At 40.0% G+C, this 57671-nt stretch carries 56 protein-coding genes (2 of these 56 only partly in view); 12 read left to right on the top strand and 44 right to left on the bottom strand.

Annotated elements, in window-relative coordinates; translation table 11 throughout:
• The 4 genes in view from EHS13_RS12540 to EHS13_RS12525 are tightly spaced (at most 22 nt apart) and all read right to left on the bottom strand, a layout consistent with a single transcriptional unit that may run on beyond the window.
• Nucleotides 1-649, bottom strand: the 5' end (the start) of a protein-coding gene (locus EHS13_RS12540) for a nicotinate phosphoribosyltransferase (RefSeq protein WP_155700678.1). It extends 839 nt beyond the left edge of the window; the window shows 649 of its 1488 coding nt (coding positions 1-649); its start codon is at nt 647-649; its stop codon lies off the left edge, out of view.
• The gene (locus EHS13_RS12535; protein WP_155700677.1) at nt 649-1461 is read right to left on the bottom strand and encodes a ribose-phosphate diphosphokinase; all 813 of its coding nucleotides are present in this window, start codon (nt 1459-1461) and stop codon (nt 649-651) included. Before EHS13_RS12535 ends, EHS13_RS12540 begins: the two co-directional genes overlap by 1 nt.
• 5 nt (nt 1462-1466) lie before the next feature.
• The gene (locus EHS13_RS12530) at nt 1467-1871 is read right to left on the bottom strand and encodes a hypothetical protein (RefSeq protein ID WP_155700676.1); all 405 of its coding nucleotides are present in this window, start codon (nt 1869-1871) and stop codon (nt 1467-1469) included.
• A gap of 22 nt (nt 1872-1893) precedes the next feature.
• Nucleotides 1894-2658, bottom strand: coding sequence for an NUDIX domain-containing protein (locus EHS13_RS12525; protein WP_193571496.1), 765 nt, complete (start codon nt 2656-2658; stop codon nt 1894-1896).
• A gap of 133 nt (nt 2659-2791) precedes the next feature.
• Here EHS13_RS12525 and EHS13_RS12520 point away from each other — a divergent pair, with 133 nt between their 5' ends.
• Nucleotides 2792-3199, top strand: coding sequence for a DUF1761 domain-containing protein (locus EHS13_RS12520; protein ID WP_155700674.1), 408 nt, complete (start codon nt 2792-2794; stop codon nt 3197-3199).
• Nucleotides 3200-3226: 27 nt separating this feature from the next.
• On the opposite strand, the gene EHS13_RS12515 is transcribed toward EHS13_RS12520, so the two are convergent.
• The 7 genes from EHS13_RS12515 to EHS13_RS12485 form a co-directional block, all read right to left on the bottom strand.
• The gene (locus EHS13_RS12515; protein WP_155700673.1) at nt 3227-5230 is read right to left on the bottom strand and encodes a beta-galactosidase; all 2004 of its coding nucleotides are present in this window, start codon (nt 5228-5230) and stop codon (nt 3227-3229) included.
• A gap of 30 nt (nt 5231-5260) precedes the next feature.
• Nucleotides 5261-6085, bottom strand: coding sequence for a carbohydrate ABC transporter permease (locus EHS13_RS12510; RefSeq protein ID WP_155700672.1), 825 nt, complete (start codon nt 6083-6085; stop codon nt 5261-5263).
• The gene (locus EHS13_RS12505; protein ID WP_155700671.1) at nt 6082-6963 is read right to left on the bottom strand and encodes a carbohydrate ABC transporter permease; all 882 of its coding nucleotides are present in this window, start codon (nt 6961-6963) and stop codon (nt 6082-6084) included. The genes EHS13_RS12510 and EHS13_RS12505 overlap by 4 nt, the downstream gene beginning before the upstream one ends.
• 90 nt (nt 6964-7053) lie before the next feature.
• Nucleotides 7054-8364, bottom strand: a complete 1311-nt coding sequence (locus tag EHS13_RS12500) for an ABC transporter substrate-binding protein (protein WP_155700670.1) — start codon at nt 8362-8364, stop codon at nt 7054-7056.
• Between the two features lie 115 nt (nt 8365-8479).
• Nucleotides 8480-9547, bottom strand: a complete 1068-nt coding sequence (locus EHS13_RS12495) for a response regulator transcription factor (RefSeq protein ID WP_155700669.1) — start codon at nt 9545-9547, stop codon at nt 8480-8482.
• Complete coding sequence (locus tag EHS13_RS12490) at nt 9544-11364, bottom strand: sensor histidine kinase (RefSeq protein WP_155700668.1); 1821 nt, start codon at nt 11362-11364, stop codon at nt 9544-9546. Before EHS13_RS12490 ends, EHS13_RS12495 begins: the two co-directional genes overlap by 4 nt.
• 183 nt (nt 11365-11547) lie before the next feature.
• Nucleotides 11548-11895 (bottom strand): hypothetical protein, encoded by a 348-nt coding sequence (locus EHS13_RS12485; protein ID WP_155700667.1) that lies wholly within the window; start codon nt 11893-11895, stop codon nt 11548-11550.
• A gap of 177 nt (nt 11896-12072) precedes the next feature.
• Here EHS13_RS12485 and EHS13_RS12480 point away from each other — a divergent pair, with 177 nt between their 5' ends.
• Entirely contained in the window at nt 12073-12366 is a 294-nt protein-coding gene (locus tag EHS13_RS12480; protein WP_155700666.1) for a hypothetical protein, read from the top strand.
• 115 nt (nt 12367-12481) lie between these two features.
• Here the strand turns inward: EHS13_RS12480 and EHS13_RS12475 are convergent, their stop codons facing one another.
• The 3 genes from EHS13_RS12475 to EHS13_RS12465 form a co-directional block, all read right to left on the bottom strand.
• The gene (locus tag EHS13_RS12475) at nt 12482-13744 is read right to left on the bottom strand and encodes a DEAD/DEAH box helicase (RefSeq protein WP_155700665.1); all 1263 of its coding nucleotides are present in this window, start codon (nt 13742-13744) and stop codon (nt 12482-12484) included.
• A gap of 174 nt (nt 13745-13918) precedes the next feature.
• Nucleotides 13919-15097 (bottom strand): stalk domain-containing protein, encoded by a 1179-nt coding sequence (locus EHS13_RS12470; RefSeq protein ID WP_155700664.1) that lies wholly within the window; start codon nt 15095-15097, stop codon nt 13919-13921.
• Nucleotides 15098-15147: 50 nt separating this feature from the next.
• Complete coding sequence (locus EHS13_RS12465; protein ID WP_155700663.1) at nt 15148-16593, bottom strand: S41 family peptidase; 1446 nt, start codon at nt 16591-16593, stop codon at nt 15148-15150.
• 668 nt (nt 16594-17261) lie between these two features.
• Between EHS13_RS12465 and EHS13_RS12460 the strand changes: the two genes are divergently transcribed.
• A complete protein-coding gene (locus EHS13_RS12460; protein ID WP_155700662.1) occupies nt 17262-17780 on the top strand; it encodes a hypothetical protein in 519 nt (172 codons plus the stop codon).
• Between the two features lie 172 nt (nt 17781-17952).
• Here the strand turns inward: EHS13_RS12460 and EHS13_RS12455 are convergent, their stop codons facing one another.
• From EHS13_RS12455 to EHS13_RS12425, 7 genes are all read right to left on the bottom strand, one after another.
• Nucleotides 17953-18543 (bottom strand): hypothetical protein, encoded by a 591-nt coding sequence (locus tag EHS13_RS12455; protein WP_155700661.1) that lies wholly within the window; start codon nt 18541-18543, stop codon nt 17953-17955.
• Between the two features lie 54 nt (nt 18544-18597).
• Nucleotides 18598-19092 carry an NUDIX domain-containing protein gene (locus EHS13_RS12450; protein ID WP_155700660.1) on the bottom strand — a complete coding sequence of 165 codons (495 nt, stop codon included), beginning with the start codon at nt 19090-19092 and terminating at the stop codon, nt 18598-18600.
• A gap of 37 nt (nt 19093-19129) precedes the next feature.
• Complete coding sequence (locus EHS13_RS12445; RefSeq protein ID WP_155700659.1) at nt 19130-20701, bottom strand: glycoside hydrolase family 76 protein; 1572 nt, start codon at nt 20699-20701, stop codon at nt 19130-19132.
• Nucleotides 20702-20877: 176 nt separating this feature from the next.
• Nucleotides 20878-21966: a glycoside hydrolase family 76 protein gene (locus EHS13_RS12440; RefSeq protein WP_155700658.1), complete on the bottom strand. Its 1089-nt coding sequence runs from the start codon at nt 21964-21966 to the stop codon at nt 20878-20880.
• A 95-nt stretch (nt 21967-22061) separates the two neighbouring features.
• Nucleotides 22062-22937: a carbohydrate ABC transporter permease gene (locus EHS13_RS12435; RefSeq protein ID WP_227013912.1), complete on the bottom strand. Its 876-nt coding sequence runs from the start codon at nt 22935-22937 to the stop codon at nt 22062-22064.
• A 3-nt stretch (nt 22938-22940) separates the two neighbouring features.
• Nucleotides 22941-23825 (bottom strand): carbohydrate ABC transporter permease, encoded by an 885-nt coding sequence (locus EHS13_RS12430; protein WP_155700656.1) that lies wholly within the window; start codon nt 23823-23825, stop codon nt 22941-22943.
• A gap of 59 nt (nt 23826-23884) precedes the next feature.
• Entirely contained in the window at nt 23885-25237 is a 1353-nt protein-coding gene (locus EHS13_RS12425) for an ABC transporter substrate-binding protein (RefSeq protein ID WP_155700655.1), read from the bottom strand.
• A gap of 525 nt (nt 25238-25762) precedes the next feature.
• Here EHS13_RS12425 and EHS13_RS12420 point away from each other — a divergent pair.
• The 5 genes from EHS13_RS12420 (at nt 25763) to EHS13_RS12400 (ending at nt 29761) form a co-directional block, all read left to right on the top strand.
• Nucleotides 25763-27253 carry a spore germination protein gene (locus EHS13_RS12420; protein WP_155700654.1) on the top strand — a complete coding sequence of 497 codons (1491 nt, stop codon included), beginning with the start codon at nt 25763-25765 and terminating at the stop codon, nt 27251-27253.
• The gene (locus EHS13_RS12415) at nt 27246-28214 is read left to right on the top strand and encodes a Ger(x)C family spore germination protein (protein WP_162463088.1); all 969 of its coding nucleotides are present in this window, start codon (nt 27246-27248) and stop codon (nt 28212-28214) included. Before EHS13_RS12420 ends, EHS13_RS12415 begins: the two co-directional genes overlap by 8 nt.
• Nucleotides 28195-28716 carry a GerAB/ArcD/ProY family transporter gene (locus EHS13_RS37525; protein WP_155705325.1) on the top strand — a complete coding sequence of 174 codons (522 nt, stop codon included), beginning with the start codon at nt 28195-28197 and terminating at the stop codon, nt 28714-28716. Before EHS13_RS12415 ends, EHS13_RS37525 begins: the two co-directional genes overlap by 20 nt.
• Complete coding sequence (locus EHS13_RS37520; protein ID WP_162463087.1) at nt 28673-29296, top strand: GerAB/ArcD/ProY family transporter; 624 nt, start codon at nt 28673-28675, stop codon at nt 29294-29296. The genes EHS13_RS37525 and EHS13_RS37520 overlap by 44 nt, the downstream gene beginning before the upstream one ends.
• 78 nt (nt 29297-29374) lie before the next feature.
• Nucleotides 29375-29761: a PilZ domain-containing protein gene (locus tag EHS13_RS12400; protein WP_155700651.1), complete on the top strand. Its 387-nt coding sequence runs from the start codon at nt 29375-29377 to the stop codon at nt 29759-29761.
• A 5-nt stretch (nt 29762-29766) separates the two neighbouring features.
• Here EHS13_RS12400 and EHS13_RS12395 read toward each other — a convergent pair whose 3' ends face one another.
• The 12 genes from EHS13_RS12395 to EHS13_RS12340 form a co-directional block, all read right to left on the bottom strand.
• A complete protein-coding gene (locus EHS13_RS12395; protein WP_162463086.1) occupies nt 29767-30510 on the bottom strand; it encodes a YdcF family protein in 744 nt (247 codons plus the stop codon).
• A gap of 171 nt (nt 30511-30681) precedes the next feature.
• Nucleotides 30682-30840, bottom strand: a complete 159-nt coding sequence (locus tag EHS13_RS12390) for a hypothetical protein (protein WP_155700649.1) — start codon at nt 30838-30840, stop codon at nt 30682-30684.
• Nucleotides 30841-30948: 108 nt separating this feature from the next.
• Nucleotides 30949-31866, bottom strand: coding sequence for an MBL fold metallo-hydrolase (locus EHS13_RS12385; RefSeq protein WP_155700648.1), 918 nt, complete (start codon nt 31864-31866; stop codon nt 30949-30951).
• Between the two features lie 12 nt (nt 31867-31878).
• Nucleotides 31879-32904: an ABC transporter substrate-binding protein gene (locus EHS13_RS12380; protein ID WP_155700647.1), complete on the bottom strand. Its 1026-nt coding sequence runs from the start codon at nt 32902-32904 to the stop codon at nt 31879-31881.
• A 29-nt stretch (nt 32905-32933) separates the two neighbouring features.
• Complete coding sequence (locus EHS13_RS12375; protein WP_227013911.1) at nt 32934-33695, bottom strand: ABC transporter permease; 762 nt, start codon at nt 33693-33695, stop codon at nt 32934-32936.
• Nucleotides 33628-34467 (bottom strand): ABC transporter ATP-binding protein, encoded by an 840-nt coding sequence (locus EHS13_RS12370; protein ID WP_155700646.1) that lies wholly within the window; start codon nt 34465-34467, stop codon nt 33628-33630. The genes EHS13_RS12375 and EHS13_RS12370 overlap by 68 nt, the downstream gene beginning before the upstream one ends.
• 119 nt (nt 34468-34586) lie before the next feature.
• A complete protein-coding gene (locus tag EHS13_RS12365; protein ID WP_155700645.1) occupies nt 34587-35255 on the bottom strand; it encodes a Crp/Fnr family transcriptional regulator in 669 nt (222 codons plus the stop codon).
• Between the two features lie 160 nt (nt 35256-35415).
• The gene (locus tag EHS13_RS12360; RefSeq protein WP_155700644.1) at nt 35416-36078 is read right to left on the bottom strand and encodes a sulfite oxidase-like oxidoreductase; all 663 of its coding nucleotides are present in this window, start codon (nt 36076-36078) and stop codon (nt 35416-35418) included.
• A 55-nt stretch (nt 36079-36133) separates the two neighbouring features.
• A complete protein-coding gene (locus tag EHS13_RS12355; RefSeq protein WP_155700643.1) occupies nt 36134-37057 on the bottom strand; it encodes an ABC transporter permease in 924 nt (307 codons plus the stop codon).
• The gene (locus EHS13_RS12350; protein ID WP_155700642.1) at nt 37041-38108 is read right to left on the bottom strand and encodes an ABC transporter permease; all 1068 of its coding nucleotides are present in this window, start codon (nt 38106-38108) and stop codon (nt 37041-37043) included. The genes EHS13_RS12355 and EHS13_RS12350 overlap by 17 nt, the downstream gene beginning before the upstream one ends.
• Nucleotides 38101-39600 carry an ABC transporter ATP-binding protein gene (locus tag EHS13_RS12345; RefSeq protein ID WP_155700641.1) on the bottom strand — a complete coding sequence of 500 codons (1500 nt, stop codon included), beginning with the start codon at nt 39598-39600 and terminating at the stop codon, nt 38101-38103. Before EHS13_RS12345 ends, EHS13_RS12350 begins: the two co-directional genes overlap by 8 nt.
• 159 nt (nt 39601-39759) lie before the next feature.
• On the bottom strand, nt 39760-40794 hold the full coding sequence (locus EHS13_RS12340; protein WP_155700640.1) for a BMP family protein: 1035 nt from the start codon (nt 40792-40794) through the stop codon (nt 39760-39762).
• A 180-nt stretch (nt 40795-40974) separates the two neighbouring features.
• Here EHS13_RS12340 and EHS13_RS12335 point away from each other — a divergent pair, with 180 nt between their 5' ends.
• Nucleotides 40975-41370, top strand: coding sequence for an MmcQ/YjbR family DNA-binding protein (locus tag EHS13_RS12335; RefSeq protein ID WP_227013910.1), 396 nt, complete (start codon nt 40975-40977; stop codon nt 41368-41370).
• Here the strand turns inward: EHS13_RS12335 and EHS13_RS12330 are convergent.
• Nucleotides 41367-42110 (bottom strand): spermidine synthase, encoded by a 744-nt coding sequence (locus tag EHS13_RS12330; RefSeq protein ID WP_155700639.1) that lies wholly within the window; start codon nt 42108-42110, stop codon nt 41367-41369. The genes EHS13_RS12335 and EHS13_RS12330 overlap by 4 nt on opposite strands.
• Nucleotides 42111-42263: 153 nt before the next feature.
• On the opposite strand from EHS13_RS12330, the gene EHS13_RS12325 reads away from it, so the two are divergent.
• The 3 genes from EHS13_RS12325 to EHS13_RS12315 all read left to right on the top strand — a co-directional run bounded on the left by EHS13_RS12325 (nt 42264) and on the right by EHS13_RS12315 (nt 44822).
• The gene (locus EHS13_RS12325; protein ID WP_155700638.1) at nt 42264-43064 is read left to right on the top strand and encodes a helix-turn-helix domain-containing protein; all 801 of its coding nucleotides are present in this window, start codon (nt 42264-42266) and stop codon (nt 43062-43064) included.
• A gap of 104 nt (nt 43065-43168) precedes the next feature.
• Nucleotides 43169-43933, top strand: a complete 765-nt coding sequence (locus tag EHS13_RS12320) for a phytanoyl-CoA dioxygenase family protein (protein WP_155700637.1) — start codon at nt 43169-43171, stop codon at nt 43931-43933.
• A 52-nt stretch (nt 43934-43985) separates the two neighbouring features.
• Nucleotides 43986-44822, top strand: coding sequence for a helix-turn-helix domain-containing protein (locus EHS13_RS12315; RefSeq protein WP_155700636.1), 837 nt, complete (start codon nt 43986-43988; stop codon nt 44820-44822).
• A gap of 49 nt (nt 44823-44871) precedes the next feature.
• Here the strand turns inward: EHS13_RS12315 and EHS13_RS12310 are convergent, their stop codons facing one another.
• From EHS13_RS12310 to EHS13_RS12265, 10 genes are all read right to left on the bottom strand, one after another.
• A complete protein-coding gene (locus tag EHS13_RS12310) occupies nt 44872-45288 on the bottom strand; it encodes a RidA family protein (RefSeq protein ID WP_155700635.1) in 417 nt (138 codons plus the stop codon).
• A 127-nt stretch (nt 45289-45415) separates the two neighbouring features.
• Nucleotides 45416-46297 (bottom strand): carbohydrate ABC transporter permease, encoded by an 882-nt coding sequence (locus tag EHS13_RS12305; RefSeq protein WP_155700634.1) that lies wholly within the window; start codon nt 46295-46297, stop codon nt 45416-45418.
• A gap of 18 nt (nt 46298-46315) precedes the next feature.
• On the bottom strand, nt 46316-47218 hold the full coding sequence (locus EHS13_RS12300) for a carbohydrate ABC transporter permease (RefSeq protein WP_155700633.1): 903 nt from the start codon (nt 47216-47218) through the stop codon (nt 46316-46318).
• Nucleotides 47219-47388: 170 nt separating this feature from the next.
• Nucleotides 47389-48765, bottom strand: a complete 1377-nt coding sequence (locus EHS13_RS12295) for an ABC transporter substrate-binding protein (RefSeq protein WP_155700632.1) — start codon at nt 48763-48765, stop codon at nt 47389-47391.
• Nucleotides 48766-48894: 129 nt separating this feature from the next.
• Entirely contained in the window at nt 48895-50493 is a 1599-nt protein-coding gene (locus EHS13_RS12290) for a response regulator transcription factor (RefSeq protein WP_155700631.1), read from the bottom strand.
• A complete protein-coding gene (locus EHS13_RS12285; protein ID WP_162463085.1) occupies nt 50468-52264 on the bottom strand; it encodes a cache domain-containing sensor histidine kinase in 1797 nt (598 codons plus the stop codon). The genes EHS13_RS12290 and EHS13_RS12285 overlap by 26 nt, the downstream gene beginning before the upstream one ends.
• A gap of 104 nt (nt 52265-52368) precedes the next feature.
• On the bottom strand, nt 52369-54621 hold the full coding sequence (locus EHS13_RS12280; protein WP_155700629.1) for an FAD-dependent oxidoreductase: 2253 nt from the start codon (nt 54619-54621) through the stop codon (nt 52369-52371).
• A gap of 180 nt (nt 54622-54801) precedes the next feature.
• Entirely contained in the window at nt 54802-55254 is a 453-nt protein-coding gene (locus tag EHS13_RS12275; protein ID WP_155700628.1) for a hypothetical protein, read from the bottom strand.
• Nucleotides 55255-55347: 93 nt separating this feature from the next.
• Nucleotides 55348-56277, bottom strand: coding sequence for an FTR1 family iron permease (locus tag EHS13_RS12270; RefSeq protein WP_155700627.1), 930 nt, complete (start codon nt 56275-56277; stop codon nt 55348-55350).
• Between the two features lie 85 nt (nt 56278-56362).
• A protein-coding gene (locus tag EHS13_RS12265) for a stalk domain-containing protein (protein WP_155700626.1) crosses the window boundary here: on the bottom strand, nt 56363-57671 show its 3' portion. 173 nt of this gene lie beyond the right edge of the window; 1309 of the gene's 1482 nt are visible here — the last part of the coding sequence; its start codon lies beyond the right edge, outside the window; the stop codon is at nt 56363-56365.

Genomic DNA, 57671 nt, shown 5'->3' with positions numbered 1-57671 from the left:
AATCCGTTCCTGTAAAAGAAATCAAATGACCAGCCCCACTGCTTTTGGCAGCTTCCAATGAGCTCATTCCACGCATCGAGAAATCATGTCCTTGAAAAGGGACAATCGAAGTATCTCCATTGGTTTTAAGCGCAAACTCTTCGAGGATTTTACGATACTCAAATGCCAAAGTAGCACTTGTCGTAGGCATCCAAAGCTGGCAAGACATCAAGGTTTCTAGGTAATTCGTCAGCCAGAAGAATTCCGGCTGGGTATTCTCAATAGTCAGCATAGGCACTTTGATCGGTACCAAAGTTCCTTCTTTAATCGCTTTTATTTTAATTGGCAAATATCCTAAATCATGTAATTCTTCAATATGCGAAGCATCTGGATTCACGACTGCAAGAGCGTAGTGCAGCACTCTTTTATATTCATTTACGACTTCATCCCTATTTCTTGCAAAGAAATGCTCATCGAAATATTGGATTAAATATTCTTTAATGAACGATTGAAAACCGAAAGCGACAACATGGTCAATCTCTTCAAGCCGGCTGGTGCGTGCGGTCCAAGTGGAATAGACTAGTTCTGTTCCTTTTGGGTATTGATTCTTATGGCTGACCTTGTAAAAATCACAGAGAAGCGTGGCTGGATAAACGAATTTTTGTGTCATTATTTAATACCTCCAATTTCGTATATATGAATTTTTTTGTGTTCGGATTCTTCTAGCATCGTATTTGTGGTAAAAACCTGATCAATTAAATCGGTTTCTAGTATTTTGCCTTTGTAGATCGATTTCTCACAATGTCCAACAAGCAGGTAAACCTTATCTGCCCCAGCTTCCTTAAGCTTTTCAGCACTCATCATAAAAGTACCGCCATAAGAGCAAAGATCATCAACAATAATCACTTTAAAGTTTTTATGGTCTACATGCCCAACAATATCTAATTTCTTAATTTCTCCCGTTTGAAAATCTCTTACCTTAAAACCCACCAGCTGCTTATAGCCCTTCACTTTGCTATAGCGTTTTTGGGCACCGGCATCCGGGAAAAATAAGTAATCCTGCTCTATGTTAAAACCAGTTTCAGCAATAACTCGAATCAATAGCTCAATGGATGGATATTTAGCTGTGCTTTTATTGATTAAGGCAAGCGAAACGTCCGAATGAGGCTCGATCAAAGTCACCTTCTCGAAGCTTAGAGAATTAATAAAATTCGCCACATATTTTAAAGTGAAAACAGATGAACCCTCTACGCGATCCATTCGACTATAGGGCATGTAGTAAATGATAAGTGCTGCCTTTAGATTGCGATCATCCAAATAATTCTTAATAAACATCAGCTTGATTAAATCACTGTCATTCTCGTATTTAAAGGCCACTTTATTGAAATCAGCAGCGAGAGCTAGGATTTGATCACCATCGACCAAGGTTTCGCCATTCGGAAAAAGCTTAAACACTAATTTAGTACCATTTAACAAAATCATGTTTATCACGCCCCTTTTTTAATAATCGCTAATGCTGTTTTCAGACATTTGTATGCTGAGCTTAATCCAGCTCGATCGTCCAGCAGAATATTGTAATAAATTTTCTTATTGCCAGTGACTGGGACAAAGGATGGACTTTCATTAATAGCATCGAAGGGAATATCATTTCCTTGTAAATACTCCATAATGGTTGGAAACATGTCATCTACACATGCGGTAAACACAACTAAATGCGCTCCAGCCTGCTTACAATCTCTCAGTAGTTGAATGACTTCATCAAACTTATGACCTTTGTGATGATAATCGTAGACGGTATTGTCATAATCATAGGCAATCACAAGATTATTGTATTGCTTCCATTCGGTAACCAATCGCTCGATCACATTGTTATCCTCTAAATAGAAGTCCATCTGCATCACCACCTGGCTTATTTTAACTATAAATCGATAATTGGGGTTCGTGATCAGTAAAACGATATAACTGAGCGGCTCTTTGTGAGTGTAGATTAGATGACTTTAACTCTCCGTTTCGGTCTCTTGCTTCCTCAATAATGCCCTTTCTGCTCTGTGTAGACGTAATTTTACGAATAAAATTCTTCTCTTCGAACTCCGGTACAACCGTCTGAATTACCTGATAAAGCTCACTGATCGTAAATTCAGCTGGGAGAAACTCTTTAGCAATGGTTGTAGATAACATTTGTAGGCGAATTTTTAATAAGGCATCCACAAGAATTTGGTGATGATCAAAAGCCAGCTCCATTGTTAGAGCTTCACTTACCGAAAATAAACGAACGTCCATAGCATCCACTGCCGCTTTGCGATCCTTCAATACCCCTTCATTCACAAGCGCCAGAAATGCATGAGAGATAATCCAGCCTCTGGGATCACGCCCTGGAGTACTATAAACATTAAAATATTCCAGATGCATCGGCTCTACGCCTGTTTCCTCTTTCAATTCGCGTTGTGCGCACTCGTAAATCGTTTCTGTTTCTCTCGTGAATCCGCCAGGCAACGCCCATTGGCCAACAAATGGCCAAACCTTCCGTTGGATCAAAAGAACATAAAGCTCACGCGTTGGCATAGACTTCTTAACCGCTAGCCTCTCCGTTGAAACAATTGTAAAAATAACAACATCTGTAGGTGCTCCATCTGGAGTTCTGTAATTACTGGGTGTGTAGTTCGACTCATTCTCGATCATGGTTTTTATCCACCTGTCTAGTACGATAATTTCGATTTGATATTATCATTATGACATAATTAAAAATGATGTCAAGATTAACTTATACATGATAAAATAAAACCAAGACATTATAGAATGTGAGGTTAAGCTAATGAGTATCGATTTTATGGATTTGAATTACTTGGCAGTTCTTGCAGGTGGGATCGTCTACATGGCGTTCGGAGCTTTGTATTATTCTCCACTCTTATTCGGTAAACATGCAGTAAGTTTGAAGAAAAACCAAGGGGAAAAAGAAACGAAAGATGCCCTCAAGTATCCAGGTGCAGCTCTCGTTGGGTTTCTGAGTTCGTTTCTACTTGCTTTAATTGTACAAGTATCCGGCGCTGATGATGTAGTTTCAGGACTTGTGATAGGATTGGTAATTGGATTTCTACTTGCACTGGCATATCTGAAAAATACACTCTTCGGGTTAACCTCCAAAAAAGCATATGCCCTCGCCGTGAGTGATCACTTTATCATTTTTATTATTCTTGGTATTCTACATGCTGTTTGGATATAAAGAAGGGTAATGATTCTATTCATTCCCTTAATTCTCTTCAATAATCTTCATACCCCAAGGGTCAAGGACCAACTGTTGCCCCTTAACAACCTCCTGCTTAGAAAATAACTCCATTCCCCCATTATGAGGATATTGCATGGAACTAGTAGACTCGGAATAATTAAAATAATACCGAATAGTCTTTCCAATTGAATTGATCCCAGATTTGGTGATCAACGGAAAGGTTATTTCCTGATCTATTCCCCATAAATCGATCTCTTTCAATACATGTTTCAATACTTTCATCATTACTGCTGAGCTTGTCATACATCCGATGTATGTAGCTGTACCATCTCCGAATCTATTATGAGTAATCGCAGCATATTGGCCCCAATGAGGATGATCATAATAAGCTAGTACTTCCGCAGTAGTCGGCGTGATCAGCTCCATCCATGTTTGAACCTGATTGTGCTCCTGCCCTACTTGAAACGGGTCTCCCTTCAGAGCAACATGCTTGGGCTCGACAAACATAGAATAAGAAATGCCGCAAGCTTCGCTAATGATCCCCGGTTGACTAACCGTTCTAGCCTGCACATTTTCATCTGTAAAGCCACACTTAAAGCTATACACAATATGACCGCCATTCTTAACGTAGGCATTTAAGCGCTCCAATAAACTATCCGATGCGCAATATAAGGCTGGTACGATAAGCAACGAGTAATTTTCATAATTATCACTGGCTGGATTTACAAAGTCACATCCGACATTCAGCTTATAAAGCTCATCATACATCAGTCTAACCACATCATTATAATTCTTCGATGCCCCCGGAAGCTTGAACCATTCCATTGCCGTTAAAGATTCATTGCTTACAAGAACAGCGACTTTGTTTGTTTTCTGCAGATTCACCAGCTGAGGCGACAGCTTAGCGAAATCCCTGCCAATCGTAATGGCTTCGTTATAAACAGGATTTGCTGCAAAATCATGGCTTAACAGCCCTTTCCAATACGTCTCAAAGGAATTATGGATCGAGTGCCAATGCCAATAAGCAACCATGTTAGCTCCAGAAGCAAGATGGCTAAATGCCTGCAGCCTGAGCTGTCCAGGGTACGGTACCCAATGTGGAAAAGCTTGGGCTTGAGTTTCAACCACCAGATAATTATTCGCTTTTAATGAGCGGGTTACGTCTCCGCCAAAAGAAATCTCAATACCGGTAAGCTCATCCTGTGAAGGATGATAAATGTCTACCCCTGCAATATCAAAAGCTTTTGACGCCGCAAAATGATCAACATCCGGTTGAATACCATGAGAATAACCTCTCCACTCGAAGTCAAAGTTTTGGGTTACAAACTGCCCTTCACGCTTATATTCATTGACAATTGCTGCCTGCCAGCCAAGAAAATCCGTTACCAGACTTCGTTGAAACTTAGCAAACTCGGAGCCAAGGCTACCATTAATCGTTCCTATGGTTGAAGGGAAATCCTCCCAAGCATTAATCCGGTTGCTCCAATAATCCAAGCCAAATTGCTTATTCATTTGTTCCACGGTTTTGAATTTTTCACGCATCCATTTGACGAATAAATGCTGAACATTAGGACCTGCGGTATGATAATGCTTCGTTTCATTGTCCGTTTGATAACCTATTACAGCAGGATGATCCTTAACACGGTCAATCAATTTACGAATAATCCTCTCCGCATAGAACAAAAACTTTGGATTGGTGATATCCATAATCTGTCGAGCGCCATAACGACCTGCACCCTGAGAAGTAACTGCGAGAACATCCGGATGCTCTTTCACCATCCATGTAGGTACGGCATAGGTTGGCGTTCCAACGATGACACTAATTCCAGCCTTATGCATCGCATCCAATACCCGATCCACAGAGCTGAAATCAAATACTCCATTTTGTGGTTCGTGTGTGCCCCAGGTTGATTCAGCAATTCGCACGACATTGATTCCGGCAGCCTTCATCATCTCAATATCTTGATCCAGCCGTTCATAGGGCATATATTCATCGTAGTAAGCTACTCCGTATAAAAGTTTTTCCATGGCAAACGCTCCTTATGACTCGTCCAAATATTATCCTTTTACCGCACCATCCGTAATCCCTTGGATAATCCAACGTTGAAAGATAGAGAAGATAATTACAATTGGCAAAGAAGATAAAATCAATGAAGCTAGAATCAACGACCACTCTTTAGTATATTTTCCGAAGAACATATTAATAGTCAATACCAATGTATATTTTCTAAAATCACTTAGCATCAGAACAGGAAGTAAAAAATCATTCCATAGCCAAAGCAGGTTTAAAACAATAATCGTAAATGTAATCGGCAGTAGAAGCGGGAATATAATCTTATAGAAGGTCTTAACCTCGCCACACCCATCCATCTGAGCGGATTCATCCAATTCCCGCGGAACTCCCTTAACAAATCCATGAAAAAGAAAAACCGCTTGATTCACACCAAGACCCACACAAACAACGCCAAGTCCCATAGGAGTTCCTTGCAGCCCTAAGTTCTGAGCCATCTTAATTAAGGGAATAATTATCGTTTGAAAAGGGATTAGCATAGAAGAAACAAATATTAAAAAAATGACATTACTCAGCTTCCCAGTCGTTCTTGAGAGCTTATATCCAGCTAAAGAGCTGAAAATCACGATGCCGATAATTCCTGTGAATGTGACCATAGTGGAATTCCAAGCACTATGCAGCATGGTTGCTTTCTTATAAGCCTGTGAAAAATTCTCGAAGTGCAGCTTAGTTGGTAAGCTCAGTACAGAAGTAAAGGTTTCACTTTGGGTTTTGAAGGCATTAATAATGGCCATATAAATCGGAAAAAGAAAATAAACGGCAAACATAAGCATAACGGCAATACCTAAACCAGAATAAACGCGTCTACTCATGCTTCAACCTCCTTTTTCTTCATAATGGACACCTGAATTAAAGTAATGGCCAAAATGATTAAAAAGAGAATAATTGCCTTTGCGCTAGCGAAGCCATATCGGAAATTCCGTTGATAAGCTTCCTCCAGAATATTCATCGTAATGACCTGCGTAGAACGTCCAGGACCACCATTGGTCAAAGCGTAAACAAGATCGTAAACCTTGAAGGATGAGTTCAATGTCAGAAAAACACATATCGTCAACGCATGTGAGATTAACGGCATCGTAATGAAACGCAGCATTTGAAATGGATTCACCCCATCAATAGTCGCCGCTTCCTTCAAATGCTGAGGAATTCCTTGGATTGCAGACATATAAATAATCATGAGCATCCCAACTCCCCCCCATACTGAAACCGTTAAGATCGACCAGAATGAAACACTTGGATCTCCCAGCCAAGAAACCTTCAAGAAATCCCAGCCAGCGGCTTTGGCAATTTCCGGTATGACCTTGGTAAAGACGAATACCCAAACAAAAGTACTGATGATTGGGCTTAACATACTAGGCAGGAAAAAGATCGTTCTAAAAAAACCTTTCAGCCTTTTCTGAGACTCAATGAGCAGAGCTAGCAATAAGGCAACCGCATTCTGAAAGATTACAGCAAAAATAACATATTTCGCTGTAAACAAAAGTGAGGTAATAAAGCTTGCATCATCCGTAAATGCCTCAATATAGTTTTTAATTCCCACAAAGCTGTAGTTTTTGTTCAGTCCATTCCAATTTGTCAGACTATAATAAGAGCCTTGAATCATCGGGATAGCCAAAAAAAGTAAATACATGGCGAATGCGGGTAATACAAACAAAAGCAGCGATATCGTTTTTTTATTTTTTCTCAGCATAGTTTTGCTCCTTTAGGAAAGCATGCCCTGCTCCCGTCGTATGATCTCGACAGATTAACAGGGCATGAATTTGATTATGAATGGCTTATCTTATTTATTTACAGCATTAGCATCTTTCCATGTTTTATCTAAAGCTTTAATAACATCTTCTTTAGACATTTTCTTGTCGTAGTAGGACTGAAGCGCTTTACCGCTCTCATCTTTAACAGCTTGAGGAATTACTGGATCCTGATAAGATAAACCTTTATTTGCGTAGGTTGTAGCTTCTTCTACCCATGGATATGCTTGATACGTATGATTCTTTGAAACGGGATTGAATTTAAGGCTTTGGTAAAGATCATTAGAATCTTGATCATCCAAAATGTAGTTCAGAAGATCCTGAGATACTTCTTTATTCTTACCTTCAGCAGCAACAGCTAGGGAAGTAGATACTGAAGCATTCACCATAGTTGATTTTGGATCATCGTTAATTGGCAGTGGTGCTACACCAAATTCGAATTTGTCATTGATTTTCAGAATTGCATCGGCATTCCAAGTTCCTTGAATCCACATAGCGGCTTTGCCTGTTGCGAAATCTGCAGAACCGTCATCATTTCCTTTATCAAACGGCAACTCAGTACCATTAGCATTAACAAGATCAATAATATCGAACATTTCCTTAACTTCAGCGAATGAACCTTTATCTGCGTTCATATTAGTTACAAAATCCTTGTGAGTTGAATTCACTAGTCCGCCAATGGTTAACGGAAGGAATAGCTGTGGAATCCATGCTTCTTTATAGCTGAGGATAAACGGTGTAATTTTCTTGTCGTTCAGCTTCTGTACAACCGCTTTCATTTCAGTTAGCGTTGTCGGAGGAGTTAAACCATTGTCTTTAAAGATTTGTTTATTGTACAAGTAACCCCAAAGCAAGCTTTCCATTGGAACGGCAACGACTTTATTATCAACGCTTACAAACGGTTTAATCGCATCTGTAATCTTGCCTGCAAGCGGCTGACTGCTAAGATCCGTTAAATATCCTGCTTTATAGAATGCAGGAATTTCGTTTACTGCATGTAAAGAGAAAATATCCGGTACATCGCCTGTTGCTAAACGAGTTTTCAAAATTTGTGGAGCTGTATCCGAACCTGGATATTCAGAGTTGAAAGTAACTTGAATATTTTTATCTTTAAGCTCTTTAGCTGCAAATTGTGTAAAATACTTATCAAACTGCTCTCTGAAACGATCCAAACCGCCTAAGAATATTTTTAGCTCGACCTTTTTAGGTGCTGTGACTGTGGTTGTATCTCCTGATGCTGCTGGTGCAGCGCTTTCATTTTCCTTAGTTCCGGAATCCTTTGAGCAGGCAACCGTTGTGCCTAGCATGAGGACTGCAACCATGGTTGTTAAGACTTTTTTCATGTTAATTGACCTCCATATAGATGATTTGCTTACATCCCTAGTATAGTTGAGAGCGCTATCATCACGCAGTGGACTGGATTGGCTTTGTTTACTGGATTATTTTGATATCAGGCATTTATTGAATATCCTGTCTCATCTGGGAAGGAGTTACACCTGTGACTTTCTTGAAAATCCGGAAAAAATAATTTAGATCTGTATAACCTACTGCTTCAGCAACCGTTTTGATTTGAACATTAGGATCCCGCAATAGCTCCCGGGCCTTTTCCATACGTTTCATTATGATATAATCCATCACCGTGGATCCAGTCTCCTGCTTGAAAGTACGTGACAAATGCTCTTTACTAACAAAAAATTGCTGCGCAATAGTTTCTAGTCTTATAGTGTCTACAAAATGGCTATCCATATACATTTGCACAGCACGAATATCAATGCGCTGCTTATATTTGCGCTGGTTTATAATCTCATAGATGACAGATTGATAAGCAGCGGAGATCGCTTGCATCCATTGTTCAATCGGAGTTTCATCATTCACATACAGCTGTGTAGATGGATCTGCAGAAACCTGATCCTCATCCATCCCCAATTTTGCGGCCTGTTCCTCAAGGATAGACATGAATTGTTTATAAAGATTATGATAAGTGCCAGGCTGCAAACGCTCGAATGAGCCTAATTTATGCTGTAATTCATTAAACCGCATTTTCATCGCTTCAAGATTAAAATCGTGGAAATAAATCAAGATTAAATTTTTATACTCCATCACTAGCTTTAACAGCTCTTTATCCATCGTTTGCACGGAATAAAGTCCTTTCGCAGCCTGCAATTCATGAATCGCTTTTTCTAAAGCTTGATTTAATTCCTCTGGATTAATCGGTTTGAGAATATATTCGTCTGCTCTGGAAACAATCGCCTGCTTCATATAAGAAAAATCCTCATAGCCACTAATGACAATTTTACGTATATGCGGATAATCTTCATTGAGCTTTTGCAGGAGCTGTATGCCATCCATGCCGCGCATCTTCATATCTGTGATCACAATATCCGGATGCTCTTTAGCAATGATCGCTAAGCCTGAAAGTCCATCCTCCGCTTCTGCAATCCAATCAATGCCAAGTCTTTCCCAATCTCCTAAGCGCCGAATGCTGTCCCGTGACCAAAATTCATCGTCAATTATAATTGCTTTCATACCATACCCTCCTCTTGATTATCCTGCAGCACTTCCGGAATAATTACCCTCACCGTAGTACCTGTCTCTATTGAGCCTGTGACAAAAATGCCATACCCTTCACCAAAGGTTAATTTAATTCGCGAGTCCACGTTCTTCAAGCCAATGCTATCATTATTGCCAAATTGGTCATCCGAAATATGATATAAATGCTGATTGATTTCCTCCAGGCGTTTATCATCCATGCCAATCCCATTATCTTCAATCGTAATCTCAATTTCATCCAATACCTTTTGAACGCTCACCCCAATTGTCCAAACACCCATTTTTTGCTCTAAACCATGAACAAAACAGTTCTCGACAATGGGCTGCAGCGAAAACTTAGGGATCAGAGAGTCGCCGCACTCGGAATCGAGCTCTACATGAATTTGCAGATTGCCTTGAAATCTTAGCTTTTGAATATGCAAATAATTATTTATATGCTCCATTTCTGCGGAAATGGTTACGAGATCATCCTTCATTTTTACTGTATAACGGAATAAATCGCTCATAGCTCTAACGTGTTCATAAACTTCCGGTACTTTTTTGGATAAAGCTACCCCGCCAATGGCCTGCAAAGCATTGTATAAAAAATGCGGATTGATCTGTGCCTGCAAAACCTTAAGCTGGGCAGTTCGTTTCTCCATCTTGCTTTTGTACTCAAACTGGATTAGCTCCTTGATCCGCTGGAGCATCGAGTTGAATCTTCGCTCCAAAGTACCAATTTCATCACTTCTGATCTGACTAACCCCTACATCAAAATTTTGATATTCGACTGCTTTCATAGAATTGGCTAACCGAATAATCGGTTTGGTCGTAAAATAAGCAATCATAATCGAAGCAATAATCGCTAGAACAATAAAAATTAAGGCTGTAATAAAGCTGAAATTCAGCGTGGAGGCTGCACCTTCTGTGATATAACTCATAGGGATCATTTTGATGATCCAGAGATTGCTAGAAACGACCGGCTGGAAAAACAGATAGCCCTCTTTTAATTTCATGTATCCCGAATCGGTTGGGTGGGCAATCACTGACTTTAATACAGCGCTATCGAAGGTTAATTCCTGTTGATCACTGTAAGGATTATAAAGAATTTTCGCTTGTTCATCGAGAATAAAAACCTGGCTTTTACCTTCCGAATGAATCATATCGAGCACACTGTTCATCATCTTCCAACGCACATTTAACGCAACACCGCCTAGAACCTCTCTTGTCTCAAAGCGGTTCATGCTGCGTAATAAAGTAAAGCCGCTGGAATTGGAATTTATAATTTTATTGAAGCTGTCGTGGAGCTCGTCCATGCTCTTCCAATCCACATTTAAAGTACCCAATTGACTCGTTGTAGTAAAAGCATCTTTATCCATATTGTATAAACGTTGCTTCGATTTAATATAAAGTGTTATCTGCGAGATAATATTATTATTCGCTAGATAAATCGATTTAAGCTTTTCATTAATATAGGTGTCGGAAACCAGCAAATTGTTCTGATTAGCCGCTATAGCGCTATCATTAGCTGTGGGAAACAGCATGTTATCCAGCACAAGTGAATAAGTAATCGCTTGCAATTGTTCAAACTTCTCATCAAAATATCTAGCAGCCCAATTCATCCTCGATTCGTTGGACCGAATGATCTCTGAACTGACCGATTGCTTATTGGTTTCAATCGCATAGAAGGTGACAAAAGATAACGGCATAACCGTTATAACGACCAATAACAGCATGAGCTTATACCTCATGCTTTTTCGAAAGGGAGCGAGAAACACCCCAACAGATCGCTTTAACAAACCGTTAAGTGGCATGCGATATTCTCCTTTATAGCATTTTATATTTAGGCTTACATAACTCAATTTGGCGTTGCTCTATCGTAACTCTATGGAAAAGATTTGGCAAGGGATTGAGATGGGGACAATTAAGTTTTAGCAGAAATGTAAAAGTAAAATAACCCCCTTATAGTTTCAAGGGGGGAATTAATATATTTTATTTCATTTTTTTTCTACTTGAAGCAGCGTAATGGACTTTATTGAAAAGGTATCCTTAATCGTCTCTTCCGAAATAACGTCCAGTTTAATGAGACTGGTGATTTTGGAAGAATCGGATTTGGAAATCATCTTCCATACCTCGGGATCAGGCAGTGCATCATAAAGCTTACTATCATCGTATTCTTTCCTGTCCTGCAAAACAATTTTCACTTTATATTTTCCGACCTCAAGTGCAGTAATCCCCTTCTCTGCGCAATAGGTCGTAATTTCAGTACGAAGCTCTGCTACTTCTTGCTCTATCTCTTTCTGCTTTTGCTTTAACGTGTAATAGCGTTTCACTTTCTTGTCCATAGTTCACACTCCTTTTTTACTACATACTTATGCAGAGGAAGCTGATTTAGGACAAGAAATGTTGAGAAACTGCTTCCATCCCCCTTTCAATTTCAACGGTTTATAGGATGCAAATTAAACAAAGTTTATGATATGATATTATTTGAAGAATACATATTAATTGAAGGAGATAAAAAGATGAGTGACAAGAGTAATGATTTAATTCTAAGTAAGCTTGAAAGTATGGATAAACGCTCGGATCGCAGCGAAGAAATGATTTCTACACTAATTCAAATAGTCGGAACAACTAATTCAAAAGTCGAGGAATTACAAACAGATATATCTTTATTAAAAACAGATGTTTCTTTATTGTTGGACAATCAAAAAACGATTATGCAATTGCAGCAAGATCAACAAAAGATCTTAGAGCGGTTATCCATTCGCTCGATTTCACATGAAGCTGATATTGCTGAAATTAGACGTATCAAATAAGGATAAACGGCTACGCCGTCCTATCAGGACGGGTGCGTTTGTCCGGAATTCTAAGATCCGTATAATAGTGAATACTTATACTTTCTTAGAATTTAAAATAATAGATCATCTACTCTTACTTACTCGTTCTACTTTTACTAAACCATTCGGCCTTAGGTTTGCGAGCTGGGTTAGCTTTCGGTTTAACTGGTTTAATTACGGCTGCTGCCTGCTTTACTTCTAGCCTTGCAGGAACTGCACCTAGCAGCGGATACAGATGGTCGGTAACTTCAGGAATATTCTTTCCAATCAATTTCTCGATATCCTTAAGAAATGGAATTTCTTCAAGCTCGCAAAAGGAGATTGCAACCCCGCTTAATCCCGCTCTGCCTGTCCGACCAATACGATGAACATAGGTTTCTGGGATATTGGGAAGATTAAAGTTAATCACATGGGAAAGCTCATCGATATCAATCCCTCGAGCAGCGATATCAGTAGCTACCAACACCCTTGTTACGCCACTCTTGAAATTACTTAATGCATTTTGACGGGCTGATTGAGATTTATTGCCATGAATAGCTTGGGCAGAAATTTTCACTTTAGCTAACTCTTTAGTAACACGATCAGCGCCATGCTTGGTACGTGTAAATACCAATGCAGATACAATCGATTTATCCTGTAAAAGATGATTCAATTGATTTTGCTTATTTGCCTTATCGACTAAGTAAAGAGATTGTTGAATCCTATCCACCGTTGAAGATACCGGGGTAATTTCAACCTTTACAGGGTTAACAAGCAGTGTCTTAACCATTTTGGAGATTTCTGGCGGCATTGTGGCCGAGAAGAATAAAGTTTGTCGTTTGCTAGGCATTTTAGTGATGATTTTCTTCACATCGTTGATGAAGCCCATATCGAGCATTCTGTCAGCTTCATCTAGAACTAAGATAGAGACGTATTGTAAATCAATTCGCTTTTGACCAATTAAGTCGATAAGTCGGCCTGGAGTTGCGATAATAATATCCGCGCCTTTATTGAGTGCCCGCTCTTGTGCTTTTTGTGAAACGCCGCCGACAATAGCCGAACATCTCAAATCAGTGAATTGGCTGTACGCACGAATGTTTTCATCAATCTGTAATGCGAGCTCTCTTGTTGGTGTTAATATCAATGACCGAACACGACCTTGTATATTTGGCTTCCTAGGCTGTTCCATTAATAACTGAATAATTGGCACAGCGAATGCTGCCGTCTTTCCCGTTCCTGTTTGAGCACAGCCAAGCAAATCTCGGCCAGCTAACACAGCAGGTATAGCTTGTTCTTGTATAGGTGTGGGTGTAGTATAGTTTTCTTTGCTTAATGCTTTTAGAATTTCCGGTATAATATTTAAGTCGTTAAATGTCATTTTATCTCCCTTATTTCACATCGATATATGGCTAATTCCGTAGATATTTACGTCATAACAAATTATTATAACACAAAAGCATGCAAAAAAAGAAGCGGAATATTGTCCGCTCCTAATTAAGTCCCCATATTTCGTATCTTTAAGGAATGATTTGTAATTTGATTTAGCTTGATATTATTGAATATATTCAACAGATATCGTATCTGACTTAATAATTTTCCACTCACCCGCTTTATTTTTCTTAAGCGTGTCAATGCTTTCACCTTTATAATCAGCAAATTCAGGTCCTTTAACTTTCGTAAGAGTACCAATCGAATAAACTTTGACTTCGTCCACCGTATTTCCAATAAATTTATAATCGGAAACGGCTGTTTTAAAATCATACGCTGCAAACAGTTGTGTCAACTGTCCCATTCTCGCATCCAAATCTGGATAAGCTGCATCGAAAGTTGATTTCAGAGCTTCCAAATCTTCTTTTTCTCCAGAAAGTCGATTTTTCTCCAATACAGCTATAACTTGCTTCTGGTCATCTTCTGATAAAGTAATCTTGCTTTCTTTAAGTAAATCCTGGTTCAAATAGTCTATCTTTAGAATCTTAGTAGTTGCCAGTTTCCATTCTCCATTTACTTTATTTAGACTCGTATTTGTATCCGTTTTATTATTTCCAAATTCAGGACCTGATACTTTTGTAGTCGTTTGCGTTAATTTTACAGCTGCTTTATCTTGTTTCACACTAAGAATTTCAACGTTATCTAGTACGTAGTTAAGATCGTAGGCTGCATTGATCTGCGCCAATTGTAATGCCATTTGTTCGATACCTGGAGTAGCTGGATCCAATGTAGACACATATCCTTCTACATCTTCGCTTTGAGCATAACTGAGGTTTTGGGCAATCACATGTAAAATTTGATCGTTAGTAGAAGCAATAAAAACGGTCTTTGTCCGACCATCCCAGCTAACATCTCTGCCAGAAGCTTCGCCCACAAATCGTAGTGGAATCATCGTCACACTGTTAACGATCTTAGGTGCAACAGCAAGCTGCTTTTTCTCACCATTCACTAACACGGTTTTACTGCCAATCGTAAGCTGAACAGCTAAATTATATGTAGTCCCTGTTACCGTTTGAGCAGCCTGATCCCAAACTATTGTCAAGCCTAGCTTTTCAAAAACCGGTTTAAACTGAACTAATGTGGTTCCCTTTTCATTCAAAGGATCGACTGTAAAAGCAATAGGATCCCCATCTACAAAAACCTTCGTTGGTTGTACAGCAGCCTCCACTTTTGCAAATACCTGTGTGCTTGAAAAGCTTAATGCCATGACAACGGTTAAAGCAATCAACAATCTTTTTTTCATTTCTCAATCTCTCCTATCAAAATTATATAGCAAACATAGATTCCAAAGAATCAATGTGAAGCTTCCAAAATGACTGTTTTATTGATAAATGTCCAGCTTATTTCCGGGAACTTGCTATGGATATAGGAGGCGCTGACATAGCTTATTCCATCCCGCATTAATATATTCACAGAGTTGGTGGCTAACATGGTTGTAACTTTTCCATTCGTAAGGACCATTAGCTTGGATTCATTGTCCCAACCAACGACTCCATCTGCAATCGCCATGATAAGTCGAGTAGGCACGAAAATGTCCTTGTTTTTTTCTATGTAAGCTTCTACACCATAACCAGCAAATTGAATTTGATTAAGTGTATAGTCAGTTTTAGTCAATTTAAGCTGGACTTTTTTAGCTCCTGCAGCATAATAGGCTTTGATCATTTGTGCCACATCACCTTTTACTTCATGATCCGGTTTAATCCCTATATGATTGACAGGATTATCTTTCGGAGTGAAGTATTCCTCTGTAGTGATTTTCAACGCTCCTCCATTGTAAACAGGCATAATATTCTGGGTAACACCTTTCCCATAGGTATTCACCCCTACAATTTCTGCTAGCTTATAATCCTGCATCGCTCCTGCAAAGACCTCTGAAGCGCTTGCGGAATATTCATTTACCAGAATAACAATCGGATAATCTGCTTTGGTTCCACCACTCACCATGATCGGTTTTTCTAAACCATCCTTATTGCGGATTGTCATTAATAATTGATCCTTTATAAAATGTGCAGCGATTGCTTTAGCAGTCTCAATATAACCACCGCCGTTATAACGCAAGTCAATGATTAACGATTTCATCCTTTGACTCTTTAGTTCATTTAATGCTGCAGTAAATGCTTTGTCTGCATCAGCAGTAAAGCCGGATAAAGCTAAGTAACCTACACCCTCTGGAAGCATTTTAGCCGTAACTGTCGGGATATCCATAGTCTTAAGTGGGATCGTAAAACTCTTGATTTCATTCCCTCTTTTAATGCTCAATGTAATCTTACTTCCTTCGACACTCCCACTCAAAGCTTCCTCGAAGACTATATCCGAGTTATTAAAAGTCAGCTTTTTTTCGTTGATCCTTTGAATATAATCGCCTTTTAATAGACCTATCTGTGAGGCTGGAGAAGCTTTAGCGACATCTGCAATATACACGCCGTTCTCGTCATGAGCCATTGTAATTCCTATGCCTAAATATCCACCTTCAACAGCTTTTAGATAATCGGCTAGCTCATCTTTACTAAAATATTCGGTATAGGGATCGTCGAGTGAATCTACCATCCCTTGGATCGCTGCTTCTATTAAATCTTCCTCACTAGCATCACTTAAATGATTGGTATGGATCATTTGCAAAATTTCATTAATTTTGCTAGAAGAATCAGCTTCAGCTGCTTTTGCAGATAATGAAAACGGGCTTAAACCTGCAATTAGAAGGATAAGCATTGTAATACAAATAAATCGATATCGTTGCATAATGGATAAAACTCCTTAGGGGTCGAATATAAAACCTAATCAGTTATTCCATTTTATCCCTTTAATGGTTCTATGTAAATAAAACATTCATGGTTACAACTGCGAGGATTCGTTTCGTGTCCAATACTTTGCTGGCTCCGGAGAACAAATCCATAAATTGGTCTGCAACAAAATCAACAAATAAACCGTACATAGATGTAGTCTATATCTTCTGTTGAATATACTTATTATTTATATAGATGATATTCGGTTTATAATACATTTACGAAATAGAAACCAGCTCTGCAAGACTCCCGCCTATTGCACCTGCTGGAATCGACATCCATGTATCTAAAGCTATTTAATGCATCGTTAACTAGATAAGAACTTAGTAGTTTATCAGATCAGTTATTTCTGGCGGAGATGAAGGAGCGTGAAACGGATTAATAATTTACAATATGAACTAAGCAGGCAAATGAACGAGCAAAATCCGATCGTAATGCCATATCAGCTAACGTTAATAGAGAACCATCTCTACATACATTAGACCTGACGGTGCTGGTCATATGTTAATATGGTGCACGACGGCATCGTAAAGCTCAAAATGAGGTAAAGATTTTCGCTTACAATAATACTAACAACTTGGGTAAAATTACTTTTTTAATTACCTAAAAGGAGATCGATGACAGATGAAAAAAATTATTGCAATCTTAACCCTATTAATAGTGATTTTTAATGCCCAGTTTAACAGTCCAACCGCAAATGCTAAGGAAAACAGCTATCATCCCATACCAATAAACGCAGATAACCATCCACTTTATATAGACAGCATATTTCAAAAGAATGGGAAAACCTATATCACGGTAGATTATATACTATGGTATGAAGGAGCCGCCGCTGATATCATATTTAATGAGCGTGAAAAGGATTCGGGTTTAACCGGTGCCCCTGATGGATACTATATTATAAATGACAACAAAAAACTCCGTACCTATGAGGTCAAGCAAGACTCTAAAGTATTTATGCAATATTTTAATCATTCAGGTAGTATTAGGGACCAAGAAATAATATGGAACGAACAAATTTCTACAGGTAAATTATTATCCTTGTTTCATGACTCCAACAATCCATCCCTCAAAGACTATCCATTTGTTGTTACTATAAATGGAGGGGAAATCACTAAAATTGTACAGCAATATATACCTTAATAATAGAATCCCCGAATAATAGAGTATAGTGTTATTCTTTCGATAAAGACCACTAATTTAGTGGTCTTTTTTTAGCCTTATACACGCACCACATTTATTATACACTATACAATTTAACCCAATATATAGTTATCTTTTGTCTTCTCTTGTCTTTTTATAACCTTTTTGAAAGCTAGATTACTAGTAATACTCCTGCCAATAAAAGGCGTAATTCTAATGCCTGAATTCTTTCCAACAGTGTAACTTCTTCAGCAACTGCGCCTTTCCTTAAAGCTTCTTCCACTAAGTCTGTCAGCAAGCCTGGATTCCAGCCTTTATTAAGTAAGAACCTCTGGCTAAGAGCCTCATTGCCAGAAGTGGAATCCTCTAGTAGTTTAAGCGTTTCTTCCCTCAGCTGTTCAAACTCTGGATGGCCACCAGCCATGTGGAACCAATATTTCGCATTAGAGTAATCGGGCTCCATCCGATGTAGAATGCCATGCAGATAACTCCCTGTCTTGTTCTCCAAATCCTGCGCAATTGTATGCGAATTGTCTAGATTTCCATTCCATAGATAAAGACCTGCAATTAAACCCAATGCAGCTTGTGATTGCTTCTGAGAAATTTGGCCTGCCTCTAGCTGCTGTTGAACCTGCTTCTTCAAGGTGGCTAATTCCTGATCAAGTTCTCCATTTAAAATATATTTAGGAGCAAGTGCTAAAGTATTTGCGGTCCATATGCCCACCAGTTCAGTAAGTCGGTTTATTAAAGCTTGATTAGTCATTGTGCTTCACCCTTTTTTAACTCTTACTATACCATATTCCATTCATTAAACGGATTAACCTTGTAGCTTCACTACTTTATCATCCATGACTTTGTTTCCCTCTTCATCCCGAATTGCTGTTATTTCGAAAGTACCCTCCTTGAAAAAAAGCGGAAATCTTCGAACGAACCACGGCTGCATCGGCAAATCCAAGGCTTCATTAATATTAACCCACACCAACTCACCTTCTGGAGGATTTTGCAGCAACTCGCCTTCATAAATTTGGACCAAGTAGTTAAAAACCATATATCGATAATTCGTATTAGGCACAACGTATCCGTCAAGTCCTTTATAGATCAAATTCTCTGGTTTTATCCGCAGCCCCGTTTCTTCCCATAACTCACGGACGGCTCCTTCCGTAATACTTTCAGGAATGTCCACCTTGCCACCTGGCCCAAGATAACCCGGAAACCCGAGTTTATCGGGACGATTGAGAAGCAAAACCTTATCTCCATCCTGAACAAGAACCATCGTATAAATGCCGCAGCCTACATTTTGCAATTCTGACATATTACCCTCCTGAATCATTTCAAAGTTCTTAGGGTAATTATAAACCAGAAAGCCGATCTACATTTAGATAATTTGAATTACTTTTTGAACTGTCAAAGCCAAGCTGAATCGTGTTTGATCCTGCATTCAAGGGAACAGAAACTGTCACTGTATTCCAAGTAGTCCAGTTTGCTGTCCCAGTGAAGGATAAATTATTCGCTACAAATACGCCGTTTACTTTAACATAACGGGAAGCATTTCCAGCTGCGGCCGAATAGCGGAAAGTAACTGTTTTAGTGCTTGCTGAATTTTGATTCACATAGAAATCTATTGAGGTAGCGTTCGTATTCCAACCCGCGACATAACCACGACCATTATAGCCTGTATTCGTGCTCTCGTTGACCATACCAAGGCTGCTCACTAACGTGCGTCTAGCATTCTCAGCTTCATATACACCGTTACCAGCAATATTACCTGTATAGGCATCTGCTGGGACAAACTGTAGAATTGAAACACCGGCAGCTGCAGCCAAACTTTGCACGTAGGTGGTACCCGTTGGTTTCAACCAGTCATTGCCGATAATGTTATCTGTGGTTCTGCGATGATTCCATGCCTGTGTCGCGTTTGACTGCAAAAAGCTTAAATATTGCGATTGACTCGCTTGAACTCTAAGCTGATTTAAATTTCGCGCAAAAATCATTTTAAAGCCTGGCGCATCGTTTTCTCCCTCATATAACAAGGATGTTGCTGATGTCATCTTATCAATGACATAGTTGGCAGCACTATTGGCGTCCGTTAGATAAGAAGCTGTGCTTGTGTCTTGGTAAAGCGCCAAAGCCGCTCCAAGAAATGTACCGTAATTGTAAGTAAAATCCCAATCCTTAACCAGACCTGTTCCTGTGCCTTCGATATGATCATTGACCTTGCTGCCATTGACCAAAGTACTCTTAGTCCAGGTATAAATCTGCTGCGCCTTGGTTAAATATGCACTATTGCTGTATGCATTTTTCAATTTAATTGCTGCCATGATCATCGGTGCGTTAGTTGCCATATTTTTCTGAGCATTGGTTGAAGATGCCGGGTTGGTCGCATCCCTTCTCCACCAAATCCCACCACCATAGTTCGTTGTACTCCAACTGGCATAAACAGTATCGAAGAGAAATGACCCTCGATTCAGGTATTCCACAGTGCCAGTAATCTCATAAGCTCTTAAACAAGCGAGCGCCCACCAGCCCAAATCATCATTAAATTGATTATCTGTCATATTCGTATATTTAAGATTAAAACCCGTATAAATATCATCAATCATGGTGCGATAAGTAGCACTGCCCGTCCGTTGATAAGCATCCATTACTGTTTCCCAGAGCTGAGCCTCCCACCAGAAATCTGTATACAGTCCCGCATTCGGTCCATGAGCATGCTCAGCGTGAATGGCATGATCACTGTTTGTGTAAAAATATTTGGCAGAGGAATCATAAAATGTGCTGACAAAAGCACTCATTGCCGTATCTGCGTTCGCTGTTGTAAAAGCATTAGCTTTATTCGCGGTAAAAGGGAAGCTAACTAGCAGCATACTAACCATAATCAAGCTTAAACACAATCCAGTTAATTTTTTTGATAATCTCATCATTTCATCTCCTAAAATAGTTTTTTTAACAAATAAGCTCGCGATTTAAAGTTCGAAGCTTCTTTCCACTTATTTACCTATCACCTCCTTAAGTATTTATTATGTAAACGCTTACAAAATGATTAAATTTCAATGTAGTTTAAGCTAATAAGGGGCATATTTAACTGCCCCCTCCTAAATTACAGCAATCCGCTTTTTTCTAGCCGAGCCATCTGCTCAACAAGAATAACACCACTTAAATTTACGCTTAGCTCTACGGCGGGATCCGGTACTGAAGTCCAGGTATCACTGAATATCTGTCGTTTTGCATCACGCCCTGAATCCCATAAGCTTGCCGCATTGGTTTTCAGTAAATCTAGCGCCTCTGATTGTGTAGGGTCTTCCAGTACAAGCTCTCCGACATAACGAATCATGATTCCTTTGAATAATCCGCCATCGCCTGCACCTTCGACCGGTAAAATACCTGTCACCGGGTTCGCCAACCTAAGCTTAGCAGCGTGCAAAGTACGAGATGCATCGTTAAGATAAGCTTTGTCTCCAGTAATGCGATAAAGCTCAACTCCAGCACCGATATACACACCTTGGCAATAAGTAAATTCCCATGTATAATCGATTTGCCCATCGCCCAAACGGTTCATGCCATCCCATACAAATCCGCTATCTGGATCAACTAAATGCTCCCGCTGCCAATCATATATCTTCTTAGCCCATGTCAAATCATCGGCATTCCCGAATTCCGCGAATAAACGTGCCGCAAGAATGACTGCTGGTGCGTTCGCAGGTGTATTCTTATAATCAAGCTGTGATTTCTGCCAAGCAATTCCGCCACCTTGGTTATCGTTCCAACCGCCTTTAATGTCTTCCCAAAGTGTAAGCGCAGCTTGCTTATAGGTATCGAGCTTTGTTGCTTGATAAGCGCGAAGCCATCCTATTGCCATCCATTCCATATCATCATAAAGTTCATTCGGCAGCACTCCACCATTATGTTCAACAATACCTTGATAGAAATCAGCTAAATATTGGCTGTATTGCACATCGCCTGTTCTAACCAGCGCATCAACCAACGTCTCAACAGCATGCGCTTGCCACCAATAATGAAATCGCTCATTGCATAAATCATAACAAGGACTTAGGTTGTCAAACATATTGCGTTTTTGATTCCAAAATTGTGTGATCAAGCCTTCCTGCGCTAAATTTGCTCGTTGCTCCCATAAATCCTGCGGTATATTCGTTTGTGGCTTAATTGTCTCATTTTCTTGATTCAGCATTTTCTCGACTCCCAGCACTATAATGATGATAATAATTGCAAAAAATGTCCTCAACATGAGACTTTTACGCCTCATAATCCTTCACCACCCTAGAATTACCCCTTAGTACCTGTAAAAGCAATCCCTTGTACAAAATAACGCTGCAGCAGCAAAAACAAGATCAGAATCGGTAAAATAGAAACTAGCGCGCCTGCCATTAAGGGTCCGAAATCAACATGTTTATTGTAGGAAAAAGCAGCTAAGCCCTGCTGAATGGTTTTCATTTTCGGATCGTTCAGGTAAATCAGCGGCCCCAAGAAGCTGTTCCAGCCCGCTTGAAAGGTGAAGATTCCCAATGTCGCTAATGCCGGTTTGGTTAAAGGAACGTAGATATTCCAGAAGATCCGAAACTCCCCGGCTCCTTCAATTCGTGAGACCTCTTGAAGATCATTTGGTAAAGCAAAGAAAAATTGTCGCATCATGAATACAGCAAAGGATCCCGAAGCACCCGGCAGAATAATAGCCCAAAAAGTGTTTAGAAGACCATCGCCACCTGCACCAAGAATATCATTGCCGCCTAGAAACGGCATATGCTTGAGCACGAAAAAAGTAGGGATCAAGGTAACTACAGAAGGAATCATCATAGCAGACAAAAGTATTTTAAAAATGAGATCTCTAGCCGGAAAATACAGCTTAGCAAGCGCGTAACCGCTTAAAGAGGCGAAAACTAGATTGAATAATGTGCCCATCGCAGCAAGATAAAACGAGTTTTTGAAATATAACGCAAATGGCACAAGCTCAAATGCCTGTTTATAATGCTCAAAGGTAATTCGCGAAGGAATCCATTGAATCGGCAGCTTAATAATTTCTTCATCCGGTCGCAGAGAAGTAACTAAACTCCATATAAAAGGCATTAGCATAATAAGGGCTACAACTATGCTAATTAAGTAGAGAAAGGCCTCTCTCCAATGCTTTGGTTTCATGTGACTCACTTCCTAAACCATAGATTCTTCTTTATTTAAACGCATGTTGATCAATGAGATTGTCAGGATAACAAAAGCAAGCACGAAAGCCATAGCGTCGGCGTAGCCCATTTGCAGCTGACCCATCCCTTGCTGATAAATGTGATAAACCACGGTTTTAGTTGAATTCGCCGGTCCGCCTTTTGTGAGAATATAGGCCTGATCAAACAATTGCAGCGCACCAATAATCGACATCGTACTTACAAAAAAGGTCGTTGGCCGCAATGAGGGCCATGTAATATAACGAAAGGATTGCCAGCTATTGGCTCCGTCCAAGTTAGCGGATTCATACAGATGATCCGGCACGCCATTAAGTCCCGCCAGGTAGATAACCATATTGGCACCGATGCTTTGCCACAAGGTAACGAACACAATCGAGAACATGGCATAGGGCATTTGGGCAAGCCATGATGGACCTACAATTCCAATCTTAGCTAGCATTTCATTAATAAATCCATACTCCGGGTTCAATAAGAAGATCCATACCGTTGCCGCAGCAACTCCCGAGGTAAGTGTTGGCATATAGCCTGCTGTCCGAAACAGCTTAAAGCCCAACCGACTGCGATAGAACAACAAGGCTAGACCTAATGAACAAATCACATTTAACGGAATGAATAAAACCGCATAATACAGAATATTTTTGAATGAAATCAATAAAATAGCATCATCTATAATTCGCTTGTAGTTGGCCAATCCCACCCAATCATTGCGACTGACTACATCATAATTAGTAAAGCTGAGATAAAGTGCCATAATCACTGGAATAATGGTGAATACAATAAATAGAAACAATGTCGGAGTAATAAACAAATAGCCCATTCTCGCCTGATGCGTACCTATTCGGTTTCTCGATGACATAGAACCTCCTTTCAGAAAGCAAAAGGGGGATTGCTCCCCCTTCCTAGCTTTCAACACTATTATTTTCCTGCCGCGTTCTGTTCCAGAAGCTTATCGCCTTGTTCTTGTGCTTTCTTCAAGGTAGTCGCTGCATCTTGTTTGCCTTGTAAGAATAAATCGAGATTTGCTTGTAAACCGTCACCTTCCATTACAGAATAACCAGGATGCTGTGGACGAATCTTGGCAAATTCCAATGAATCTAAGATTGGCTTCCAGAATGGATCATCCTTAAAGAACGGATCTTGAATCGCATTTTTATTACCAGGCAGGTTCATACTTGTTTTTGCATATAACAATGCATTCTCAGGCTGTGCAAGCCACCATTTCTCAAATTCCCAAGCAGCTTCTTTATTCTTCGAGCCCTCTGGGATAACAAGTGAGAACCCACCCATAACGCTGCCTTTATCACCATTTGGTCCTGCTGGAGCTGGAACTATCCCGAAATCCAAATCTTTGCCGAATTTTTTATAAGTTGAAATGTTCCAAGGTCCTGTGTATAGCATAGCTACTTTACCAGTTGCAAAAGCATCTGTACCTTCGCCTAAACCGCTTTCAAAACCAACTTTATAAACTTTATCTTTATTAATTAACTGATCCCAGAAATCCAAAACTTGCTTGCCTTTTTCATTGTTGAAGTTAGTTTTAGTCAAATCATCTGTTAGCATTGTCCCGCCTGCTTGCTGCAGCCACATATTGAACAAGCCTGTATCCTGCATGGAAAGTCCTGAAACAACTAGCTTCTTCCCGTCCCAAACCGTTAGCTTCTTAGCTGCTTCTTGTAGTTCAGGCCAGTTTGTTGGCGGCGTAATGCCTTTATCCGCAAACATCTTCTTATTATAGAATAACGCACGCGCATCCACTGTCAATGGCAATCCGTAAAGCTTGCCGCCTGCTGTCATTTCTTTAAGCGCTTCATCATAAAAATCCGCTGCATTAATGTTATCTTTCTTCATATATTCGTCAATTGGATGAATCACATTCTTCGAAGCGTATAACGAAGTCCGCCATCTGTCCCAGAACATAATATCAGGCGAACCACCTGAAGAAGCTGCAGTTAAGAACTTAGTAACCATATCTTCTTGGAGCACATAAGTCACATGAATTTTGGATTGTGATTTATTAAATGCCTCGGTCATGGTTTCAAATTGCTTCTGGCCTTCCCCACCCCAATCACCCCAATAGGTTATCTCAATCGGTGCTGCTGCAGGCTCGGCTGTTACTGCCGGAGCTTCTGTTGCTGCCGCTGTTGCCCCAGCTGTTGCTGCTGGTGCTGATGCAGCTGCTGGAGTTTCAGTCGCATCCTTAGAGCTGCACCCCGCCATAATAACAAGTAACATAATAAGTGCTGTTGAAATTGAAAGCCATTTTTTCATCTTTATTCCTCCCTATTTATGATAAAGATAATCTATGTTAGAGGGGCAATGCCCCAAATAACCTTCTTAATTCCACTCATAGCCGACTCCCTTCATGAAGAAAAAATAAAATCTGTTAGCGCTTACACCGCTACCTCACAAAACTTATTATATTAGTTTTATAATAATATGTCAATAATATTTACTCCAAAAAATTACATATCATTATATGCTATTTAAATACTATTTATGACAACTATAGAAAATTAATTCACCCTAGCCTTTGCTGTGAATTCGCCGATAATTAGCCGTGCATCAAGATCAATGTGAATGGCAGCCTTATCACTTTAGAATAGATAGCCACTTTCCTTCCCCAGCCCTCATAATTTTTATATTAATATATCAGTATACATACCAATCACATTACATTAAGTTATCATTATTTAGCAAGTAAAATACACCTCAGCGCAGTTCACTCTCACGTGTATTTGAATTAAAGTATATTTTTTACTATTAAAATCATAATAAGGATACTATTAAACATTCCTGACAGGTGGTTTTACCATACAAAGCAACCTACATATATTCTTAAAAGAAACTATAAAATCAAATGACTTTGTACAATTTAGCATCCCCTTTAATAATCAGCCTTTATATTTTTCTTTCTATAAGTCTGTAGTCAATGGAGAACAAATTCACCACGATATTCTTTCTTTCCTGCAACTAAATACAGATGAACTAACTGATTTGGATGATGTGAAAAGGTTAATTCCAATTGAAGAGATCAAGCTGTCTTCTGATCTGGCGGAAGTTATTCAAAGCTTACTCACTGGTGCTATTTATCTGCAGATGGAATCCGATTTAAACGCAGGGATTTTAATTTCAATTGACGATTCCAAAACAGGGTATCGTCCTTACAATGATTCTGAAAATGAATACAGTGTTGTCGGGCCAAAAGTTGGTTTTGTCGAGGATCTGGATACCAATTTGCATTTAATTCGCAAAGGAATCATCTCTGAGAAGCTTTTTTTCGAGGAGAATATAGTGGGTTCAATTTCAAAAACGCGAGTAGTTCTCGCTTATATAGATGGAGTTACAAATCCACAGCACATAAATACGGTTAGACAAAGACTTACGGCTATAGATATGGATGTAGTTTTTGACAGCTCTTTTCTCGATCAGGTTATTGCTGATAACTCCAACACGCCTTTTCCTTTATTTGTGACATCTGAACGAGTAGACCGAATTAAATATGCTCTAATTAGCGGACAGGTTGCTTTAATAAGCAGTGGTTCTCCTTACGCCATTGCTGGCCCCGCAAATCTGTTTGATTTTTTCATTTCGCCTGAAGATTATTATTTACCATGGGTATTGGGCTCGTTTTTTCGTATCATCCGTTATGTGGCCATCTTTTTCTCTATCTTTGCATCCTCCTTTTATGTGGCACTTTTAACCTTTCACTATAATATCATTCCCAAAGCAATGTTAGGTCCCATTATCGAATCCCGCGTTAATGTTCCCTTTTCCCCTTTTCTTGAAGTCATATTCTTAGAAATTACAGTTGAACTATTGCGTGAAGCCGGAGCTAGATTGCCCACTAAGATTGGACAAACCTTGGGAATTGTTGGGGGTATCATCCTGGGCCAAGCAGCCGTGCAAGCCGGTTTGACAAGCAGTATTCTAATTATTATTGTTTCGCTTTCTGCATTAGCTTCCTTTACAACACCTATTTTTAAAATGTCAAACACCTTGCGTTTTTTCAGATTCCCTTTAATGCTCTTAGCTGCGATTTGGGGTGCATTGGGCATTATGGTTGGGGTCGTGTTTCTTATAAGCCATCTTTTGCGGTTGAAGTCATTGGGCACTCCCTACCTCGTTCCATTTTACCCTTTTCGCTATAAACAATTTGCGGATAGTATTATTCGCTCCTCCTTAAGCATTATTATTAATCGCCCTGGTTTCTTACGCCCACTAAAAACCGAGAAATTTAAGCCACATAAGCATAAAGATATAGGAGACGATTATGACAATGAGTAAATCATTATTCACTTTGCTGTTGATTTCCTTGCTATTGTCAGGCTGCATAAACGAACTGATTGTAGATCGTATCAAAATCATTCAAAGTATCGGTTTAGATCTTGAAGGAGACACCATTAAAGGCAGTGCCTCTTACCCGGATTATAGCAAAGGCCAAGAAAAAGCACCTTTATTATTACTGACCTCCCAATCCCAAACGATTATGGGTATATTCACTTCATTTTCCAATCAATCTGAACACCCTGCCGAATATGGTAAAATGCGAACCTGTGTGATTAGTGAGCTCTTTGCCAAAAGAGGAATTTCTGAGCTTGCTGCCGACGTTATTCGCGACCCTATTAAGGGTGATAATACTACAATTACTATTACCAAAGATAAAGCAAGGAAGATTTTAGCTGAAACCTTAAAGCTTTCTCCCTTTTACTTATCCGAGCTGATTGAACAAAACATAGAAAATGGAAATACTCCTTTAAATAATATCCATACCTTTATGTATCAATATTATGGAGAAGGACAAGATGTATATTTACCGGTAGTATCTAGAAGTGATGAGGGCAAATTATTTATCGATGGCGTTGGAGTGTTTAAAGCAGATAAGTTAAAGCTGCTGTTAAGCAACAAGCAAGGATTATTATTAAAATTACTTAGAGATGACATCAAATCAGGCTCTAGTGAATTCACAACGGATCAGAATGATAAGATCTTCCTAAAAATAAGCCATGGAAAACGAAAAATAACAATTGAAAACGACGAAAAAGTAACCGTAACGCTTAAACTAGCGGTAATCCTCACCGATTACCCAGAAAATATTAACTTAACAGACAAAAAGGAAGTCATAAAACTAACGAAACAAATCGAAAATAAATTTGATAGCGAAATAAAAAAGATATTGGAATATTTACAAGCGAATGAAACGGATCCAATTGGAATAGGAGACCGTTATCAGAGCAAGGCCGGTTAAAGAAAATTACCTGATCTCTGGTTATTTTGTATTTTTCTTAATCGCCGCTTCTCAAATAGGGGTAAGTTCGTTTTATTTTCAAACCTTAGTTGCAAAAGAGGCCGGACAAGATGCATGGATTTCCATTCTGAGTATGGGCTTAAGCCTCCACATAATCGTTTGGATGATTTATAAGATGCTGGGTCATCCCGCTAAGGATTTAATTGATTTACACCGTATACTCTTCGGCAGAATCTTGGGAAATGTCATTTCTTTACTTATGGTGGGCTACTTTTTCATGAGGGCTCTAGATATTCTCCAGACCTACATGGGCATCATCCAAGTATGGGTATTTCCAAGCCTCAAAACCTGGGAAATGGCATTGCTCTTGATTAGTATGTTTTATTATATAATTTCCGGAGGCTTCAGAGCATTATCTGGATTTTGTTTTTTTTGCCGTAGTGATTTCCACGTTATTTATGTTTGGTTTCTATTCCCACACTCAGTCTTCAGCACTCGGTAATTTATTTCCTCTATTTAATCACTCTATTGAGGATTTGTTCAAAGCCGCTAAATCGTCGTGTATTATCTATATCAGTTTCGATACTTTACTTATTTATTTCCCTTTTCTAAAATCTCCTGAAAAAACCAGCAAATGGGCACATTTCGCCTTGCTTTTCACAACTTTAAAGTATGTTGTAATAATCGTAATCACCATATTGTATTTCAGCTTAGGCCAGCTGCAGCATACGCTTTGGCCCACATTGACCATGGCAAAAATCATTGAATTTTCTTTTATGGAAAGGTTTGAGTATTTATTCATTTTTATGTGGTTAATCGTCATTATCCCGTCCATTTGTATTCCTCTATGGTGCTGTACAAGAATTTTGAAAAAAGTCACAACCATTAAACCCAGTCTTTCACTAGCCTTTTTCCTGGTAACACTCTACATTATTGCTCTTACTTTCCATGAACGTGTGAAAATTGATAGTTATCAACGCTTCGTTTCAAACCTTGGATTCTATTTCATTTTCGCCTACATCCCACTTTTATTCATTATTTACTTGGTCATAATGAAGTTTAAAAAAACTAATTTAGCGTAAATTAATAAATACATATTGCTAAATTTTGTTTATTAACTATAATTTTAATTATACCTATTACCAACATGGAGGTGTTCAATGAACACAAACCGCAGAAAAACACCTTTTAGATATAAATTAGTTGAACCGTTTAACTGTGTATTTACAATAACTAGTATCAATAAAAAGAAAATAAATATTAATAAGGATGCAGAGATCACTCTGGAGGACGTTAGTAAATTTGGCTGTAGAATCACTTCAGATCTAAATCTGAATACACAATCCAATTTAGTTGAAGTACTGATATCGATTGATATTATTAACGAGCCTGAGCCTGTTTCCATATCCGGAACGGTTAGATGGCAATCCAGCGAGCTGGATTTAAACTACTACGGCATCAAATTTGAGGAACCTGAGAATGAAAAAGATCACATCATGTCCGTACTCAAAACATTGGCAGCGACGAATCAAATTAAAATGATTTAAGCCAATTATTGAAATTTACCGACAATTTCTTTTAAGCCTATTCGCACAAGCGAAACCCCATTGACCGAAGGGATAAAATCAAAAATATCATGCTGCTCCTTTTTAGGAGCCTCATATTGAGTGGGAAGAGCTAGTACTTCAATACCCTCTTTTTTGAACAGCTCTACGGATCTTGACATATGTGTGGAAGATGTGACCAAGATCGGATGCTTCAAGCCCAATTGATTGAGAATAACCTTTGCGTTTCTAGCATTCTCTTGGGTAGTGCGACTTTTATCATCCATATAAATTTTATCTTCTGGGACTTGCATGGCTAGCAGATCTCTTTTGGATAGCTGTGACTCGTTCCCTGCGCCCTTTGCACCCTCTGGAGCACCACCGGATAAGATAATCGGCAGCTTCAACGAATTGTACAGCTTTAAGGTCGCAATAACGTTAACCGCGGTTTCACTCGTTAGCTCCCCTTTACCATCTACGGTAATTACTTCGCCACGCGCTCCCTGCCCAAGCATCACAATACTATCACCCGTAATACTGCTCGGAAATGGATATTGGTTTTCTACGTCGCTAACCATTTTATCGCCAACAAAGCTGCATGTGGATAGATAGAACATAATAGAAACAAAGAATAAGAAATAGGATAGTTTTCGTGTAGCTGGTTTTAAATAAAAATAAATCGATAAAGCAAACACTAAAATAACAAATATTGCCGGTGGAAAAACCAAACTGTAAATAATTTTTATCGCCATTACCATCATTTCACCTCGAGTAAAGTATATTGTCTGATACTATATGTATCATAACAGATAATAACAAAAATTTGAATGCTGCTTATAGACTAAAAAACATAATAAAAAGACTACACATAAAGTAAATTACCTTTTGTGTAGTCCTGCTCAGGTGGGAAACACAACTTAATGTCAGTTAACCAATTCCCAAGTTGTATCTCTATGTGAAATCGGGCAAACCGGGAAAACATCACCTTTGTTAAACTCCTTAGAAATTCCTGCTTTACACATAAACTTTCCGGATTCCATGGCAATCTCATCCGTTTCATATCTTAGTTTTGTGTTGATCATATCAGCACTCCTCTGCAAAGTTTATTAAACTCAGTAAGTGTAGCTATTATAAGTTTCCCACAATACTACTTAAACCAATTTCTCAGTTATGAAACATAATTATGATTATTAAAGCTCAAACTCCATTAAATCGCGTCCCATCGTGATTTTACCAGGGTAAATCTTTGACATACCCTCGCTATACTCAGCTTCTGCTTCAATCGACGCTGCCGGAGCTGGGATATGATGAGTTAATACAAGATGCTTAACCCCAGCCTTTTGTGCGATTTCAGCTACTTCATGTGTAGTCGAGTGATATTTAGCTGGATTAGAGAGTGAAGCGGCTTGTTCTGGAAACTTGGTGATTAGCGCGTCCAGCCAGGCTTTATTATAGGATTCATGAATTAACAGATCGATACCCTCGCTGTATTTAACCATATTATCAACAGGAATCGTATCTCCGGAGATAACCACTGATTTCCCTTTGTACTCAAACTTATAAGCAATCGCAGGGTAAACGGGCTTGTGATCGACCTCAAAGGCTGTAATCTTAATACCATCCTGATCATAAACAACACCTTCATTGCTCTCATGATAGTTGATATTAGCGGCAGCTTCCGCAGAAAGATTATAATTTACTCTTAGATTAGCATCAAAATCGAACGATGCACGCATTTTACCGATAATCTCTTTGGTCGTAGTTGGTCCGTAGACATTCATCGGAACGGAGCGACCTTCAAATACTCGATCAGCAATTACATGTGTCCGCCAGCTTGAAATAAATACATCGAAAAAGCCTGAATTATGATCACTATGATGATGGGAGAAAAAAACGTCTGAGATTCTTTGCGGCATAACACCCGCTTTAATTAATTGATCCACCGCAGCACCGCCGCAATCAACCAAGAATGCTTTCTCCCCGGCCAATACAACTACGCTAGACTTGGCTCTACCATAGAAGGCTCGAGGTGTACCTGTTCCTAATAAAATAACCTTTAAATTCTCATGAAAATCCGGCAGTAGCTTTTCTTGAGCTTGAATTTGCAATTTAACGGCCTCCTATTTGTATGCTTTCACTTCATCCAATAAGGATGAATCAATAAATTTGCTTAAATCTAGCTCATCTTCCTTAATTCCTTTGATATATCCTGCGTCAAAAGAAACCTTAGCCATTGTCTTAATGACATCTAAACTAACTTCATCCGTTAAATTCAAATGATCTAAAGCAGCCTTGATCAATTTAACATCCATCCCTTTACCAGTAAGCTCTTTAAGCTCAGCGCTAACTAGATCGTAGGCTTTATCCGGATTTTCTTTAATAAATTTAATCCCGTCTAGATTAGCCTGAATGGCTTTCTTAGCTAAATCACGATGATCCTTAAGGAAATCATCACTAGCTAATAGAATGGTTAGTGGATAGTTGCCGTCATTTGGCGGGATTTTATCCCAATCGACTAATACCTGGCCAATTCCTTCCTGGACCATTTGCGTACCCCATGGCTCTGGGATCAACGTAGCATCCACTTCTTTTTGACGAATCGCTACCAAGGTATCTGCAGGTGCTCGTGTAATAATCTGCACGCCAGATGTATCGGTTGAGACTTTTAAGCCTTCCTGCTGGAGCAACAAACGAAGTGAAATTTCGTTCGTGCTGCCTTTTGTCGGGATTGCTACTGTCTTGCCAACTAGATCCTTCACCGAACTAATTCCTGCATCTTTGCGGGCAATCAAGACAGCTCCTCCATTATTCGAACCTGAGATTACACGAAAGTTTTTGCTTTTCAAATATTGATTGATTGCGGGCCCTGGACCTACAAAGCCCAAATCGATTTGGTTAGTTGCCATAGCTGTAGAGAAATCAGATCCATTGTCAAAAGCAGTGACTTCAATTTTGGCATTTTTGCCGAAAGCATCTTGAAAATAGCCATTCTGTAAAGCAACAAACCCCGGTGCATGCGTAACATTTTTGAGAATCCCGATTTTAACCGTTATATTATCACCTGCTGAGTCCTTCTTACTGCCACATGCAGAGATGACCAATGTGAATATCAATACTATACTTATTAAGCCTAAAAGCTTTTTCATAGCTGTTCCTCCATCATATTTTATAGGTATTATTTAGCTGAATGTAAACCATATCGTGTCATAATTCTATCCTCAAAGCGTTTAAAGCAAAGATGATCAGAGATCGTGCCAATGACCGCAATGATAATGACCACACAAAGAATGGTGGCTGTATCCCCAATACTTCGGCTGTCCTGCAGCGTTTGGCCAAGTCCCAAGCCTTTGGCAATCAGCTCTCCTGCTGTTAACGCACGCCAAGCAAATGCCCAAGCGACACGAACCCCTGTAATTAAATGTGGAAAAGATGCTGGAACCATGACTTGGAAGAACATCCGAAATCCGTTTCCTGTACCCATCATTTGAGCCGCTCTTAGATGGATTTTGGAGATATTCATAATACCCGTTCGGCTTGCCATGGACATTGTCCAGGTTGCACCAATCGTTGTAATAAAAATCACGGCCGTATCATTAAGCCCAAACCAAATGATCGCAAAGGGCAGCCAAGCAATACTCGGAACCGTCTGCAGTGCCACGACCAAGAACCCGAAAGTCTCGTCAAAAAAGCGATAGCGAGCAAATAGAAATCCGAGCAACGTTCCAATCCCGATCGCAATAACAAAGGAGATCAACAATCGACGCAGACTAGAAATTATCGCGCCCAGCAAATGTCCGTCGGTAAATCCATCATAGAAGGCTTGATAGGTTTGCAGTGGAGAAGGAAACTTCCAGCCCCAATTAAAAATTCTATATCCCATCTCCCAAGCTATCAGCAGGAGGATCAGAAAGATTATTCTTCTTAATGCTGTATTCATTTCCCATCTCCTCTCTTACAACCTTCTCCAGCTCATCTGTGAGAGTCTCCATAATTTTACTTTCTAGAAAATGAATCAAGGGATCTCCAATATCATGAGGTCTAGCCGCCTGTACAGCGAATTCCTTTTTAATTCTGCCTGGCTGTGTAGCCATAACCAATACACGCTCCGAGAGAATTACCGCTTCACGAATATTATGGGTTATAAACAAAATCGTTTTATGCGTCTTCTGCCAAATCTCTTCTAAATCCTTCTGTAGAATATAGCGTGTTTGCTCATCAAGAGCAGCGAAAGGCTCATCCATTAAGAGAATGTCAGGATCCATGACGAGCGCCCTTGCAATTGAAACACGTTGCTTCATCCCACCGGAAAGCTCATGCGGATAACGATCAACAAACTTGCTGAGATGGACTGCTTTGATTTGTTCAGAGGCGAGCTCGTAACGATCTTTTTTCGACATTCCTTTTTGCTTCAATCCAAATGCAACATTGTCCAGTACGGTCAGCCAAGGAAACAAGCCATGCTCTTGAAAAACAACAACCCGATCCGGTCCCGGTGCTGTTACTTTCTCACCATTAACTTCAATCTTTCCCTCATACTCCGTCTCAAAACCAGCAATTAGATTCAATAAAGTTGATTTCCCACAGCCTGAAGGACCAACCAAAGAAACAAACTCACCTTTTTCTACGGCAAAGGAAACCTGATCTAGGGCAACATAGGACTTCCCCTTTTTTTGTGTGAAAGTTTTGCTTACGTTTTTAATTTCTATCATCAGTTCACCTTCCAGCTTGCTTCAGGATTAAATGTTTGCTCGGGTAAACGACTTCGCCGTTCTTCCACAGGAAGACGGTGCGTTTGCCTAGAAATGTAAGACAGTAAAATGTGAAACATTCACAAATTACATTGAAAAAAACGGCTCGGATCAAGTATTGTAATTTTCTTCTTCGTATAATCAATCCGTGCATCTTCACGCCACTTGTTTAATATCTCTGTAACGGTTTGCCTACTGCAACCAATCACATAAGATATTTCCTCATGACTTAGCTGGAGCTGCACCTCGAGGACGCCATCTTTTTGCTTACCCATTTGTCCCAAAAACCAAGCTAATCTCCAAGCAACAGGCCGACTAATTAGAGCTTCAACCACATTCTGCGTCTGCAAAAGTCTTCGTGCACCAATGACGGCTAGGGAGTAGGCAAATTCCGCATCACCTTTCGCTAATTCGAGGAATTTGCGTGCATCCAACGAAATGATTTGGCTATCTACCAAACACTTTGCATACCTTTTGCGATGAAGATTCGTCAGCAGCTCAGCATTGCCAAAAATCTCACCGGCATAACGCAGAAATAGCGTAATCCCTTGTCCTTCCTGCGAGGACTGCGAAATTTTGATCAAACCTAAGTCCACATAATAGGCTGCCTGGGGTGGATCATTCTCTTGAAAGATGAATTCATTCTTTTTATATGTTTTTGTGACGCCATAGGTATGGAAGGCACTGAGAATGATTGCTTTAATACTATCCAATTCCTGAAAATCAGCTTGATCCATAATTGAATCCAACTTTAATCCACCTCTTTAAGTCCTGATTATTTCAATCATTATTCCGACTATTCTGATGCGTTATAAGAATATTATCACAAATGGTTTATGTAAAATGTCGTCCAGGCGACAAAAATAAAAAAAGACCACGCTCTAGTATAGCCTGATCTTTTTTCATCTATCAATCAAACTCTTTTTTAACCCATTCATCTTCTGGTATGTCTATAAACTCGCCTGAGAAACGTTGTTCTTTAAAGGGATCAGCTACGTTGTGAAAGCCATTTTGCTCCCAGAAGCCTTCACGGTCTTGCTTCATAAACTCAATTCCTTGAATCCATTTGGCACTTTTCCAAAAGTATAGGTGGGGTACTAGTAACCTAAGCGGAAATCCATGTTTTCCAGTCAAAGGCTTTCCATCATATTTAAATGCCAGCAGAACCTGATCCCCCATAAGATCCTCTAAAGGTACATTAGTTTCGTAATCATTAGCAGCATGCAGCATCACATAATTGCCTTTTGGTTCTACATGAAGCGCCTTAAGAAGATCACGGAATAATACCCCTTCCCATACGGTATCAAGCTTGGACCAGCGAGTCACACAATGAATATCGCAAGAAACCTGTGTTTGGGGCAGCGCCAATAAATCTTCATAGCTAATGATTGTCTCATTCTCAACTTCGCCAAAGATTCTTAAAGACCATTCCGCCAGATCATACTCTGGCACTTCCCCTTCATGGAGAATGGGAAAGCGATCCGTGACCATTTGCCCTGGTGGAACTCTATCGGAAAGCGAAGCATCGCCTGTAGGAACCTTCATTTGTTTGATTCGATCTGCTTTGTTCATTTTTTATCCTCCTAAGAGATTGCCTTGGCAAACTCACTTCGTAAGCATAATTGATTTATCGAGAGCTTCCATTCAATTTCTGCGCATCTTCTTTGAAGTTATTTTTCCGAAAAACTAGCATGGCTAGCAAGGTTACAACATAAGGCAGCATTTGCGTAAAATGTGTAGGCAGCGAAAAACCCTGCAATCGAATACTGAAAGCATCCATTAAACCAAATAACAGACTAGAAGCCATCACACCAAGCGGGTTAGCTTGCCCCAGCATAGTTGCTACTAACGCGATAAACCCTCTACCAGCGGTCATTCCTTCCGTGAATAAGGTAACCTGACCCAATGAAAGCTGCGCTCCAGCCAATCCACAAAACACTCCACAAAGCAATATACCCATATACTGCATCCGATTTACATTAATCCCGATACTTTTAGCTGCAACCGGATTCTCTCCTACTGCCTTTAAGCGGAAGCCAAGCACTGTTTTGAAGAAGAAGTAGTGCAAAGCGAATACAAGCAGAAATGCTAGATAAATCAGCGGTGTGTGACCCGATACAATGCCGCCAAGAACAGGAATATCTTTAATTAAGGGTATGTCCCATTTCGGCAGCCCAACCATATCTTTATCGTAAAATGCACCTTTGACATGGAAGAACGCTCTTAAGCAAAATGCAGTCAACCCAAGTGCTAGAAAGTTAAATGAAATCCCTACTATAATAACATTGGCTTGCAGATGAATACTAATATAAGCAAAAACCAACGAAAAGAGCACCGTTACAGCAATTGCAATCAGCACAGCTAAAAAAACATTGCCTGTGAAATGATTTCCCACGATCGCTGCAAATGCACCTACCAGCACAAAGCCTTCCAAAGCTACATTAAACAAGCCAACTCGTGTACAAATCGCTCCGCCTAATGCTGCGAGCAAGATAGGAGCAACCATCCGAATCATTGAATTAAATAAGGAAACATCAAGAAGATGCTGCATGACCCTTGCCCCCTTTCTTGCGTTTCCAGAAGCTATAGCTGAATTTAGCCGTAATGAACAATATAAGCAGGGATTGGATCACACTTGATATTTCAAGCGGAATATTCGTATTCCGTTCGACGCCCATTCCACCTGTTTGCAAGGCAGCAAGCAAAACGGCAGATAAGGCTGTCCCAAGCGGATGGGAGCCAGAAAGCAATGTCGCCATAATTCCAGACCAGGCATAACCTGGAGCGGATACCATTCCATCGACATAACGATACTGCACACCTAATACTTCGATTGCCCCAGCTAAACCAGCAAAACCGCCGCTTGCAAACATACTGACAAACATGAGCTTACCGCGCTTAATTCCACCATAAGCTGCAAACAATGGATTATACCCAAGCATTCTAATTTCGTATCCCATCACAGTGTACTTGATGAATAAGAAAAGCAGTATAGCAAGTGCAACAGCAACGATAAAGCCTGCATGCATGCTCATACCTTGAAACAGCTTGGGCAGCCAAAGGCTTTTATCAATCATTCTTGTTTGAGCCAAGGCCGCAGAGCCTGTTTTGTCCATTAATGGATAAGCCACAATATATCCTGCAAAAAGCGCAGCGATATAGTTGAGCAGCAATGTTGTGATAATTAAATTCATCCCAAAACGTGCATCAAGCCAGCCAGCAAGAGCTGACCAAGCACCTCCAGCGACAATGCCGCCTAAGGCAGCAGCAATTACTTTAATCAGCGCAGGTCCTGGCAGGTAAAGGGCAATTAGGGCAGCTGTTAATGCTCCTAATATCATCTGCCCCTCTGAGCCCAGATTGAAAAAACCGGCACGAAACGCGATGGATACACCTAATCCGACGAGAATAAGTGGAGTAGCACGGGTTAGCGTATTAGTAAAAAAATAAAAATTACCAAACGCGCCATGCCACATCTGTGCAAAAGTATCGGGAATATTGCCGCCAATCAATGCGATTGCGATGGCTCCCCCAGCCAGTCCGATGCAGATTGCTATAAGCGGTTGAATCCATGCCTGTAGAAATGCCTTCCAATTAAGCATGAGAATCACCTCCCGCCATCCATAAACTGATTTGCTCTTCTGTTGCATTCTCTGCGGATAGCTCTCCTGCTATTTTACCTTCATACATCACAAGGATACGATCGGAAAGCTTGAGAATTTCCGTCAATTCCGAGGAAATCAATAATATGGCTCCTTGCTGATCGCGCTTTTTCAGCAGCTCCGCATGGATCAGCTCCATAGCACCGATATCTACGCCACGCGTTGGCTCAGCCGCAATTAAAAAAGGTTCATTTCGATCGATTTCTCTAGCAACGATCAGCTTTTGCAGATTCCCGCCGGATAGGAATTTTACTTTGACGCTTTGTGCCCCTGCTTTAATTTGAAACTGCTTGATCCAGCGGCTTACCTTATCTCGCAACAATTTCCCTTGCAATAAACCGTAACGACTACTTTTCCTATGATAACCCATTATCCCATTCTCAAGCACAGTTCCCTCTTTAGCGGCACCTAGCTGATAACGGTCCTCTGGAATATGTGCAAGTCCCAGATCTCTAACTTCACGTACAGAGCGACCGACTATATTTTGGTTCAACAAACGAATTTGACCTTGATCAATCGGCTGCATGCCTGCAATACATTGAATCAATTCGGACTGTCCATTACCAGAAATACCGGCAATACCGACAATTTCTCCAGCTCTAACTTCGAGATTTATTTGATCTAATAATCGTTTTCCTTTATTACCTTTTAAAATTATATCCTTAACTTCGAGAACTGTTTTGCCAATTGCAGCTGCTTGAGGGGTTAAGTTAATTAACTCTCTTCCTACCATTAGACGAGATAACTCTTCCACATTAGTGGCTGTTATATCGCGAGTCCCTGTAACCTTACCGTCACGCAAAACGGTGACTCTATCCGCCACTTCCATCACTTCATTTAATTTATGAGTAATAATAATAAAGCTTTTACCTTGGCTGGCCAAGCCTTTCATTACGACGATAAGCTCCTTAGCTTCAATAGGAGTCAAAACTCCTGTAGGCTCGTCCAAAATGATAATATCTGCTCCATGATACAACACCTTAAGTATCTCTACTCTTTGCTGCAAGCCAAGCGGGCAGTCTCCCAGCTTCTTCATTGGATCGATCGGCATGCGATATTGGGCACATAAGGCTTCAACCTTCCGTACGGCTTCCTTACGATCAAACTTTAAGCCTGAAGTAGGTTCATTGCCAATCACAATATTCTCCGCTACGGTAAAAGAAGAAAAGAGCATAAAATGCTGATGCACCATGCCAATTCGATGATGAATCGCTTCGATTGGATTTGTAATAATCACAGGCTTACCCTGTAAATGGATTACACCGCTCGTAGGCTGCTCCATCCCATAAAGAATTCGCATTAGCGTTGTCTTGCCTGCCCCATTTTCGCCGACTAAAGCATGAATTTCACCTTGTCGCAATGAGAAATCCACATTCGAGTTAGCCAGCAACGCTCCGTATGACTTAGTAATTTGACTCATTTGAAGCAACATAACAACTTGTGCTCCTCTCTCTTCCACTCATAGAAATAATTCTCACTAGAATTAATTATACCTTAAAACCAAGATAGCGCCCACACTGGGCGCACCATGAGGAAACTGCCTACGTCACCGTAGACAGCTCCTTGTTTACTATTCGATTATTTAGGAATATTATTCTAACGGGTTCTTTACAGTAATTTTTCCAGAAACGATGTCATCTCTGATTGCTTTTACTTTATCAACATTCTCTTGCCCAATAAATGGACTTAAAGCGGATTTGCTATCTTTTGTGACGAATGTCAAACCAACGCCATCTTCTTTTAACCCATAAGCCACAGCACCAAATTCGAATGTACCATTAACAAAATCTTTAACTGTTTGATAAGCAACAGTATCTGTACCCTTAAGCTGTGAAAGCACGATATGCTCAGGATCGGAAACCGTACGATCGATATCTTGTCCTGAAGTAAAAAAGCCTTTTTCTTTAGCTGCTTCAAAAACACCTAAATCTCCAACAGCAGAAGCTGCAGCAATAAAGTCAGCACCCTGTGAGAATTGCGTTAGAGCAAGCTCTTTAGCCTTAACGGGGTCTGTAAAGCTTCCTACATAGTTAACAATAAATTCAGCATCCGGGTTCGTTGATTTCAAGCCCTCTGCAAACCCTACTGTATATTTCTTGATTAAGGGAATATCCATGGCAGCAACCATCCCTACAATGTTCTTCTTGGTAGCAAAACCTGCAGCAGCTCCTAGCAAATAAGCAGCTTCATGCTCACGGAATCCAACGCTTCTAACGTTTGGCAGATCAACAACGGTATCAATAATTGCAAATGACTTCGTCGGGTTCTCTGCAGCTACCTTCTTCAAAGCATCCTCAGATTCAAATGAACTAGTAATAATTAAATCATAATTTTCTGCTACAGCCGCACGTAGATTCTGTTCAATCGCACTAGCATCCGTTGATTCAACAGTCTTCACTTCAACACCAAATTCTGCTGCCGCTTTTTTCACACCTTCATCTTCTTGCGCAAAGAAAGGATTTAAACCAATTTTTTCAGGCGTAATTAGAATGATTTTTTTGTCCGATTTAACTACCGGAGCTTGAGTTTCAGCCGCTGTATTCGTAGAAGCCGCTGGTGCCTCATCTTTTCCACAGCCCGTAAGGATAAATGCTAAGGCCATAATTGAGATAATCGTTTTTTTCATGTTTCTCTCTCCCCTGTGTTTAAAACTTTATAATGCTCTTTAGATATCCTACTCAATAGCTCGGAATTAGTCAAGATTTTTTAGAATAATTTGAATAATTACGACAAAAATGTGACAGATTGCTGTAAAATAAGAGAAAGTAGAATAGGCATATAATTGTTAGAAGAGAGGATGTAAATCATGGATCAAATGAATGAGGAAGTTTTCGATTCTATAGAGGATAAAGCATTGTTCGAGCGTATAAGAGAATTATGTCTTTCATTGCCTGGTTCCAGTGAACGCACGAGTCATGGGGCTCCTACATTCTTCATTAAGGATAAAAAGTCCTTTGTCCAGTATCACAGAAACCATCATGGGGATGGGAAGATCGCTCTTTGGTGTGCAGCGCCGTCAGGCGTCCAAATGATGCTTGTGGAATCGCAGCCTAACATCTATTATATTCCCGCTTATGTCGGACATTTAGGCTGGATTGGTCTACGTTTGGACCGTGATGCAGCATGGGAAGAAATAGCCAGTGTTATTGGAGATGCTTTTTTGGCTAAAGCACCTAAGAAGCTAATTGCTTTGTTGACCTAATTATTGTCTCTAATAATATGTCCTTCGCCAAGTTTGATCTCTACAAAACCCGCCATATGACGATCCTGCATCCCAATTGGCCTATTGCTGCCTATATAAATGATATTTTTGATATCTGTTACTCCTTCTGAAGGGAGTGAAAACGATTTAGTATAGGAATACTCTTCACGCAGAGTCGTGTGGATCGCATTAAGCAGCTTGTCATTCCCGCCTCTGCCAATTAAATTCAAGATAATAGCTCCTTGGGGATTAAGCTTTTTTCGCGTTATTCTAAAAAATTCCCTGGATGTTAAGTGGATGGGGGTTCCTTTTTCAGTGAAAGCGTCCAGAATAATATAATCATAAGCCTGTGGTGCTTCATTCTCCAGAATTTGACGTCCGTCGCCGACTATTACATCATCCTTGCGATAACCAAAATATTGCTTACTCAGCTCCACTACAGTATTATCCAGTTCTGCTACTTTAAATCTCTGCTCTGTATAATGGCCGGAGATCGTTCCAATCCCATGTCCGATAACGAATACATCTTGGAAGGAAGAATTGTTAAACTCCATTAAATGAATGATTGCCCGCGGATATTCAAAGACAATCCGCTGTGGATTACTTAAATCCAAAGCACCTTGAATAGCTCTTTTTGAAAACTGCAAGACACGGAAATTCCCCTTCTCGCCGAATAACTCCGCAGTATCGTAAACCGATATCTCATGATTATCACTGAACTCTTTAAAAAGAAAATCCAAGTCATCGATCTCCTTTGGTTTTTGTATCTAATAACACTACCAAAGTAAAAGCTTTTTTTCCAATGCTAACTATAAAAAAGCAAATGCTGGTGCAAGAACTTCAACTTTGTATTATTATAGAACATATACTTTATTTCCAAGGAGAAGGCCACAATGATCGATCGATCAAGTTTAATTCCCAAGTTTAGCCTTCATCATTATTGGCATCAAAAGGAGCATTTTGCTTTGGCAGTTGATACGTACTCCCAATGGTCCATGTTTGCAGTGGAAGATGGAAGCTTTGAATTTGAGATTGCTGCTTCAACGGGAGTTGCCTCCCACGGAGAAATTGTCATTTGTCCTCCTCATGTGCCTTTTAAACGAACAATTACAAGTCCGTTATCCTTCCACTTTATTCTATTCACGTGGGAAAACGAACCCTTGGATATGTTTACGGAGGAAAATATCTTTATGGGCAAGATTCATTTGCATGATACCAAACGACTATCATCCAACTATTATTACCTGCGAAAAAAAGCTGAACAATTTACTCCAGCCGATCAAAATCTGAAAAATCACATCCTTAAAGATATCTGGCTGCTGCACTGTGAAGAGATGAACCATACCTTTTCTTTCACAGAAATTGCTTCGGATGACCACCTTATGAATAAAGCTGCCGAATATTTAAGTCAATATGCAGAAAACACGCTTAGCCTGAAATCATTAGCAGATTCCTTAGATCTCAGCCCTGTTCAATTGACTCGACAATTCTTCCGCGCCTTCGCCTGTACGCCGATGGATTTTCTTACATCCATTCGGCTGCAAAAAGCAAAAAACATGCTTATGGAAACGGATTTACCTTTAGATCAAATTGCAGATAATTGTGGGTATGAGAATGGCTTCTACTTCAGCAGAGTTTTCTCGAAAAAAATGAAAATAAGCCCTTCCGCTTTTCGCAAAGCATATCGGGTTTAAAAAAGCGTTTTGTGCTATAAATAGTGGGTTTAGTGGCTAATCTCTTTTACTTTCTTGCTATACAATTGAATTGTAGACACGAGAAAATCAAAGGAGTGGATCAAATGATTACAAAAGGGCAGCTTTTTTCAAAAAAACAATTCGAGGATGAAGGCTATAGCGGACCTGTTCGGGGTTTAACGCTCGAAGAAGCGGAAATGTATTACAATGAATTTTTCAAAGTGCTTGGCCAATCCAAATTTACTCCAGGACCGACTAGGCTAGAATTATCAGCCTGGCATCACAAGTATCAGTGGGCGTACGAGCTTGCCACTCACCCGAGTATTGTCAATGCGATCACAGAAATATTGGGTGAAAATATTGTGCTTTGGGCGATGCATTTCTGGTACAAGGAACCTGGCAATGGAAAATTCATTCCATGGCATCAAGATATTAATTATTGGCCTATGGAGCCTGCAATCAATGCCACAGCCTGGATGAGCCTTGGTTTCTCCTTGCAAGAAAACGGCTGTTTGCGTGTCATACCCGGAACACATAAAACTCATGTTGAGCATGTTGCTTTGGGAAATGACAACAGCGCATTTGCGCAAGGGATTGCATCCGAGCTCGTTGATGAATCAAAAGCCATCGATTTGGAGATGTCTCCAGGGCAGATCAGTTTCTTCAACGAAGCCACTTTTCATGGATCCGATATCAACAACAGTAATATCCCTAGAGTAGCTTTTTCCGTTCGCTATACAACGCCTGAGGTGAAGTTTAAAGTCGCAGAATGGGGTGGGGATACTTCAAGAATTAAAACCTTTCTGGTGCGCGGAGAAGATCACCATCATCTAAATGATGAAATTATAGGTATTGTTCCAACAGAATAACAGGTGAAGCTATGAATAAGAATCGAATAAATGACGGGAGCTTACTGTGAACATGAATTCGTCTTATCAGTTATTACTGAACTCATTAAAGCTTACCTTCCTGCATATTACTCCCTATAAATTTGACTATACCTGGCGGATTCCCTCCAGACAGATTATGCATGCCGTAATCTGGTATATGGAGGAAGGGGAAATTCGATTTTCGATTAATGGGATCAACCACGAAGCGAAAGCAGGTCAGCTGATCTTCCTCCCGCCCCAATCGGTGATAACTGGCCATGCGGTATCTTCGCAAATCGGGATAATCAGCATTAACTTCGCTGCTGAGCTTAGTTTATTGAAAGGGCGGATCTGGTCAGACATCTTTAAGCTGCCGATCGCGTATCCGGCTTATGATATGACAATAATAGAGCCTGTAATCCGCAGTATGCTGAGGGAATCGACCGATAGCTCCTTCGCCCAAGCTATGCTGCTTCAATCCAATTTACAGCGTTTGCTTGCGATAATGTTCAATCAATACTTTCAATTTAATGATACTAAGCTGCTGCCAAATCTCGATCCACGTGTCCAAGCAGTAATTGAATATATTTCCTTACAGCCTGAGATCACCCCCATTTTGGCAGAGCTTTGCGGAGTCGTCCAAATAAGCGAATCTTATTTGCGCAAACTGTTCATAGATTCCACTGGAATGCCTCCGCTAACCTTTATCCACCAATTCAAAATGGAACAAGCCGAAAAGCGATTGCTTTCCAGCACAGAAAAAGTAGCAGAAATTGCATATCAACTCGGGTATAAAGATGCTAACTATTTCAGCAGACTGTTCAAGAAAAAAACGTGTTATACCCCCAACGATTATCGGAAAAAGCTGCGAAACTGGATGAACGATTAGCCTAAGCGAGCAAAACTTTTGCGTGCATCATAGATTATAAGATACAAACTTAGTCCTTATCTTCAATGACAGCAATTCCATCTATTTCAAGAAGGCAAGATGGACGCGCAAATTCCGAAACAAATAGAACGGTGACCAAAGGTGGATTATCTAATAAACCAGTCACCTCTTGGAATGCTTTGTAACCAATTCGCGGGTCGCTTCCACTAACTAAATAGATATTTAGTTTAACCAGATTGGCGAAACTTGCATTTTCAGAAGCTAAAATAGTTGCGATATTATTAAGCGCCTGCTTTGTCTGCAATTCCAAATCACCAGCTCCAATCAGATCACCTGTTGAATTAATCGCATTTTGTCCGCCTATATAAATTGTTTTTGCGTTTCCACTTACGGTAATCGCTTGACTAAATGCTTTTGATAAGAATAAGCCCTCCGGGTTTTTATGCTCCACTTTGAAAATAGACATTGGTTTTCCTCCTTAAAGATTCGTATTCTATATTTTTATTATAGAAAACTTTATTTTATTTCGTCAATAAAAAGCAGGCGACTGATGAAGAAATTCCTCCATCTAGCACCTGCTTTATTAATGAATGTTATCCCTTCAAACCCGTGCTGGCAATCCCTTCAACAAACCATTTCTGACAGATGACCACAATAATCAACAGAGGCACTAATGCGGAAACGGAAGCAGCCATCGTAAGCACATAGTTGGTCCCGTTCTCTTCCACATAGTTGGTCAGACCCAACGGAATCGTGTACAGCGATTTATCACGCAGAAAAATCAACGGGTTCTCATAATCATTCCAATGCCAAGTAAAGGTTAGAATAAGCAAGGTGACAAAGGCTGGTTTGGTTAGCGGCAAACAAATCTGCCAAAACGTCCGCCAATAACCGGCTCCATCCACACGTGCAGCTTCAAGCAATTCGTTGGGCAGTGTACTGAAAAATTGTCGCATCAGAAATGTGCCAAATACAGTAAACAAGCCTGGTAGGATAAGTGAATATTGGGTATTGATTAATTTCATCCAGTCGAACAAAATGAATCGCGGGACCAATAAGACCTGACTCGGAATCATCATCGTTGATAGGTACATCAGGAACAGCCAGTGTCGACCTTTAAAATTAATTTTCGCAAACGCATAGCCCGCCATCGCACTAGTTAACAAGTTGCCAACAACAGTTATCGCTGTAATTTTGATCGAGTTTATGTAGTAAGTGTAGAATGGATTAGGTCCTGTCCAAACCTGCTTGTAATTATCAAAGTTCCAATGCTTCGGTACCCACTCGATGGGATATATGAACACCTCGCCGTTGACTTTAAATGAGGTAGATATCATCCAAATGTAGGGCAGAATCATCAGGATAGCAAAGCCAGCCATGAGAATAGTCAGTACTATTTTAATTAACATAGGCCTTGTTTTCCCTTTCAATGATGTACGTGACCCGTTAGCTTTGGCGGTAAATACAGTAGCCATTATTGGTGCCCCCCTTTATTAAAAATATTGCTGCCAGCGTTTTTGGAATTGCCATTGAATTAGCGTGACAATGAAGATAAGTGCAAAAAGTACCCATGAAACCGTTGCAGCGTACCCCATTCGATAAAAGCTAAAAGCTAGCTTGTAAATATGATAGCTCAGCACCATGGTCGAGTCGATGGGACCACCTTGTGTCATGACTGCTACAGGTCCGAAAACCTGAAAAGACCAAATCATTAGGGTTACGATTACTAGGAAGGTAGTTGGCGTCAGCATAGGAACTGTAATTTGAAAGAATTGTCTTAGCTTGGTTGCGCCATCTATATCGGATGCTTCGTATAAATCCTTCGGTATCCCTTGGATGCCAGCTAGATAGATAACCATTGCATATCCGATCGTGACCCAAACCGACATGATAATGATAGCGTAAAGTGCTGACTGAGGGCTTGAAAGCCAGCCTGGCGGATGAGAAATCCCAATAGCGTGCAGAAATTGATTGATCGGTCCCGTTCTAGCGTTATACATGATGCTCCAAACAACTGAAACGGCTACAAGACTGCTTACATAAGGCAGAAAAATAAAAGTACGCAACATATTTTTGAAAAACACATACTTGTTTAAAATTACAGCGAGCAGTAATCCGAAAATCAACGATGCAGGCACGCTCACGACGGTAAATAGGATATTGTTTTTAAGTGCCTTGAGGAATTTTGGGTCGTCTCCAAGAGCTTTGAAGTTATCCAATCCAATCCAGTGAATCCCGGAAAAACCTTTTAAGTACTCCCAATCATTAAAAACCAGATATAAACTGAATAGTATGGGCAGCAAGATAAATAGGACATATCCCGACAGGTTGGGAAGAATGAACAAATAACCGGCTAAATTTTCTCTGAATTTGGTATTATGCCATAGACGTTTCATTCGCCATGCCTCCTCTTATATTTATTTGATCTAACTGTACCAAGCAATAATTAGAAAAAGAATAGGCTGAAAGTGAAGGTTTCTGTAGTTTAATTGATTGCAAAAAAATCCCCTGGCATGAATTTCAGCCAGAGGATAGTTAACTATTGATTAATTTGGAGCAAACACATTTATTTCTTAACGCTCTTAATGGTTGTGTCAGCAAGCGATTTCATGGTTTCAAGTGTTTTATCGATAGTCTGAGCTCCAAGCAAGTATTTCTCCATTTCGTCCTTGAAAATCTGTTTCAGCTCCGTTGGTGCTGGAACATTGTAACCTGTAGGGTTTGTGAAGCTGCCAGAAAGCATAGTTTGCAACGATTCTTGATCAATTAAATTACCCGCATCGCCAATTAGCAAGGAAGCGATCTTAGCAGTATCTGCTTTTTTGTTACTTGGAATCCGTCCTCCAGGTACCATTGACATGTTGCCCTCTTGCAAATACCAGCTGACGAATTTCATTGCGGCTTCTTTGTTTGCACTGTTCTTATTAATGGACATATAGTCACCCATACCGCCGCCTGGGTTCACGTTTCCACCTTTTTCATATTGCGGATAAGGAGCAAAAGCAATCTGAAAATCATGTGGGAAGCTTTTAATGTCTTTAATATAACGAATAATGTAAATGGCTGAGGCAACCATTGCAGCTTTTCCAGTCAAAAGCTCATTTTGCACCGTCAGCTTACCAGCAACAGCTTCCGCATATTTAATCATGACGTCGGAATCCTCAAGATTTTTTTGCAGCTCTAAGCCTTTCTTCATAGCAGGGCTGTTATAATTCGAACTGCCGTCCTCAGCAATTTGCCAATCGGCCGGTTTGGACGTTTGCAGCACGGTGTCTCCAAACCAAGATAGCTGAGGGTCCAGCATGGTTCCTTTGCGTTCGCCTTTATTCAGCTTTGTCGCAAGAGCACTGAACTCGTCCCATGTCCATTCCGTTGGTATTTTTTCGCCAACTTCATCTAATGCGCTTTTGTTGAAAAGCACGGAGCCAATGTTCTTATTTGCAGGCAAGTAATAGTATTTGCCATCCGGAAATTTCTTGATATTCGCTGCGCCAATAATTCCTTCTACATCAAAACCAGTTGCAGCGATTAAATCGTCCAATGGCTCAGCCATTCCAGATTGCATCCGCTTAGTTATTTTGTCATCTCCATATGTCATATAAATATCTGGTGAATCCGTATTTGATAGCAATGCTGTCTCTAATTTCAGGTTGCCGGTATCGTCATTCACATAACGCACATATTCCACTTTTATATTGGGATTAGCCGCATTCCACGCATCCACTGCACTTTGCGGACCGCTCTCAGGTGGAACGCCTCCCCAGAATTTTAATGAAACAGGCTTGCCTGCTTCTGGACTAGTTGATGCTGCTGAACTTGGAGCGTTCGTTGCTCCAGCCGCAGTCGATTCCTCCACTTTCTTGTCTCCGCTGCTCCCACATCCACTTAAAAACACGCTAACTGCAAGTACAATTGAAAAGCTAACTCCGATAATTTTTTTCATTTTGCCATCCCCTTCTCTGATTGAGTGATCTTAATTGCGCTTTAAGATTACTTAAATCGTAGATGAAATCCAGCTTTAAGAGAACAGCTTAATCATGCTAAAGTCTGCATAATTCTATGAAGTTCAACACTATTGAGCCTTGCCCAAATAAAGCTTGCGAAACTCTGTTGGGTACATTCCCTCAATTTGTTTAAAGGTTCGGCTAAAATGATTCGGATCTGTATAACCAATTTGTTCGGATATCTCATAAATCTTGTTATCTGGATTTTTCAATAGATCGCGCGCTTTTTTCATTCGCACATGGATCATATAATCCGTGATTGTTTCACCTGTTTCTTTCTTGAATAGAATGCTTAAATAATTTTCCGTAAACCCAACCTTGGCCGCTAGCTCACTCACCTTTAACGGCAAATTGTAATGTTCGAGTATGGATTGAATAACGGCTTGAATTTCTGTTCTTAGCTTCTGCTTGCTGTGTTGTCGCTTATATTGCAAATATAGCGGAATCCAACCTATGAACCAATCCGTCAAATCCTGCAAGGTTTCCGAGCGGCGAATGACATGATACGGATACTTTCCTTTATGCAGTGTGACCGAATAAATATCACAGCCCTCCGCTTTAAGACAACGGGCAAATATACTTAACAACCGCACCCATTGCTCACGCAGCACCGAAGGACGAACCCTTGCTTCTGCTAAAGAAGCTAGTGTCCATTCACTTAGAGCTTGGCGCATCGCAGGTTCATTCTGTTCGTCAATCCTTTTTATCCAGTCATCCTCCTGCCAGGCTTCGGACAAAGTATCATCCGACTCTGGCACCTGCTCGTATTGTACAATACAGCCACGCCCCAAGTAGAACCGGTAGTTAAGCGATTCTTCCGCTTTTTCGTACGCTTGGTAGAGTTCATATACATCTGCAAATCTCGGAGAAACTCCGAAACCGATGGATAACTTGAGAAACGTCGAGACTGCACTTTGCATTTCCTGCAGCATTTCTATATTTAACTCATCTTTGATAATTGTAAATTTACCGTTTTCCATTTCGACTAGCTCGCCGTTTCCATATTTTTTTAATATTTCAGCAATCACATTTTGCACGGTAAAATGCAGCAGCCGTTCACTCTGGAAACGGTTGCTAGCTATTAGATCCTCATAGGATTCGATTTGAACATTAATAATAGATATTGGAGCATGAAAAGCTTGAATCCGAAATTCCTTAAAAACAGCTTCAATCTCACGCTTTGAGCATTGCCCCAGCATAAGCTCGCGAAGCCGCTTCTCCTTCACCTCACGTCCATATTGATTGACCTTGAATTCCAATTGAACCACATCGCTTATCTTTTGCTGCTCTAACAGCAGCTGCTGCTTGATACTGCGAAGCTTAAGCATTAATTCGGAAGGATCAATCGCCAGCTTGATGATATATTCGATTGCTCCTAGCCGAAGTGCTTGCTGCACATAAGTGAAATCGTCATGATTGGACAATATGAGGCACTTAATCGCTGGCCAACGTTCACGAATCTGCTTGAGCAGCTCAAGTCCGTCCATACCGGGCATACGAATATCAGTCAACACAATTTCACATGGCTGAGCTTCCAGAATATCCAGAGCTTCCCGACCGTTAGCCGCTTCACCAATAATTTCAAAACCATCGTCACCCATTGGGATAATTGTTTTCAAGCCGATTCGGACGAGAATCTCATCATCTACGATCAATATTCGAATCATTTGCTTCTCTCCTTACCAGCGGCAGCTCCAAAATGATGCGTACGCCTTGGTCTATTTGACTGAAAATTTGAATGCCGTATTGTACACCAAAATGAAGTTTAATCCGTTCATTCACATTCCTAATCCCAATACCACTATATTTAGCATTTGGTTGAGTTAATTGCGATTTAACCAACTGAATGGTTTCTTCGCTCATTCCGACCCCATTATCCTGCAAAGTAATCAATAGCTTGCCTGCTTTCTCTTCAGCATGAATTTCAATCTGAAGCGGGAAGCGATTGCCATGAATAATACTATTCTCTATTGCAGGCTGCAGCGTGAACTTCAATAGCTCACAATCCATCAGGCTTTCTGGAACCTCAATGACAATACTAATTTGATCATGATAGCGAATTTCCTGGAGTGACATATAAACCTGTAAATAGTCGAGCTCCTCACGAAGTGTGACGAATTCTTCCTCATTCTTCATTGTAAAATTTAAGAGCTTGCCAAGCTTCGAAATCATCTCGCTGACATGCTCGGACCCTGACAAGATTGCCATCCATTTAATCGAATTCAACGTATTCAGCAGAAAGTGTGGATTAATTTGCGCCTGCAGAGCTTGGAATTGCGCTTTTTGTTTTCGTTGCTGCTCGATGGACAAATTCTCAATAAGCTCCTGCAAATGCAGCACCATTTTATTAAAGTTTTTTCCTAATATAGCGATTTCGTCTTCACCTTTAATTAATACGGTCGTATTGAGCTCACCTTTACCTACTTGATTCATTGATTTAACTAGACGCTTAAACGGACCTGTAAATCGAATCATAAGGACAATAAAAGCAATCGCAAATAAAACGAACCATACCATCACCCAGATAATCGTTTTGTTCTTTTCGAGACTTAATTGCGCCACAAAATCTTTTTGACTGATCAGCTGAACCAGCTTCCAGCTTAACTGTGGAATATAAGCATCATTGACTAGATATTCCTCACCTTCCAGTGTAATCGTCTTAATTCCATTGTCACCAGTAACTGTATGGCTTAATAAAGATTCAGCTGCAGCGCCTATTGAAGTCACTTGACCAAGCATTACTTTGTCCTCATTTATTACAAGACTGTGGATGCCTGATGTCAGTTGATTATGCAGCTCCGTGTCGTTATAGAAAAACAAAGCTGTAGGAATACCGATATAAATCATCCCATAGCCTCTTTGCCGATCACTATTGAGCTGTCTAGTCATAACTAACTGATTCTGAGTTCGACCATCATCTTCACGAATTGTCTTGTAAAAAGACCAGTAATTATACCCATTCAGCTGTAAAGTTGGCTGGTACCAAGGTTCCGTCGCAAGTTCACCTGGACGCATTTTTTTCACAGCCGCCAACGGTGAATACATGTAGTCGCGGTTGTCATATAGTGTTAAATAAGCATCACTGCCTAAAAATAACAATTCTTGGACATTAGATATTTTCGTCTGAAAATAGGTAAAGCTTTTAAATGCCAAGTAATTGCTTGTCCAATCATCCGTTTCCTTTAAAAACTTCTCCATATCCGGATCGTTCATAATCAGATTAGAAGCATTGACGATGCGGGTAGCCAGCTCATCCATCGAGGCAGCTTTACGATCAACTGCCGCTTGATTCACTTGATACAGCTGCAATTGAACAATATCCTTGGTCGAAATATAGAAGTTGTATACTATAAAAATAACAGGAAGAATAATCAATACAAGCAAAGATAAAATAATTTTTCCGCGAAGTGTTTTAAATAAATTATGCTTGATCGACATTTTTAATAAACACCTGCTCATCTAAAAGTCATTGTTCACAAGATAATACTACAAAAGCAGTCAGAATGGAATGAACCTCCACCTGACTGCTGTTTATACTTCATCTAAACTCCATATACTCTGATCTCAACCACTTCTGCGAAATCACTTCCATTGGTTGATTCTACAACGATACGCAACCGATTTGACGTGGCCGGATTTTCAAGTGAATGTCTTCTTGTCCTTTTCCGATTGTCTGTCTCCTGGAATAGGATTGCCCAACCTCCATTTATCCAAGTCTCGATGCGATAGCTCTTGACTAGCTCAGGCATGATGTCAAATGATGTACGATGATGATGCAGGTTAATCAAATCTTCATTCACATCATCGTTGAACGTAATTTGAACTTCTTTTATCGTAACTTTGTCCGTCCATTGCAGCTCGAGCCATTGTTCTCCGTTTTCACTTAGCGAATGTGACATCCATTGATGGGGTCCGCCATAAGGACGTAAAAAACCGTCTATTGCCTTATCTGCTGAATATGCTTGCGTTTCTGGGTAAATCCTGAAGCAAAGTGGTTTGCGAACAATTTTTTTCATACTCCACTTAACTACTGGCTGATCTGGTTCATGGTCCTCTAAATCCTTAGAAACATGCGATGTATCTTCTTTTGTAAAAGAAATCGCACCCGTTAGAGGTGTATGAGATAAATGTAGACTAATCCCCTTATTTGCTTTAATAATTATAAACGCATTTTGTGGTGTCGCAGTCTTCCAAGCTAGATCAAGCTCTACCCACTGTTTTTCAGCCACATTCACATCAACGGATGCTTGCACCTGAAGCTGATGCGGAACATAATTCTCAAACCTTCCAGTATCCCATAATTCAACCTCTAGTTTGGTTTCGGCAGAAGCATCGATTAAAAAAGCAATTTTTGAGATTTCACTGCTGATTGGGAGCAGTAAGCCTATGTCATTAGATAATAGAAATGCCTCTGATGCTTGTGTTACAGCCAGTTCTCTAAACTCACTTGAGGCAGATACGGATGCGAGCCTTGTTAGATCTTGGTCATCTTGATTACTTAAACCGATAATAGAAGCATCCTGACGAAGCATTACTTGCTGGAGCTCTGCCATATGCTTAAGATAAATCTCCCGAGGTGTAGTATGATGCTTAACACTTAATGCCGCTCCAGCTCCTGCTGCTTCTCCAATTACGGCACAAGTCGCCATTACCCTTGTCGTACCGAATGCGACATGTGTTGCGCTAATATTCCGACCGGCGAACATTAGATTAGAAACATTTACTGAATACAGAGAACGAAACGGAATATGATAGTTGCCGTCCGCGTGCAAATGCTTGGAGCCGCTTTCCGTCGAATACATCCCTTGTGGAGGATGAAGATCGATTGACCAGCCGCCAAAAGCAATGCGATCTTCAAAAGGTACCTGGGCAATAATATCATTTTGACTTAGCACATAATCACCAATGAAGCGACGGAATTCCCGTTTCCCAGGGATTGAACCCACCCACTCCAAAGTCATATTGTCGGCATCAAACTTGCCGGAATTCTTAATATAATCCCAGATACCGTAAATGACTGCCCAAAGCTCGTCACGGATTCGTTCATTCTCATGAACGGTATCTAATTCGCCGCCCCATTCGATCCACCAGTAATGACAGCCCGAGTCTCCACTGCGAATAACGCGTTTAAGCGGAATCGATGTTTCCGTAATATCTTTAGCAAAGCTCGGAGGAATATAGCGAACAGGACGCCCTGTATCTTTAGTATAGAATAAAATCGTGCTCCCCAATGTGATATCATCCGCTATTTCTGGTGCCCAATCTTCGTTGTATTCGTGTTTCGCCTCACGGCCTATTCGGTATTTCGCTCCAGCTAAAAATCCGACCAACCCATCACCAGAACAATCAAGGAACATTTCGCTTTCAAAAAGTATACTTCGCTCCGAACCCATCATCCATCCCGTGACGGACTTTATCTTACGATCAAGCTCATCCCCATATGCCTCTACTTCATGCACATCTGTATTAAAAAAAAGCTGTATATTCTTCTCAGCAAGCACCGTTTCTAGTACAACAAGATCCCACAAGTAAGGATTTCCTTCAGGATTTCTATATTGATTCTCAACAAACATTTCACCCATAATTCCTGTTTCCCGACCATAACGATTAACTCCATGCCCCGTTGCTCCGCAAACCCAAACACGAACCTCACTGCTTGAATTGCCGCCTAGAACAGGCCTATTCTGCACCAAAGCCACCGTTTGTCCTAAACGAGCTGCTGCTACTGCAGCACAAACACCGGCAAGGCCTCCGCCGATAACCGTAATATCCGTTTTAACTATCTCATTTCGCATGGTTAACACCTCTCTAGAAATCATTGGTTCATAATTTCATTTTAAACGAGAGTCTTAGCTATTAACATGCACTGTTTTACTAAATACCATATACATTATTTCATAGTTATGTAGAAGGGCGAAAGACAAAATTAAGAAATAAAAGCAAAGTCCCGGTGCTTCCGTTGGCTTTAGCTGTTATTATTTGATGCGTTTTAACGTGGCTTCATGCTCAATCGAGCGCGTGGAAAGTAAATCAATAATACGATGCTGTTGTTCTTGAATAATCTCGATCCGCTTAACCGCAGCGTTCGTTTCCAATGCCATTTGATGAATTTCAAATAAGGCTTGTTTACAATGTAATTGTTCCACTTCAATATTACTTACTTTTGTCTCTAACGTACTACCTTTCATTTCAATATTACTTACTTTCATCTCTAAAATACTAACTTTTTCCTCAATAATATTAACTTTCATTTCAATATTACTTACTTTCGTCTCTAAAGCACTAACTTTTTCCTCAATAATATTAACTTTCATTTCAATATTACTTACTTTCGTCTCTAAAATATTAACTTTTTCCTCAATAGTATTAACTTTCGTCTCAATATTACTAACTTTATCTAAAATTTGCATTAATAGTTTCTCACTCATAACTATACCTCCTTTCTAAACTTAATTTTATCACAAGCATTTCAATAAAAAAAGCTGTCTCCCTAAGGAAACAGCAAATAAATTTTATGTTTTTTAGATACTCGCCTCTTTATCAATTGCTGCATTTAGCCGTTTTTCGTGCCGTTTCTTTTGGATACCTACTAGAATAAAAACAACTAGAAAATAAAACCAATAGAGAAGAAACTCTTCTACTGAAGGATTCTGCGTATACCCCAAAAAGGCTTTCATGAACAAACCAATTTGCCCATTGATTAAAGGATGATGACCGGTATCTCGGATGTAATGTATCTCATCCGTTGGATGCTCTGGCATTAGCGCCGTTATATTGTAGACCTCGCCAATTTCGCCGCCAGGAGTTTTATACAAGCTTCCCATTACACCAATATCTTGCATAATGCCAACTGCTTGTACTAATAATCCAGCTGCAATCAGCACCAACAAAACACTAGTTGCTCTGAAAAAGCTGCTTAGCTTGATTCTCTTTGCACCTTTAAAGAAAATATATCCAACAATTAAAGCGAGAACTAATCCAAGTAAAGCCCCCCAGCTTTGCAAGGCCTGCTGAATATTCCCTCCTGTAATCGCTGCAAAGAAGAAAACAGTTTCCACGCCTTCTCTCACTACAACTAAAAAGGAGTGAAGCACCATATTGATCGCTCCGCCAACCGTGAGAATAGCGGCAATTTTACTCTGGGCTTTTCCTTGAAAATCATTGCTTTGTTTATTCATAAATAGAATCATATGTGTAAGTAAGCCTGTCGAAACGATCATGATCCCTATTTTTAAATAATTTTGATTGCCCATACTGCCAAAGCCTGTAAAAACTACTTGAAAAGCGAGTGCTACTCCATAGCTAGCAATAAGTGCCAATACAACGCCAACCCATACCCATTTATGCCAGCTTGCTTGCTCAATTCGAGTAAGATAAGTTAAGATCACACCCACTATCAGGATAGCTTCCAGCGCTTCGCGAAAGGTAATCAAAAATGCCTGCAAATCCATGAAACTATCCCCAATTCTTTAGCATGGAAAACACTTGCACCCAACCAAGGGTACAAGTGTCATCTGCAATTAGTATGAATGACGATTAACGAAGGACGTTGATTTCACCATTATTAAAAAATACTTTTTTACCAAATAGCTCAACGATCGCACGTAGTGGAATGAAGGAAGAGTTATTTTTGATCAGAACAGGCTGATCTAATTTCACTGTTTCACTTACTTTACCGTCTTGAATAACTTGATCTGAACCCACTTTAAGCTCAGTAGTTTTGCCATCTTTAACAATTTTCACTGTTTTAGTTGCTACATCATAGCTAACATCTGCTAGCAATGCATCGCTGATCAAACGAACAGGTACCAAAGTACGATTAGTTAGATAGTTAACATATGGTGCTGCAGCAGCTGTAAAATCCACACCATCAACTTGATATAGAGTTGAATTAATTGTTAATTTCAAGCCATCTGTTCCAACCAAATATGCAGTGATTTCTTGGCTCAGCTTACGAGCTTCTGCAGCATTGCTGTTATCAATTGCTTCGCGGAATTTTTCAGCTACAACAGAAACGGCTGCATATTTCTCAGGACCAAGGAAAACTTCTTGTGTAGATACGAACATGATACCTTCCATTGCTGTACCACGAGCGCCTTCCAAATCTTTTGCATCCAGTTTAGTAATGGCACCTGTTAAATACTCGGATACCTTGCCAATCATCATACGTTGTATAGCCAATCCTAATTTAGTCTTATCTACTTTAGTAATGTCGCCTGAACCAAATACTTCTTTAACATATTCTGCATCTGCCGGGCTTCCTACTTTAAAGTAGCTGTAAATCGGCATGAAAAGCAAGTATGCTTCTGTCATTTCATATTGAATATCTGCTACAGGCACAGTTGGAAGCTTACCTGCATAGTTATAAGTTGCTAGTGCAAAAAACTTCATCAATGTTTTATCCAAAATTTGACGGTGAATATTAAAGTCTTTCAAGTTACTGTCCGCGATATCTTTTTGAACTAACTCGATGGAAGCCTTTAAATTCTCAACCATAGTTGTTTTGAATTGCGTATCACGACTAGTTGCTGAAGCTAGGAACACATTTTCATAAACCTGAACAACTTTATCAAATTGTACCTTAGCTGCTGCAGTATCTCCGCTAGTCATGGACACTTTTACAGACTTGGACATTAGATCACGAATGAAGAAATAATAATACCAAAGGATACCTTTTTGAATAGCTTCGTTAGCTTGTAGGTATTCTAATTTACCCTCAATTGCGCCATCAAGAATAAATGTAATATTCTCGTCAATTTTAGGATCTTCGACTTTAATAGCTGCATCAAGACGTTTTACATCGGCTTGGAATACAGATTCATACGTTGCTTTAATTTCAGTAAGA

The organism is Paenibacillus psychroresistens, assembly GCF_009728935.1.
GTDB classification, from domain to species: domain Bacteria; phylum Bacillota; class Bacilli; order Paenibacillales; family NBRC-103111; genus Paenibacillus_AC; species Paenibacillus_AC psychroresistens.
This window is presented reverse-complemented; position numbering and strand designations above follow the sequence as displayed.

Bases quoted from the DNA above. Each gene is read 5' to 3' on its own strand.
- EHS13_RS12515 (WP_155700673.1), bottom strand. From the start codon at position 5,230: ATGGAAAAACTTTTATACGGAGTAGCTTACTACGATGAATATATGCCC.
- EHS13_RS12415 (WP_162463088.1), top strand. From the start codon at position 27,246: ATGAGTAAATCATTATTCACTTTGCTGTTGATTTCCTTGCTATTGTCA.
- EHS13_RS12460 (WP_155700662.1), top strand. From the start codon at position 17,262: ATGAAAAAAATTATTGCAATCTTAACCCTATTAATAGTGATTTTTAAT.
- EHS13_RS12310 (WP_155700635.1), bottom strand. From the start codon at position 45,288: ATGTCTATTTTCAAAGTGGAGCATAAAAACCCGGAGGGCTTATTCTTA.
- EHS13_RS12375 (WP_227013911.1), bottom strand. From the start codon at position 33,695: ATGAATACAGCATTAAGAAGAATAATCTTTCTGATCCTCCTGCTGATA.
- EHS13_RS12480 (WP_155700666.1), top strand. From the start codon at position 12,073: ATGAGTGACAAGAGTAATGATTTAATTCTAAGTAAGCTTGAAAGTATG.
- EHS13_RS37520 (WP_162463087.1), top strand. From the start codon at position 28,673: ATGTTTGGTTTCTATTCCCACACTCAGTCTTCAGCACTCGGTAATTTA.
- EHS13_RS12500 (WP_155700670.1), bottom strand. From the start codon at position 8,364: ATGAAAAAAGTCTTAACAACCATGGTTGCAGTCCTCATGCTAGGCACA.
- EHS13_RS12285 (WP_162463085.1), bottom strand. From the start codon at position 52,264: ATGTCGATCAAGCATAATTTATTTAAAACACTTCGCGGAAAAATTATT.
- EHS13_RS12345 (WP_155700641.1), bottom strand. From the start codon at position 39,600: ATGTTGCTTCAAATGAGTCAAATTACTAAGTCATACGGAGCGTTGCTG.
- EHS13_RS12510 (WP_155700672.1), bottom strand. From the start codon at position 6,085: ATGAGTAGACGCGTTTATTCTGGTTTAGGTATTGCCGTTATGCTTATG.
- EHS13_RS12280 (WP_155700629.1), bottom strand. From the start codon at position 54,621: ATGCGAAATGAGATAGTTAAAACGGATATTACGGTTATCGGCGGAGGC.
- EHS13_RS12505 (WP_155700671.1), bottom strand. From the start codon at position 6,963: ATGCTGAGAAAAAATAAAAAAACGATATCGCTGCTTTTGTTTGTATTA.
- EHS13_RS12400 (WP_155700651.1), top strand. From the start codon at position 29,375: ATGAACACAAACCGCAGAAAAACACCTTTTAGATATAAATTAGTTGAA.
- EHS13_RS12445 (WP_155700659.1), bottom strand. From the start codon at position 20,701: ATGATGAGATTATCAAAAAAATTAACTGGATTGTGTTTAAGCTTGATT.
- EHS13_RS12360 (WP_155700644.1), bottom strand. From the start codon at position 36,078: ATGAACAAAGCAGATCGAATCAAACAAATGAAGGTTCCTACAGGCGAT.
- EHS13_RS12325 (WP_155700638.1), top strand. From the start codon at position 42,264: ATGATCGATCGATCAAGTTTAATTCCCAAGTTTAGCCTTCATCATTAT.
- EHS13_RS12315 (WP_155700636.1), top strand. From the start codon at position 43,986: ATGAATTCGTCTTATCAGTTATTACTGAACTCATTAAAGCTTACCTTC.
- EHS13_RS12485 (WP_155700667.1), bottom strand. From the start codon at position 11,895: ATGGACAAGAAAGTGAAACGCTATTACACGTTAAAGCAAAAGCAGAAA.
- EHS13_RS12390 (WP_155700649.1), bottom strand. From the start codon at position 30,840: ATGATCAACACAAAACTAAGATATGAAACGGATGAGATTGCCATGGAA.
- EHS13_RS12430 (WP_155700656.1), bottom strand. From the start codon at position 23,825: ATGTCATCGAGAAACCGAATAGGTACGCATCAGGCGAGAATGGGCTAT.
- EHS13_RS12490 (WP_155700668.1), bottom strand. From the start codon at position 11,364: ATGCCACTTAACGGTTTGTTAAAGCGATCTGTTGGGGTGTTTCTCGCT.
- EHS13_RS12475 (WP_155700665.1), bottom strand. From the start codon at position 13,744: ATGACATTTAACGACTTAAATATTATACCGGAAATTCTAAAAGCATTA.
- EHS13_RS12440 (WP_155700658.1), bottom strand. From the start codon at position 21,966: ATGCTGAATCAAGAAAATGAGACAATTAAGCCACAAACGAATATACCG.
- EHS13_RS12535 (WP_155700677.1), bottom strand. From the start codon at position 1,461: ATGATTTTGTTAAATGGTACTAAATTAGTGTTTAAGCTTTTTCCGAAT.
- EHS13_RS12370 (WP_155700646.1), bottom strand. From the start codon at position 34,467: ATGATAGAAATTAAAAACGTAAGCAAAACTTTCACACAAAAAAAGGGG.
- EHS13_RS12270 (WP_155700627.1), bottom strand. From the start codon at position 56,277: ATGGATTTGCAGGCATTTTTGATTACCTTTCGCGAAGCGCTGGAAGCT.
- EHS13_RS12335 (WP_227013910.1), top strand. From the start codon at position 40,975: ATGGATCAAATGAATGAGGAAGTTTTCGATTCTATAGAGGATAAAGCA.
- EHS13_RS12275 (WP_155700628.1), bottom strand. From the start codon at position 55,254: ATGAGTGAGAAACTATTAATGCAAATTTTAGATAAAGTTAGTAATATT.
- EHS13_RS12530 (WP_155700676.1), bottom strand. From the start codon at position 1,871: ATGGACTTCTATTTAGAGGATAACAATGTGATCGAGCGATTGGTTACC.
- EHS13_RS12520 (WP_155700674.1), top strand. From the start codon at position 2,792: ATGAGTATCGATTTTATGGATTTGAATTACTTGGCAGTTCTTGCAGGT.
- EHS13_RS12470 (WP_155700664.1), bottom strand. From the start codon at position 15,097: ATGAAAAAAAGATTGTTGATTGCTTTAACCGTTGTCATGGCATTAAGC.
- EHS13_RS12465 (WP_155700663.1), bottom strand. From the start codon at position 16,593: ATGCAACGATATCGATTTATTTGTATTACAATGCTTATCCTTCTAATT.
- EHS13_RS12495 (WP_155700669.1), bottom strand. From the start codon at position 9,547: ATGAAAGCAATTATAATTGACGATGAATTTTGGTCACGGGACAGCATT.
- EHS13_RS12455 (WP_155700661.1), bottom strand. From the start codon at position 18,543: ATGACTAATCAAGCTTTAATAAACCGACTTACTGAACTGGTGGGCATA.
- EHS13_RS12350 (WP_155700642.1), bottom strand. From the start codon at position 38,108: ATGCTTAATTGGAAGGCATTTCTACAGGCATGGATTCAACCGCTTATA.
- EHS13_RS12295 (WP_155700632.1), bottom strand. From the start codon at position 48,765: ATGAAAAAAATTATCGGAGTTAGCTTTTCAATTGTACTTGCAGTTAGC.
- EHS13_RS12300 (WP_155700633.1), bottom strand. From the start codon at position 47,218: ATGAAACGTCTATGGCATAATACCAAATTCAGAGAAAATTTAGCCGGT.
- EHS13_RS12320 (WP_155700637.1), top strand. From the start codon at position 43,169: ATGATTACAAAAGGGCAGCTTTTTTCAAAAAAACAATTCGAGGATGAA.
- EHS13_RS12380 (WP_155700647.1), bottom strand. From the start codon at position 32,904: ATGAAAAAGCTTTTAGGCTTAATAAGTATAGTATTGATATTCACATTG.
- EHS13_RS12340 (WP_155700640.1), bottom strand. From the start codon at position 40,794: ATGAAAAAAACGATTATCTCAATTATGGCCTTAGCATTTATCCTTACG.
- EHS13_RS12450 (WP_155700660.1), bottom strand. From the start codon at position 19,092: ATGTCAGAATTGCAAAATGTAGGCTGCGGCATTTATACGATGGTTCTT.
- EHS13_RS12525 (WP_193571496.1), bottom strand. From the start codon at position 2,658: ATGATCGAGAATGAGTCGAACTACACACCCAGTAATTACAGAACTCCA.
- EHS13_RS12355 (WP_155700643.1), bottom strand. From the start codon at position 37,057: ATGCAGCATCTTCTTGATGTTTCCTTATTTAATTCAATGATTCGGATG.
- EHS13_RS12305 (WP_155700634.1), bottom strand. From the start codon at position 46,297: ATGGCTACTGTATTTACCGCCAAAGCTAACGGGTCACGTACATCATTG.
- EHS13_RS12290 (WP_155700631.1), bottom strand. From the start codon at position 50,493: ATGATTCGAATATTGATCGTAGATGATGAGATTCTCGTCCGAATCGGC.
- EHS13_RS12395 (WP_162463086.1), bottom strand. From the start codon at position 30,510: ATGGCGATAAAAATTATTTACAGTTTGGTTTTTCCACCGGCAATATTT.
- EHS13_RS12425 (WP_155700655.1), bottom strand. From the start codon at position 25,237: ATGAAAAAATGGCTTTCAATTTCAACAGCACTTATTATGTTACTTGTT.